Raw genomic sequence first — 42044 nt, forward strand, 5'->3', positions numbered from 1 at the left:
TTCCTTGATGATCTGTTGTTGATCTTGGCTCGGGTAAATCCTGTATGTATAGTTCATCATTAACATAATCTTATTTTACCACAGAAAAAGACAATGGTAAATACAGATAGAGAGGGCGTCGAACCCTCTCTATCTGTCTGGCTGGGGGAGTCCATGTATCCCACCACTAACACTCCGTGTATAGTGGGGGACTTATAGCTCCCCCAGACCCCCTCACTAGTTAAGTAGCTCTAACAGACGTACCCAAGTCCCAGGTTGGAACGCATCTTGGGACTGATCTAAGTTGGGATTAGGGGAGCTGTTCCAAGTCGGGCTTTGGGTCTGCGGTTCTAAAAGTTTCATAGTTCGTCATCAAGATAAAAAAATTCCCGTCTACCCTAGCTGAGACTGCTTCGAGCCAAAATCTTCCCAGACAATGGGTAAACTTTAACTATTTTCTGTATTTAATTTTACAAAAATTCCTGAGCAGGACTAGCTTAGTGAAAGCTAATGTAATTAATCTTTGGATAACTTTACAGGATGCCTCGCCAAACGGCGTTACTTAAACTAAGAGTAATGTGTCGGTGCGTACAACTGATGATATCTTGAATGTGCCAGCTATAAGTAGCACCATTGCTGGGCAAATTATAGTCTAAAAACTAGACAATATTAGGCTAAAAGATCAACCCTAAAAAAGTAAGCATATGCGCTATGCGCAGGCTACTTGAGGTGCGGTCAGCGGTCAGCCGTCAGCCATTCGCGTTCGCGCAGCGTGGCCAAAGGCCAAGCATGGCCTTTGGCTGATAGCTGATAGCTGATAGCTGATAGCTGATAGCTGATAGCTGAGAGCTGATAGCTGATAGCTGAGAGCTGAGAGCTGAGAGCTGAGAGCTGATAGCTGATAGCTGATAGCTGAGAGCTGAGAGCTGAGAGCTGAGAGCTGATAGCTGATAGCTGATAGCTGATAGCTTACCTAAAAAATAAACACAAGTTGCAGCTGCAATTCTTTTACCTGACGCAGGATTTCAATTTTTTGAATAAACTCCCGAAAGTAAAACCGACGCTCTGATTCTGATAAATCAATCCAGAATTGAGGAATGGATACTGTCTTAGCGATCGCTTTTAAATTCACTGGCGGCAAAGCAGCTAGCTGCTCCTGTAATTGGGAAATTTCTGTGCGTAGTTTGTATGCTCGTAAATCAGCAGTGTCTTGATCAAGCACCCCACTAGAGGTTAACAGAGGTAGTTGCTCTAAATTATCCTTTTTTTGAGTAATTTTCCCCTTAAGGGATTCCTTCACCCCATCCAAGCTGGGAGCATTCATAGCAGCAACAGCACGGGGTAATTCCTGACATATCAGTTGAATAGTTTGCTCCAAAACCTGTTCATAACTAATAGCACGGCATTTTGGATGCTTAGGACAATGAATCGGACGTAGGTAGAGATATTGTTTGTTTTTACGATATTGAGTAACACTAACAACGGTCATCCCCGACTGGCATTCCTCACAAACCACTAACCCGGCCAAAGAACGGGGAGCACTGGCGGTACGAGGAGGTAATTGTCGGTTGCGCCTGAGCAGTCGGTCAATCTGTGCGGCTTCTTCGCGATTCAAAATGGCGCTATGGGTATCGGAAATGACCTCACCATTTTTTTGATAGCCAAGGTCTCCCCGATAAACCGGATTTGTTAGCCAACGACGCCCGGTAGTCACGGAAATCCGTTTACCATATTTTTGCTCTAAATACCGTACTGCACCCCGCAAGGAACCATAAAGCAGAAACTGTTCAAAAAAATCCTTAACCACCGGTGCAGTACTGCGGTCAATTAGATAGCGGTCTTTGCCCCGCCGATAGCCATAGGGGGCTTTTCCTGGTGGAGGTAAGGCTTTGAGGCGATTACGAGCATGTCCTTGCCGAAGGCGGCGGCTGTTGACTTCCTGCTGGATTTCGTGTATTAGTTTCAGTAAGCTAGCGCGAATTGTAGTGTAGTTGGTAGCATCCGTTAGCTGAGCAGAATTGTAAGATTGCTCTGTGGCAATCAAGCAAACACCGAGGGTTTCAATTTGGCTAATGCGATCGCTAATTTCAGCCAAACACTCTCCCAGTTCTTCCAGACGACGAATTAGCAAGTAATCAGGAGCTTGAGCTTGGCAATCCGCAACTAACTGCTGCCACTGCTGGCGTCCTCCCAAATCTAGATAGACCTGATCCACCTCCAAACCCCAAACTTCTGGGTCAGGCACCGGGTCAAGTAGAGGATTGCTGTACAGGTAGGCAATGGTTTTCATTTATTCTCCCCATCCCTACGTTAAACCCTAAGTGCTAATCTTATTAATCTCACTAAGCTCAATAATATTACAATCTGGATCTTGGGTAAACAATGCCGCACGACCAGATGAGCTCAATTGAATCGGGTAACCATGAGCGTGTAGACATTCCTTCGCTTCATCTAAATTTACTACACTAAAGGCAATGTGGGGATTACGACCCCATTTTTCAGGATTTTTTAGGTCAACTTTAGCATTAGGATTAACCATCAGGTGAATTTGGAATTGACCAACTTGGTACCAAGCACCAGGAAATCTCAGCTCTCGATTAACTTTAGATAATCCCAAAATATTACCGTAAAAATGCTCTGCCTTTTCCAAATCAGAAACTAAAACAGCAACATGAAGACACTGATTAATTTCCATAGTCTTTTGATGTCAAGTTACAGGTTATTAGGTTGAAGGTTATTAGGTTGAAGGTTGAAGGTTGAAGGTTGAAGGTTGAAGGTTGAAGGTTATTAGGTTTAAGGTTGAAGGTTTGATGGTTGAAGGTTGAAGGTTTAAGGTTGAAGGTTATTAGGTTTAAGGTTGTTTGGTTACAGGTTGTTTGGTTACAGGTTGAAGGTTTGAAGGTTTCAAGGTTGTTTGGTTACAGGTTACAGGTTACAGGTTACAGGTTGCTCGGTTATTTTACCAACCTTCACCCTTGGCCAAAAGGCCACGCTACGCGAACAACCAAACACCCTTCCAAAAAAAACACCTTCAACCGGCTAACCTTCAACCGGCTAACCTTCAACCTACTAACTTTCAACCAGCCAACCTTCAACCAGCCAACCTTCAACTAGCCAACCTTCAACCAGCTAACCTTCAACCAGCTAACCTTCAACCAGCTAACCTTCAACCAGCTAACCTTCAACCAGCTAACCTTCAACCAGCTAACCTTCAACCTACTAACCTTCAACCTACTAACCTTAAACCAGCTAACCTTCAACCTGCTAACCTTCAACCTGCTAACCTTCAAGGTAGCCAACGAGCATTAAATCCAGTTAGGAGTGGTTCCGCTTCCAGCTTCACTGGAGTATCTGACGATGTATCATCCACTAAAGGTAATAGCCACAGTCTAGCATTGGCAATTATTTGTCCTTCATCAGTGATCAAACCTTCCTCAGATGACCGTTCAGGAACCAGTTGATCAAAGAGTATGCCTAAGTCATCTGGGGACAAACTCATATGAACTTCCTGTTGCTCCGGTAAAACTATCAAGCGCTTTAAGGTATACTCATTCTTTTCATTAGGTTTAAGGTTAATCGCTGCTAGGAAAGGTTCTTCTTTGAATTCTTCCCCAGCAATGAGTTGGCTGAGCAGACAATAGAGAATCTGGTTTTGCGCCGAGAATTCACAACTATGGACAGAACCAGTGGTGCGCAGTATCTCTTGCTCAGAGCCCTGGTTTTTGACTAAAAATAGCGATCGCGTATAGTCAGAATTAAACTTCACCATCACTGCTGCTGAACCATCCTTAGCAAAGTTTATGACCATGCCAAACTTCGGTAAAAAGTCTAGGGGTTGAGCATTTGGTGTCAAGGGTAAAATGCCCACTCCCTGACCTTGAGCCATCGCGATTGCGTTGCTATCAGGAGTAATCATAAAATCTCCTCCTGGTTCATGGTCTAATGGTCTCGGTTTGGTACCAGGTTGTATGGTCCACAGCCCAAATTCCGAAGGATTACTCCGACTGACCCGCTGCACCACAATCGTTTTACCATCAGCAGACAAATCAAACTTCAGATTCTGGTAGTCTTTGCTATCGAGAACCTGCTCAACTAACCCATCAGAGTCTGAGGATACGGGAGCTTGAGCTGGGGCACGAGTAGATATGCCCGTGGTCACAGTATATAATTTGGCCGAGAGCAAGTCCTGTTCTTGATTCTGACTATCAACAGCAGAGAAAAGAAGTCGGCTGCCATCAGGATAGAACTTAAAGTCCATAACCACCAAATCTGGAGGCGTCAAGATAGTTTTTTGTTGGCGAGTGAGATTATAGAAAATTAATCGCCCCTTTTCTTCTGCCTGAACACCCACATAGGCAAAGGCTCGGTCACGGGTACGGAAAGATGCCTTGAACGGTTCCATGGCAGTCTTGTTGCCAGGCTTAGCGAATTGATCTACTGCTCCAGTGAGCTGGAATTGATACTCGGTGCCATAGGGTAAAGGGAGCAGCGGAGTATAAGCCATTTTACGTCCAGCCCAGCTAATTTTGCCCGGTATGGGTGGAACAATCTTCAGATTAGTTTCCACACTAGTCTGATCCATAGGACGGCTGAAGGTTAGGATAAACGCTTTATCCTCCGCACCGACTTGTTTATCTTGCCACGTAAATTTCCGTACCCTGGGGGCAGTGCGATCGCCAGTCCACAGTAATATACCAATCAGTAGACTCAGTATAAGTATGACTGCGCCAGCAGTACGGTCAATGGGTTGAAGAAAGGTTTGACTCTTCATCTAATTAAATCCATCAGTAAAATTAGTCCAGAGTTCTAGTCTAGAGTTTCCAGAGCAAATGCCATTTAATTTATACAACCAAGACTTTATCTAGCGGTTCTGATAGTAATGAGGTACACATAATTTTGTACCTATTCCCTACTGCCTACTCCCTACTGCCTACTCCCTACTCCCTACTCCTTACTCCCTACTCCCTAAAACCTAGGACGAAAGTACCTTAAGCAATTGATAACTGAGAAATGCTATAGTTAAAATCCCTGATATCGACTAGTTTAATTGATCACCAGGTGATCAGGTTTATCACAAGACAAATTCTCAAAATTAGATCAGACAAATTGTCAACCTTTTTGGCTTTGTAATAAATCTTAAAAATTCCTGAAAAATCTACTAACACCTAGGGTTAGCTGGCTATACTAAGACCAGGTGATATATCTGAATTCAGGTCTGGCTATACTTGCTCTATCTAGTGGCTATATCTACTAACTGGAGCTAGCTGCCTGCTTTTGAAACCGTGTCATTTGAGACAATTCATTTGACACAAATGGTTGTTGGGTTAAAAATTAACCTGCACTAACTATATATCTGCCAAACTATCCGCTAAATAAAATAAATCCACATTTTTGAGGATTTATACCTAAGTAAACCAACTAGAAATTAGGAGAATCGCAGTGATTTTTTGGAAAGACATCAAACCACAACAATTTTATGTTATTTTATTGCTTATCACTCTGAACCTGGTCGTTTTTATGGCTCTAATCTCAAAGATGCCAACTAATTTTATAGTATCCTTTTAGTGTGATTTATTAGTGTAAGGTTTGAGAGCAATTCCTAATTGAGACCTGATTGAGAACAATATCCTAGAGTATCTCGCCCCACTCAACGATCACCACTTGCCGTATCCCAAGACAATTGCTCCGATTGTGGTTCATTTTGTGATTTCCATGATATTGTTTGCGGTCTTTGGTGACCCGATCGGCTACTTTCCCCCTAATTATCCCTGGTATGAGGTAAGTTGGTAGAATTTATTTTTTGCGACTATTTCTATGGTTATTGCTGTTATTTTTGGGTAAATTGAAGCCGGATTAGCAGAACCCTACACAGCAGCAAAGGGAATATTGAAGCTGCATACGCTGATTGGCATGTCTGCTGTCTGGCATCATTACAGGGGTGACAGCATAGCGCTAGATCATTGGTTTTCGCAATCCCAACGACAAACCCCATGCCTTTTCTGGGGGTGGGGGCGTTGTTAGTGGGGCGGTTTTCCTTTTGGTGTTACCGATGGGGTATTTGGCAGCACCTTTTATTTGCTAACCAGGTTTCTTGGTTTGCAGGCGCTGACGGCAGTCCTGTTCAGTCTAACACTAGCGTTATTCGTAGGTTGGGTTAGCGGGAGCAGTTCGTTCCACCCAACCTACAGGTTTAGTTAGATTTCGGAGGAAAAAATGCTCTATGAAACTGACATCATCCAATGGGTTGAACAACAAGTTTCCCTGATCAAAGAAGAACGATATAGTGAAGTAGACTGGGTTAATCTCCTAGAAGAGATTGAAGACTTGAGTAAACGAGAGCGAGACCGCTTTTTCTGCTCTATTCGTTTAACGATTCAACATCTGTTGAAATGGGAATATCAACCTGAAAAACGGTCTAGGTCTTGGGAAATCACGATCAAACGAGAGCGCAATCACCTTAAACGCTATCTCAGAGATACTCCTAGTTTAAAGCGATACTGGGCAGATTTATCAAAAGTTTATGGTGATGCGAGAGCCGATGCTGCTAATGAAACCGGAATTTCCGATTGGGACTTTCCTGACCACTGTCCCTATTCCCCTGAGCAAATCCAATCGGATTGGTTTCCTCCAATTAGAGGTCAAACAATGGATACCCAAACGACCTATCGAGAAATAATAAAACAAGTTATTCTAAAATACGCTCAATTTCGTCCCTCTCATGGAGACATCCGACTTGACCCCATTTTTGACGAAACACGAGAGCACTATGGATTAATGCAGGTAGGATGGTCACAGGGAAAAAGAATCAGAGGAAACCTAATATATATTACTCTAAAAAATACTAAAATTTATATTGAATATGATGGAATAGAACCGGGTATCACTACTGATTTAATTAATGCTGGCATTCCTAAAGAAAATATTGTTTTAGCTTTCTATCCTCCCGAAATGCGTCAGCAAACTGAATTTGCCGTCAATTAAAAATTGGGCGTTGCTGAATGAAGGAATGAATGCGCGATTATCTGGTTTTATTAAAGCCCCCGTTGGTCCCCCAAGCGAGGGATTGCTCGCTTGGGGGACTTTCCGAGTTTTGTTCCCCCCAAGCGAGGGATTGCTCGCTTGGGGGGCTAGGGCGTGTCTTCAAACTCCGAGATCCCCCGTTTCCCTTAAAAAAGGGGGACTTTGAGTATGGCTCCCCCCTTAATAAGGGGGGCTGGGGGGGATCTAATATCTTGCGGAAAACTTTGAAAACACACCCTAGGGGGGCGAAACCATACCCAGAATCAGCAACGCCAAAAATTGATTCGTGTTTGATAAAATCAAGGCTATAACCAATTTAATTTTAAATGACCATGGATAGAAAAGACAGGTTACCGCTTATAGTAGTAGGGTTGACTATTAGCTTAATCTTAATGGGTTGTAATCCCTCTGATGATGCGTTAGAAAAATCTCGTTATCAACCCTTGAATCTAGCTGAGTTCAAAGGTAAGCGAATAGGAGATGATCCGGAAGCGATCGCATTAGAGTTATTTGGTAACAAAGCAACGGTCAAGAGTGAGTTTACTGAAGAAATCAAGGTGATTGATCAGCAAGCTTTTGAGAAAATCGTGATTCTGACCCAGATGAATCTACCTGATGACAAAGTTAGGGGCAGGCGTTATCGACTTCAGTTTAAATTCGATCAATCTACCGGTAAATGGAATTTAAAAGAAGCAGGTCGTCAACAGTCCTGTTATAAAAGTGAGAAACCTAAAGATTGGACAATTGAACCTTGTCCCTAGCTAAACTTGTTGATAGCGTTTGTCGTATTTATGAGGTACAGTCAACTGTAAGCATATGCGCTACGCGCACGCTACGCGAACAGCCCTCAGCTATCAGCGTGTCGCGTATCAGCTATCAGCCATCAGCCCTACTAGATTCAAAATTTTTGGCCAATAACCTATAAATCATTACTGTACTAAGTTACTGCTATGTCAATCAGCACCGAAGCTATCAAGCAAGACCTGGATCTACTTACTGCTGAACAACTTCAGCAAGTCGCTGATTTTATTGCATTTCTTAAGTTTCAAGATAAACGTTGTCGGATTGTTCTTGATCCTGCTCAGTTAAAAGCCCTTTCTCATGAGTTTGCCCAGGAAGATCGCGCTCTTGCTGAAGTGGGAATGAGCGATTCTGGGGCAAGTCTTGATCAAGAAGATAGGCTATGATAAATCAATATCAACGTAGCGATATCTGGGTAGCTAATCTCAATCCAACTCAAGGTTCTGAGCAAGCAGGTATTCGTCCTGTCATTATTTTTCAAAATGATATTGTTTCCCAGTTCACTACAACAATTATTGCAATTCCTCTAAGGACAAAAACGCCGCGCTTCGTTACCAATTTGTGTTCGGATTGCCCAAGGAGAGGGTGGATTAGCTTCGGACTCGTGAAGAGATCCAGCAGGTTTGAACCGCTGCTGATTGAGAATCGGAGTGGTAACTAGTGATCCTGTAGCGTCTGTGCAAGAGAATTGCCCCCACAAATTTCCAACAATCTTCAAGGAAGTCAGTTAGGTCAAACCCGCTCCGATATAGGCTTTTACCCTGTCCTGTCACCACCCAGCCGTTTTTTAAAAACTTTTGTAGCAAATAAATCAGAGTTGTGATAAATTAGGTTATATCTATTGCAAAATTAAGAGCCACATAAGAGTAAGTTAATGCCGATTAAAGAAAGCTTTGCCATTTGGAATAATAAAGGAGGAGTCGGGAAAAGCTCCATAACGTTTCATGTTGCAACAAGATATGCAGAAAAGAATCCGGAATCTAAAGTTCTGGTTATCGATATGTGTCCTCAAGCAAACTCTTCTCTGATTCTTTTAGGTGGTGGCTCAGGAGGAGAAAATATACTCATGGAGAATTGTTTGCATCAGCCAGTAGCAAAAACTGTCGCTGGGTACTTTAGTGAAGTTATTTCTAGTGGTCAAGGAGCATCACTTCCAAATCAAAGTCGTTTCGTGACCCAGGTAAACAAAGTTAATAGTGAGATCCCCGATAACCTCTATCTTTTATGCGGCGATCCAAATCTTGAACTACTTGTACCAGCTTTAAACAAAGCAATCGATTTTCCCGCATTAGTTCCTGGAGTTGATCCCTGGATATGGGTTCATAATATTTTAGAAGAATTCTATAAGGGATTAGCAGATAAAGTGGGGGGAGATTGGTTAGTTTTTATTGATACCAATCCCAGTTTTAGCATTTACACAGAAGTTGCTATTTCCTGTGTTGAAAAACTGATTGTTCCTGTTAACGCTGATGATTCATCTCGGATTGCCACTCAAGCAATGTTCACCCTTCTACATGGCACAATTCCTCCTCACCCTGTCTATAGCAAGTGGACTTTTGCTGCAATGGCACCACAAAAAAGAATTTCGATTCCCAAAATTCACCTTATCGTTGGCAATAGACTAACGCAGTACGATGGTACTGCAGGAGCTTTTGCTGCATTATCAGATGCAACAGCAGATACTCTATTCAAAGAGTTTCAAGAAAATAAGAATCGCTTCACCGCAACTTCAAAATCAATAGAGACTATGCAAGATTTCCGCGATCACTACTCTATACCACTTCGAGACTTTAATACTTCCGGTGTCGTGGCTGCACATCTTGGTAAACCTTTATCTAAATTAACCCAAGGAAAACACAGAATTTACAACCGCGATATTACCGTTGTAGCTGCTCGTATTAAGGAATGTGCAACTGCTGTTGATGATCTCTTAGATAAACTTTAAAACCGGAACGTTATCTCGCCAGCGCAATCGAGGTTATCGTTGAGCTTCGATTGAGGGGCTTCCGGCTGTGTTACAGGGCGGTGCAATCCCCGCTGCCAGTCGTGCGAAGGTTAGAGGGTATTGGTGATCGCTCGACGATTGACGACCACATTCGTTACATTGATATCTTTGTTTATATCTTTGTTTTCCTCTGTGATGACCCTATTGATGAGTTTTTTTCCTATCACATTTAGGAAATTGCATGGTTTTTTTGAATACCATTTCTTGGGTTAGCAACATCAAAAAATAATCGCATCTCTTTCTTCCTATTCCCTATTCCCTATTCCCTATTCCCTATTCCCTATTCCCTATTCGCTCTTGCCTCTTGCCTCTTGCCTACTCCCTATTCCCCTTGCTACATTACCAAAACCCCCGCTTACCAGTAGGAAGTACTGTTGTCCAATTAGTCTTAGCTTGTGCCAACTGTTCCTTAGTAACTTTGGCATTAGAAAGATTGGCTCCACACAAATTTGCTCCCCGCAGATTAGCATTTTCGAGATGAGCATAACTAAGATTCGCCCCACGCAAGTCTGCTCCTGTCAAAATAGCTTTTTTCAGGTAAGCTCGACCCAAATTGGCATTGCGTAAGTCGCCTTGATGGAGATTCGCTTCACCAAAATTAGCACTAGATAAATCCGCTCCCTTCAAACTAATATTTAACAGTTTGCCCTGGCGGAAAATTATCCCAGATAACTGGGCATTATTAAGGTTAAGTCCCCTCAAATCTTTAGCCGCAAAGTCTCTTCTGCCAGAGCCGTAAGCTTTTAATAACGTTTCCGCCTCCAACTTGCCATTACCCTTCGACTTGCCTGTAATGCTACTCCTACTACCGCTCACAGCTGTAGAATCCCTGTGACTGGTAAAACCTCCACCGTTTTTAGGTTCTGATCTTCGACCATTGCTCAATCCCCGACGCTCCCGCCATTCTCTAATTTGCTCTGCCATTCTTCGGGATTGAACTGACGACGGGGATGAATAACCATTCACAGGACCCAAATTCCCTGAGTTGAAGTGAGAATTAGCGTCATCAAGGGGTTGCGACACTAAGCTTTTGTTTAAACTCTCCAGATATGGCTCTAGGTCAAGAGCTCTCAGGATGTCTTCTGAGCACTGATAGCGATAACGGACAGAAGACTCCAGCATTTTTCTTAAAACCTTAGCAAAGTGGTCACTAACGTTGACATTAGTCTGCCAGACTATTTCTCCAGTAGAAGGATTATAATCGAGGTCTTTGGGAGATTTACCCGTCAACAAATAAAGGCAAGTAACCCCCACTGCATAGATATCGCTAGCAATTACAGGTCGCAATGCCATTTGTTCAGGAGGGGCAAAGCCTGGAGTTCCTATGGCATAGTTGGTCAATACTGTGTCTGAGGAATTGGAGGGATTGGTTTGGCTGTTTTTCACAGCCCCAAAATCAATCAGTACCAGTTTGCGGTCTTGGTCACGACGAATTATATTCGCTGGTTTAATGTCCCGGTGAATTACGTTTTTCTGATGAATATATTGCAGGAGTGGTAGAATTTCACTTAAAAATTGTTTAACTCCCTCTTCCGAGAATGAACCAGACCGTCTGACTTGCTGTTGCAGTGTCAAACCGCTAATGTATTCCTGAACCAGATAAAAATGCTCATTGTCTTGAAAGTAATCGAATAACTGTGGGAATTGGGGATGATTCCCAATTTCTCCCAAGGTTCGGGCTTCTCGCTCAAACAGATCCCTTGCCATCGGTGAAATCTCTGAACTTTTAGCACTTGGGCGGAGTTGTTTGATTACACGGGTCGGCTTACCAGGCAACGATTGATCTGTTGCTAAGAAAGTTGCTCCAAATCCCCCTTGACCGAGTGGTTTGATCACACGATAGCGGTCAAGTAATAATAATTTAGAACTGCACGCCTGACAAAAGTCGGCGTGTTGTGGGTTTTTTGCCTGAGTGCAGGTAGGATTTAGACAGTAGCTCATTCAGCGTTACTGATGTTCCTTTGCCCATACTGGAACTAAAACTTTGGCTCGGAGTACCTGAGCAGCAAAGATTATTTATAGTCTTTTACTTTTCTTTATTTTCTGCAAAATGCCTTTTACTACCCCCTTAGTTAGACAACTATTCCGGTGAAACCTGATCCTCAACCAGGATACCCGATTTTTGGCATCCATCTAAGGGTACAAAGGACAATTTTGAGTTAAGTAAAGGGTTATTCAAGTAAAACGTTTATGAAGCTACCTATATTTTAGAGCGTTTATTTAGCATTGACCATAGATAGTGTACTTTTGTCAAGCCTTAAGGGGTTATGCCCATCACAATAGAAAAATGTTTCGGTGGAAGGTAAGCTATCAGCTATCAGCTATCAGCTATCAGCTATCAGCTTATGCCCACGCTACTTGAGGTGCCATTGGTCTTTGGCCACGCTAAGGGAACAGCTTTTGAATAAAATAAGCTGACGGCTGACCGCTGACTGCACCTCAAGTAGCACCATCTGTAGCGCATATGCTTACGGTGGAAGTAACCGGCAACTTGCACCTTATTTATTACCTTATATTAGAGTTCAGCAAAAAAATTTAGGAGTCCATGCGTATATCGTTAAACTGGCTGCGAGAACTAGTAGAGGTAACTCTGACACCAGAAGAGCTAGCTCAAACCTTAACTATGGCTGGGTTTGAGGTAGAAGATATTGAAGACCTGGGAACCCTGGCCGATGGCGTGGTGATTGGCAAGGTTCTGGAGGTAGAGCCTCACCCTAATGCAAATAAGCTTCGGGTTTGTCAAGTGGATATTGGTGGGAGTGACCCATTGAATATTGTTTGTGGTGCGTCGAATGTCCGACCAGACATTTACGTGCCGGTGGCCACCATCGGAACCTACCTACCAACTATTGATTTGAAAATTCGCGCCTCAAAACTGCGAGGTGTTCGCTCAGAAGGGATGATTTGTTCCTTAGCAGAAGTGGGCTTGGCCAAGGAATCCGCTGGCATTCATATTTTCGAGGCAGAAACTATACCCCTAGGCAGTGATGCTCGTCCTTTACTGGGGTTAACTGATATCATTCTTGATGTTACGTCTACGGCTAATCGGGCGGATGCTCTAAGTATGGTGGGCGTGGCCAGAGAAGTAGTGGCCTTAACTGGGGCATCCTTAAGCTTGCCAGAAACTGTTGAGGTGTCTATTCCAGAAGCATCCCATGCCTTGACCTTGAAAGTATCTGAACCGAAAGCTTGCCCCGCCTATATTGGCACTGTGATTGAAGGGGTGAAGATTGGTCCTTCTCCGGATTGGTTACAACAGCGCTTGAAAGCCGCTGGAGTGCGACCGATTAATAATGTAGTGGATGTCACTAATTACATTCTCTTGGAATGGGGTCAGCCCCTCCATGCCTTTGACCGGGAACGCTTGCAAGCTGTTGCTGGGGTCGAAAACCTGACCATTGGTGTCCGCTTTGCTAACAGTGGGGAATCCCTGACTACTCTTGATGGTCAAACCCGTTCCCTGGAACCACAAGCGTTACTGATCACAGCTAACGACCAACCGGTTGCTATGGCTGGGGTTATGGGTGGGGAAGCCACAGAAGTGAACGACAACACCCAAACTATTGTTTTGGAAGCAGCACTGTTTGATCCAGTGACTATTCGTCGTTCTTCCCGCAGTCAAAGCATACGGACAGAATCATCTGCCCGTTATGAGCGTGGTGTCAATCAAGCAGAATTGGATATTGCTTGTAAAAGAGCGATCGCATTAATTACTGAGTTAGCTGCTGGTACCCCCACAACCCAGAGTATTGCTGACCAGCGCCCTGACCCCTCCACTTGGGCACGTTCGATTGAGTTACGTCTTGACCGTGTCAATCAGATTTTAGGACCAGTTAATGAGGCAGAGGAGCTTGGGGAAATCCTGCCAGAAGATGTGGAAAGAATCCTTACTGCCCTCGGATGTCAACTACAACCGCGCTGCACCGAAGATTCTCCCCAATGGAAAGTGATTGTACCGCCCTACCGCTACCGGGATTTAGAGCGGGAAATTGATTTAATTGAAGAAATTGCCCGTCTCTACGGCTATGACAACTTCTGTGATAGCTTACCAGACAAGACTGAACCAGGTTATCTATCTGCTGAGGAATTTTTAAAGCGAAAACTGCGATCGCAATTCCGTGCAGTTGGGTTGACCGAATTAGTCCAGTATTCCTTGGTCAAGCCAGAGGAACAGACCCAAATTCGTCTCGATAATCCCCTGTTTACGGAATACTCATCCCTACGGACGGATTTACTATCAGGGCTGATTGATGCCTGTCAGTACAATATCGAGCAAGGCAACGGTGTACTCAACGGTTTTGAAATTGGTCGGATCTTCTGGCGACCAGAAGAGGGTTTCGCAGAAGCTGATGCTATTGCCGGGATTTTAGGGGGAAATATCACCCAAGGTAACTGGGTCAGGGGAGGGCATTCCGAACCCATGACCTGGTACGAGGCTAAGGGAGTACTAGAGAGTGTGTTTTCCCGTTGCGGTCTGACAGTAGAATACCAACCAGACCACAGCGATCCCCGTCTTCACCCAGGACGCACTGCATCCTTGTGGTTGCAAGGTGAAAAATTAGGAAAATTTGGGCAGTTGCACCCCCAGCTACGCTCAGAAAGAGGTTTTCCCGATCAGGTTTATGTATTTGATTTGGACTTGGATCTAATTCTAGAGGCTCTTGATCGCGATGAAATTCTGACTCCCCGATTCAAAGTCTATTCCAGCTACCCAGCCATTGACCGGGATATTGCGTTCTTTGCACCACTACAAGTGTCAGTGGCAGAAATCGAACGTTCAACTCGCAAAGCTGCGGGGAATTTGTTGGAGTCAGTGCAATTGTTTGATGAATATAAAGGGGAGTCTGTTCCTGAGGCACAGAGAAGTTTGGCATTTCGGCTAATCTACCGTGCTAGCGATCGCACTCTTACTGATGCAGAAGTCGAGCCAGTACATCAGAAAGTGCGAGAAGCCCTAGAGGAAACATTTGGGGTTAGCCTTAGAAGTTAAACGGAGAAGTTAAACGGTTGAAGGATGAAGTATTCATACTTCATCCTTCATCTGTCTGCCTCCCGGTCGTCTCCCGCTATAATCGCGAGATTTAGCGGGAGACGTGCCATATAAACACCTGGGGTTCCCCCAGGTGACAGGCACTCAGGAAAGGGAGGACAGGATCTAAGTCGTATAAGCATAACCATCCTTCCTGTGAATAAATTGACAATATTTGTGACTGATGCCCTGCACCAATCCTGATTTAGTTGAGATATTGAAAAACCCTGATTTTCTGGTTGCGACCCGTCCTATATAGGTACCGATCTTTTTTCCTTTGGTTACTACAGCACGAACGATGTCGCCTGTTTGAAAGCCTTTGTGAAATTTGATTCTGGAGCAATGACGAGTGGGAAACCCATACTTATTGGTTCTACAGAGCTGACGAGTGCCATGTCCTTTGGCGGTTATTATCAAAGGATTGGTTACTTCGATAATCAATGTTTCGACTTTCCCGACATTTGCCGCATCCAACCAATGAGTTTTCGGAAGATTTTGACTACACCTATTGAATTTGGTTAATCCGCCACTACCTACTTCAACAGGTAGCCCTGTTGACTTGAGATCGTGGTACAACTTCCATCGGGTTGTATTGACAGAAGCCGCATCAGCCAGAGGGCGTTTAGCTTGACTTAGTATGCGTCTCAAGATACTAGGCTTTTTAGACAAGAAAAGTTCAATGTTTTGATTAGATTTAGCCTGGTTACATGGGTGACATGCAATCGCTAAATTAGAAACTCGATCGCGTAGCGTGGCCGAAAGGCCAATCAGAGCCACCTTTGGATAATGGCTTAATATGCTCAATTTCTAATTGAGTTCCTGTCGTCCCACAATAAGCACATTTACGATTCCATTTTTCAAGTAAATATTCTCGGAGTTCATAGCCATAAAGTGTTCCTTGTTGATACTCGATTCCAGATATTTCAGGATTTTGCAGTTTTTGAGTATCAAACCTGACTAATTCTTGAGAGATGCCGGTAATAGGGCACAATCGACTCAACCTTTCAACCCAAGTTAAAATGTTTTGAACTCTAGACATTAAGCTAGGAGCTAGCCAACCTTCTGGTCTGGTTCTATTAAGAAATCTGGGCTTGCGGTATCGAGTCTTACGATTCCGTCTACTGCGTCTTAACTGCCTGCGAGAGATCAAAGAATCTCGTATTTGAAAACCTCTATGGGTGAGTTCTGCTCCCCAAATTACTCGCTTTCCTTGAATAATAGCTAAACCGCTTGTTTTTGCTCCAGGGTCTATTTTGAGCTGGTGATTATGAGTTATTGGCTGTTTTATTTCCTCCGTCAAAATTATGGTAAATGGGTAACGACGATAGACCTTCGCTTTTCCTGACGAAAGTAAAATCCTAGCTCTTACAGGTTTACACGGATCTAAAGGTTGTCGGTTCTTGTTGAGTACAAAGACACGCATAATTGTGTTTACTCCTATTACTAGGGTTAAGTTAGCTTAGTCAATGTTATTCCTCGGTACTTTCCTAGTCGCACTGGCTTAACCCAAATACACCTGTTTAACGACCGGGTTCTAGAGCTGAAGACTAGCTACGCATCCTCAGGTAGGAACTTTAACACTTAGGAATAACGTAGTTCTTATAGAACTTAGACTGGTCAACTACGAGCTTTTAACAAGCTCCCGCTATAGTCCCATAGGACTTAGCGGTGAGTTATTGACTCATATCGTCATAGAGTTCATCTAGGTTCTGGTGCTGAGTACGGCGGGAGCGACGGCGGTATTTTTTTGTTTCTAGCTTAGGTTCGTATTGACGCCGACCAGAAGCTTTAATTTTTAACTTCATACTGGATTCGATATCAGCTTTTTGCTTCAAAGCCTCTTGTCGTGCGATCACTTCTGCTAAAAAATCCAGATAATGCTGGTACCGTTCCCAGTCTCCTCGCACAGCACAGTTTGGCTCATCCCGATGTAGGCAATTACTGAATTGACAGCGGTGTTGGGCTAAACGCTCTCTTGCTTCTGGAAAGTAATAGATTAAATCCTCAGGAGAACAAGTCAAGTCAGGCTGATTGAATCCGGGGGTATCTGCCAAAAAACCACCTTTAGGCAACTCAAATAATTCTACATGGCGAGTGGTGTGGCGTCCTCGACCCAGTTTACCAGTCACTGCTGCCACCCGGACCCTTGTTGCTGGAATCAGATAATTAATTAGACTCGATTTACCGACACCGGAAAGACCAGCCATAACGCTGATTGTCTGACTCAACAGGTCAGTCAGTTGTGCTAAACAAGTACCATTATGAACGCTGATCAAGACTGGCTGATAACCCCATGCTTCCAGACGCTGTTGCCAATCCTGCTGTTGCTGTTGTGTTACTAAATCAAGTTTATTCAGACACAAACATACCTTGAAACCAGTAGATTCTGCTTTCACCAAAAACCGACTCAGCTGATAAGCATCCAGGGTCGGTTCTTCCAGAGCAAAAACCACCAGAATTTGCTGAGCATTGGCGATTGGTGGGCGGTCGAGCTGGCTTGTCCGGGGCAGCACTTCCGCAATCACCCCTCGTCCACCAGCCCAGTCAGGTTCCTCTACTAGAACCCGGTCTCCCACCATGACTTGCTGGCCAATTTTTTTCAACCGGGCTCTACGGGTACATAAGAGGTTTGAAGGTTGTAGGTTATTTGCTTGAAGGTTATCTTCGTAACCTACAACCTCCAACTTGTCAACCTTCAACTGATCTAAACGCACCTGATAGAAATTTGCCTGAACCGCCAGCACGGTACCCAGCCAAGGGGTTGACAAGTTTGATGAATTAGTGTATTCTAATTCAATCATGAAGATGCTGGTGTGGACGACGCACCTTCAGAGCAAAATAGCGATCGCGTTCTTCAACGCCCTCTATCGGGTAACCCTCCATAGTCAGACTATCAGGAACCTGTTCAATGGGTTCTCCTGGGTCGAGCCACACTTCTAATAGGGCACCTGGAGCCATTTTCTCTAGATATAGTTTAGTGCGAACAAAGTTAATCGGGCAAGGGGTACCCCGCAGATCCAGCTGATCATCAGGTAATGAACTGATCTGGGAGGAGGCTAGTGTACTCATGAGCCAAACAACCCTCCCAAGAATCCTTCTATACCACCTTTACCAGTGCGCTCACCCTTAATTTTCGCTAGCTTCTCTAGCAATTCCCTTTCCTCAGCGGTAATTCGAGTGGGGATATCTACCAAAATCGTGATTAGGTGATCGCCCCGACTGACTGGGTTGCCCAATTTGGGGACACCGTGATTCTCTAAAGTTAATACAGTATTGGGTTGAGTACCGGGTGGAATAGTTAATTCCACTGGACCGTCTACTGTCTCTGCTTCGATAAGACAGCCTAAAATGGCTTGTAAATAGCTAATTTTCATTTCAGACAGAATGTTAATGCCATCCCGCTGAAACTGGCTGTCTTCGTTTACAAATAGATAAACGTATAGGTCTCCTGGTGGACCAGCACGTAATCCAGCATCCCCTTCTTTAGAAACCCGTAGCCTGGTGCCATTATCCACCCCTGCTGGAATGGTGATTTTCAGTTTTTTGGTTTCTTGTTTACGACCAGCACCACCACAGGCTTCACACTTATCCTCAATGATTTGACCTTCACCGTTACAGGTAGGACAGACTGAGACTTGGGTGAAACTACCAAAAGGGGTACGAGTAGCACGCCGTACTTGACCTGAACCGTTACACGTTGGGCAAGTGCGGGGTCGAGTTCCTGGCTTTGCCCCTGTGCCGTTACAGACTTTACAAGTTTCTAGGTGAGGAATGCGGATTTCCTTTTCACCACCGAATATAGCTTCCTTGAAAGCCAGCTTCAAGTCTAGTCGCAGGTCGTCACCACGCACCGGGCCACTACGCCGACGACCAGTTTGCTGACCCATACCACCAGCAAAGCCGCTGAAGAAGCTTTCAAAAATATCAGCAAAGCCCATATCCCCAAAATCTGAGTAGGCTGCTCCCGCACCTGAGGAAACACCAGCTTCCCCAAAACGGTCATATCTTGCTCGAGTTTCTGGTTCTGAGAGGACTTCGTAAGCCCGGTTAATTTCCTTAAAGCGCTCTTCAGCTCCTGGTTCTTTGTTAACATCTGGGTGGTACTTCCGTGCCAAGCGACGGTAAGCACGTTTAATTTCATCTTTGTCGGCATCACGAGAGACACCAAGCAGATCATAATAGTCAGCCATAGAGCGCTGATCGGTATTCCATTTACATAGTAGGGGCTATTGTTATTCCTCAGGTTATTGCTATCAAAGCACCATAAGCGCATTTCAGCATTACCTGCATCCTATATCATTGTCTATCAAAAAAATCAGCTGATTGCCACCTGCTTCTGTGACCATACTCTCGCGGTCGGCTTGAGCTAGTCAAAGCAGCGAATTAAATTATCTATCTGTTAGAGAGCTGTTGCCGTAATCAACTGCTTCGTAGTCAACATTCACCTCTAAGGTTTCATCCTCAAAATCAACCACAAATTCTCCTAGAGCATCCGGTTCTCTTTGGCTGGAGTCGTTGGAATTTGAATCTTGAACTGTTTCGTCAGAGGTGATAAATTCCGGGTCTGACCCAAAGCTGGCACTGGCGTAAATGATACCCCCAATTTCCAAGACAGTTTTCTGCAAAGTTTCAATAGCTTCTTTCACCTCCTCGACCTCAATTGAGGGGTCTGTCATTATGGTGTCTAGGTGCTGCTTTTGTTGATCTGCTTGCTCCTTTAATCCGTGAGCCTGAAGGTTAGCGCTAATCAATTCCCCATGGTCTTTGATGGTAGATTCATAGTTATATAGTAAGCTATCGGCTTGGTTTTTGAGTTGCACCAATTCCATGCGACGGCGGTCTTGGTCAGCATAGTCTTCTGCCTCACGGCGCATCCGTTCCACCTCCGCTGGACTTAATCCCCCCGTATTGGTAATCACAATACTTTGCTCTTTCCCAGTGCCTCGATCAGTGGCAGCGACTTTAAGAATGCCGTTGACATCGATTTCAAAGGTGACTTCAATTTGAGGGACACCACGGGGAGCTGGGGGAATACCAGTCAGCAGGAATTTTCCCAGGCTTTTGTTATCTCTAGCCATTGCCCGCTCCCCCTGCAATACGTGGATTTCTACGGAGGTTTGTCCATCGGTAGCGGTGGAAAATACCTGGGACTTACTGGTAGGAATAGTCGTGTTGCGCTCGATAATTTTGGTGAACACTTCCCCTAAGGTTTCTATACCCAGGGACAGGGGAGTAACATCCAGTAGCAGGACATCTTCGACTTCCCCACCCAAAACACCAGCCTGAATTGCTGCTCCCAATGCCACAGCTTCATCGGGGTTCACCGAACGATCGGTAGCCTTACCATTAAAAAACCTTTTAATAGCATCCTGCACCGCCGGGATACGGGTCGAACCCCCTACCAGCAAAATGCGGTCAATGTCCTCTGGCTTGAGGTCACTATCTTTGAGCGCCTGCTTTACCGGTTCTATAGTTGCGTTAATCAAGTCCCTGGATAGTTCTTCAAACTTAGCCCGGGACAACTCCATCTCTAAGTGTTTTGGTCCTGTTTCATCAGCAGTAATGAAGGGCAAGTTGATGGGGGTGGCTACCATGCTAGACAGTTCAATTTTTGCCTTTTCCGCCGCCTCTCGCAAACGCTGAAGAGCCATTTTGTCTTGGGTGAGATTGATGCCCTCTTTGGCTTTAAAGTTTTCCACCATCCAGCGGACAATCACGTTATCGAAGTCATCTCCCCCCAAGTGATTGTTACCAGACGTTGCCTTTACTTCAAAGACCCCATTACCCAGTTGCAGAACTGATACATCAAAGGTACCACCCCCCAAGTCAAACACCAATATAACTTGGTCTTGATCCAACTTATCTAAGCCATAGGCAAGAGCAGCAGCAGTGGGTTCATTTATAATGCGCAACACTTCCAATCCAGCAATGGTACCCCCATCCTTGGTGGCTTGTCGTTGCGCATCGGTAAAGTAGGCCGGAACTGTGATCACGGATTGAGTCACTGGTTCCCCAAGAAAGGTTTCAGCATCAGCCTTGAGCTTTTGTAAGATCATGGCCGATATTTCCTGAGGGGTGTACTCGCGATGCCGAATCTTTACATCTACCGTCTCATCACGACCCTTAACACAGGTATAGGGAACACGGGAACGCTCTGTAGCGGTTTCATCCCAACGACGTCCGATAAAGCGCTTGATACTGTAGACACTGTTTTCCGCATTGGTCACTGCTTGACGCTTGGCCAGTTGACCCACTAGGTGCTCCCCTGACTTGCCAAATCCCACAATACTCGGTGTGGTTCGCCCACCTTCCGAGCTGGAAATGACTATGGGTTTACCTCCTTCTAAGACAGCAACACAACTATTGGTTGTGCCTAGGTCGATGCCAATAACTTTTCCCATAGGGTTGCAGCTTAACGGTTAGTAAAGTTATTTTAGTTTGATTTTTTGTTGAGTTGCTCAAAATAATAGAACTTCCCTTGGTGCTACATCCCTTTTGGTAGGATGATCAGAGGCTGACACCAAAGGAAGGTTAACCAATCAATGGCAGCTAATTTTCCGCCTCAGCAGACTTCTGACCTTCCGAGGTTTCCTGTGGTTCTGCCGCAGCAGCTACTTTCACCATAGCGTGACGCAGCACCCGCTCCCCAAGTAAATAACCCCGCATTAGCTGTTCTATGACCACTCCTTCTGGATAGTCATCCGTTGGTTCTCGCATCACCGCTTCGTGGAGATTGGGGTCAAACTCTTGCCCTTCTGGTCGCATCGCAGCAACCCCAAGGCGCTTGAGACTGTCTACCAGCTGTTTATAAACACCTTGATAGCTTTTGTGAATCGACATTTCCCCATCATTTTGAGGCTTAATTTGGGTACGCGCCCGTTCAAAATTATCTACTACTGACAATAACTCAGTGATCGTGTTTCCTTTAACTTGATGTTCCAAGTCTTCTTTCTCTTTAGTTGACCGTTTGCGGAAGTTCTCAAAATCTGCCGCAATCCGGATGTATTGAGATTTAAAGGAGTCACATTGCTGAGTTCGCTCTTCTAGTTGAGCTTTCAGGGCTTGATTTTCCTGCTTGATTGTTTCTAGAATCTTGGCATCGTCCTCGGTAGGTGATTCATCGGTAGTAGCTGTTGCAGCTACATCGGTCTGGGCTTCTTGGTCGTTGAGCCCTGACTCAGATGCTTCAGCAGCAGGGGATTCAGTTGGTTGTGCTGCTTCAGGGTTGACATCTGAGTCAGATGCTACGGCTACCGCTTCCGCCTCATGATTGTCTTCGAGTACCGTGGTGGACTCTTCGTTTGTCTGCTGCGAAGTGTTATCTGACTGTTTTGCTTCGTCAATCATGCTCCACTCATCCCAATTCAATAAAGTGCTAGTTTATCTATAATTTCTTACTAGCCAACCAATTTTCCAGCAAATTTTGTAAACTAACCACGTTCAGTCTAACGACTATAGCATTGGTTTCTAACCTGATTGAGAGTTACTCCGACCGTAAACTTACCTCAACTGTGTGGTCTTCCACACCTCCGTCAGCAAGAATGCTGCTGTTGGAAGTGTAGCCGATCAGATCCTTATGGCCTGTACCCTTACCACTGTCCTTGATGGCGCTACTTCCGTTGGCTGGTCTTGTTGCATACTTTGGCTGGTCTTGTTGCATAGTTGAATGTTGTGGCTAAATCAGTCATTAATCAAAATCTAGCATCTGAGATTGTGAACCACCTTGATGGATTAGGGGTTGATAATAATTATACAGCCAATGACTTGACTGAGTTTTTATTATGATGTATAATGCAATATTTAACTGCGACAAATTATTCTAGTCCGTCAATCTAACTAAAAGGTAAAAATAACCAGAGTGGCAGCCACTCCTATGTTAGTTAACATAAGGCTTTTGGGAATACTGTGTAAAGTAAGGAGAGCTCCTATTCCGTCATGACTTACTCCTCATCTCAACGACGCGCCCTAGTAGTCCGTAACGATTTTTCTCCATTTGGCAATAAACTGATTCAGGCTGGTTACGTTAATGCTGACCAGATGCAGCAAGCAATGCTGGAAACTCGCAAGTCCGGAAGACCACTGACGGAAGTCGTCGAAGCAATGACCGGACGTCAGTTACCACCGGACTTGATCCGTCAATACAAGAAGCAGCAGTTGTTTGAACTAAAAGTTCTTTTTGGTGTTGAGTCTCTAGATCCGGAAATTAGTGATATTTCCACTCAGCAAGTCGGTGGCTTGATCGAAACCCTGATTCCCATTGATATTTGCCGTCGCTATCACCTGCTCCCCATATCTAAGCATGAAACTGAGCCGCCATCGGTTTTGGTGGCAATGGTTTCTCCTGATGATCTAGAAGCCCAGGATGATTTGAATCGGATTCTACGACCTCAGGGAATCAAGTTGCAACGGATGGTCATCACTAAGGAAGACTATCAGCAAATCATTAGTCAGTATCTTGACGATCAGTTGGCACGGCAAAAGCAACTAGATCAACAAAAATCCGTAGATGTAAAGGAGGATTTAGAGAATTTAGGCTCATTCGATACTTTACAGGATGCCCCAGAGGAAGCGGAAGCAGACCTAGATTCTTCTTTGAATGAGGCAGGTGGGGCTCCGATCATCAACTTGGTTAACAAAATCCTGGCTAAGGCTTTACAAGAAGGGGTTTCTGACATTCACATCGAACCCCAAGAGGAGCAGTTGCGGGTGCGCTATCGCAAAGATGGGGTACTGCGTCAAGCCTTTGATGCCTTACCACAGCGAATACATACAGCGGTGGCGGCTCGTTTCAAAATCATGGCAGATCTCGACATTGCGGAAAGACGCTTACCCCAAGACGGTAAAATTCGGCGTATGTTCCAGGGGCGAAAAGTTGACTTTAGGGTCAATACCTTGCCCAGTCGTTATGGGGAAAAGGTGGTTCTGCGGATCCTAGATAACGAATCCACCCAGTTGGGGTTGGATAAGTTGATCACAGACCCAGACACCTTAGAATTGGTCAGGGAAATGGCTAAGCGTCCCTTTGGATTAATCTTGGTGACGGGTCCAACGGGATCGGGGAAATCAACCACCTTGTATTCAATTCTGGCAGAACGTAATGACCCTGGGGTGAATATCAGTACTGCAGAAGACCCGATTGAGTATTCGTTACCTGGGATTACCCAAGTGCAAGTTATCCGGGAAAAAGGCATGGATTTTGCCTCAATTCTACGAGCCTTTCTGCGCCAAGACCCGGACGTGATTCTGGTGGGTGAGACCCGAGACAAAGAAACAGCCAAAACGGCGATTGAAGCAGCTTTGACTGGTCACTTAGTCTTGACTACTCTACACACTAATGATGCGGCTGGTGCGATCGCTCGTTTAGATGAAATGGGTGTTGAACCCTTCATGGTTTCCGGTGCCTTGCTGGGAGTGTTGGCTCAACGATTGATGCGGCGTGTTTGTTCCAATTGCCGCATTTCTTACCAACCAAGTTCGGCAGAACTAGCGCGCTATGGTCTGTCCGCCTCTAGGGATGGGGAGATTACCATCTATCGCGCCAATACCCTGACACCAGAGCAAATCGTTGAAGCTAGGGCACTTGGTACACTGTGTCAAACCTGTAATGGTATTGGTTACAAAGGAAGGGTTGGTGTTTATGAAGTTATGCGCGTCTCTGAGAACCTGCAAGCCTTAATCAACCAAGGTGCCCCCACGGAAAGGATTAAGGAAGCTGCTGTAGAGGAAGGGATGATCACCATATTAGCCTATAGCTTGAATTTGGTACAGGAAGGTTACACCACCTTTGAAGAAGTCGAACGAGTAACCTTTACTGATTCCGGCTTAGAGACAGAAATTAAAGCTAAACGCAAGAGTTCTCTGACCTGTGGCACTTGCTCAGCTCAATTACAGGCGGAGTGGCTAGACTGTCCTTACTGTATGACACCCCGTTTTCAAAATTAATTTAGTTATTAGTCCATTGTTAATGAACAATTGGCTATTTTATTTTGAGTAATGACTAATCACTAACGACTACTGACGTTTTTAAGGCAGAGAAGATTATGGAACTGATGATTGAAGACTTGATGGAGCAGATGATTGAGATGGGGGGGTCAGATATGCACATCCAAGCGGGTGCGCCAGTCTACTTCCGCGTCAGTGGTAAACTCCAACCCATTGATGACGAATCCCTGAACCCTCAAGCCTGTCAGCGATTGATTTTCAGTATGCTTAACAATTCACAGCGTAAGGAATTGGAGCAAAACTGGGAACTTGATTGTTCCTATGGTGTCAAGGGGTTGGCTCGCTTCCGTGTCAATGTTTACAAAGAACGGGGTTGCTATGCGGCTTGCTTGAGGGCGTTGTCTTCCAAGATTCCTAACTTTGACAAATTGGGTTTACCGGATGTGGTGCGCTCGATGAGTGAACGACCAAGGGGAATGGTATTGGTCACCGGACCCACGGGTTCTGGGAAAACCACTACCCTAGCAGCCATGATTGACTTAATTAACCGCACTCGGGCAGAACATATTCTGACAGTGGAAGACCCGATAGAATATGTGTTTCCTAACATCAAGAGCTTGATTCACCAACGTCAAAAAGGTGAAGATACCAAGAGCTTTGCCAATGCCCTGAAGGGGGCACTGCGGGAAGACCCGGATGTGATTTTGGTGGGTGAAATGCGGGATATGGAAACAATTGCTCTTGCTATTTCCGCAGCTGAAACCGGTCACTTGGTATTTGCAACGCTACACACTAACTCAGCTGCTCAAACTGTAGACAGGATCATTGATGTGTTCCCATCTGGACAGCAAGCTCAAATCCGAGCTCAGCTGTCTAACTCTTTGATTGCAGTCTTTAGTCAATGTCTAGTACCGAAGAAAAACCCTAAACCCGGTGAGTTTGGTCGGACGATGGCTCAGGAAATCATGGTAGTGACACCTGCTATTTCTAACCTGATCCGGGAAGGAAAAACGTCTCAAGTGTACTCTGCTATCCAAACCGGTATGAAATTGGGAATGCAGACCCTGGAACAAGCTTTAGCTTATCAGGTGAAATCTGGCTTGATCTCTTTGGAAGCAGCAGTTGGCAAAAGTTCTAAACCAGACGAATTGCAACGTATCCTTGCTGGTTCTGGAGGGATGAATGCTAAGGGCGCTAGAGCAAAGGCAACCCGCTAGTCGTAAGCTATCAGCTATCAGCGTGTCGCGTATCAGCGTGTCGCGTATCAGCATAGGCTTTGATCGGCTTTTCCCCAGACTTTCAATTCTCTAAAATCTCTTAATATTAAATTATCCCAATCGATGTTTATTTTAAGCTGACGGCTGAGGGCTGTTCGCGAAGCGTGGCCAACGGCCAACGGCTTACCGCTAGTCTAGAGAAAGCAGGGACTGGATCGATAAAATTTGCGATTAGACTTAATCTAGAAAAAAGCCATGCCTACTTTTATTGCTCAAGTTCGGGACAAATCAGGCAAATCCAAAAAACAAAAAATTGAAGCTGCTACTCCTGAACAAGCCCGCAGCATCCTAGAAAATCGGTATTCTGCTGTTGGCAGCGTCAAGAAAAGCTTAGATGTTAGCTTTAGCCTCTCAGACCTTTCCGAAAAATTTACCAATGTCACGATCAAAGACAAAGCGGTCTTTTCTCGTCAGTTTGCCGCTATGGTTAATGCTGGTGTGGCTATCGTCCGCTGTCTTGGGGTATTAGGGGAACAGTGTTCTAATCCTAAGCTGAAAAAGGCTTTGATGAACATCAGTGCTGAGGTACAACAAGGAACTAATCTATCGGATGCTATGCGTAAGCATCCAGATTGTTTTGATAATCTTTACGTGAGTATGGTTCAAGCTGGGGAGGTTGGGGGTGTCCTTGATGAAGTGCTCAACCGATTAGCTAAGCTGCTGGAAGATATGAATCGGCTGCAAAACCAAATCAAATCAGCTATGGCTTACCCTAGTGTGGTAGGATTCTTAGCTCTACTGGTTTTTCTGGCAATGACGATGTTTCTGATCCCAATCTTTGCTGGGATATTTCAAGATTTAGGAACGGAATTGCCAGCTTTAACTAAGTTTATGTTATGGTTGAGCGGCATCCTCAGAAGTTGGAAAGTATTGATTCCCATTGCTGTTATAATTGTATTAGTTACAGCTTTTAAATATTACTATAAAACCCCCATGGGTAAGTTACAGATTGATGCATTGCAGTTGAAAATACCTCTGTTTGGTGAGTTGAATGAAAAAGGCTCTGTAGCTCGCTTTTGCCGAGTGTTTGGCTCCTTAACTCGTTCGGGAGTACCGATCCTGAATTCCTTAGATATTGTAAGAGATACAGCGGGTAACCAGGTAATTTCTAATGCTATTAACTCAGCTAAAAATGAGATTCAACAGGGTGGGATGATTAGCCTGGCTTTACAACGAGAAAACATTTTTCCTCCTTTAGCAATTCAAATGATTAGTATTGGAGAAGAGACGGGTGAGTTGGATTCTATGGTGATGAAAGTTGCTGACTTCTATGAAGATGAAGTGGAGCAAGCGGTTAAAGCACTAACTAGTATCTTGGAACCAATTATGATTGTGGTTTTGGGAGGCATGGTTGGTGTGATCTTGATATCTATGTATCTACCAATGTTTAAAGTGTTTGAAACTATGGGCTAATTCGATGCCTGTTCACAAATCTGATTACGAAGCTTGGCTAGCAGAGTATAGTAACCATGATGGTGCGATCGCACTCCTTAAATCCTATCGACCTTACCTGGAAATGATTCCTAGTATGCGCCGACCTAATGAGTGTGTGATCACCATTCCCTTGCCAGTGGTGAGAATTCGTCACTCGCCATCCTCCTTAGGGCATAAAAGCGTTAGCCATGGCACGATCACCGAAGCCGTAGGTTTACCCTGTGATCTAGCTATGGTAATGTGTGATCCCGAATGGAAAGTCAAGATGGAGATCGAGATTGTTCTATTTATCCATCGCCCCCATGAAGACTTTTCTGATTTGCTCAGTCGCTGGCGTCATACCCAAGTGTTACTAGACAAAGACTATGAATGGCTAATGCCTCCTGGCTATCAACACATTCTCAGTGATGGCGTAAACCGTATCTATCCCCTGTTTGTGGTGTTCCCAGAGACACCCCAACGGATTCAGCGAGGCTTACTAGGGGCTAGTCTACCATTTGTGCTGCAAACGACCGATGCTATTAGTCTGGAACAGGAGGAAACATCAGACAGCTGCTCCAGCAAAAGTCCACCAGCTTAGTTTAATAATTTGGGGAGATAGGGAGGTGGGGAGTTTGGGAGATGGGGAGATATTTATTAAGGGTAATTATCAGGAAATTATTTTATTATAGCGTTTTTTAGAGCTATAGACAGAAGAGGGCTCGCCCAAAGGTGGTGCGTTACGGGGCGGACTATCCCAACCCGGGCGAAGAAGCGGAAAATCATGGCAAGTCCGCCCCTAACGCACCCTACGCACTGTTCCCTACTCCCTACTCCCTACTCCCTACTCCCTAAAACCAATGACTATTTCACAAACTGGGGCATGACTTCAGCAGCAGTCAATAGACCATAAATCCCCTTGTGATGTAGGGAAACTCCTGCTTTTAGATAACCAAAGGCGGGACCACAGACATTAGCAGCCATGCTGGTTTCATCACCAAGGGTAAAGGTGTGAGTGGAAATTTTACCCTCAAAGGTGCGACCTGTGATTTGGACATTGGTACTGAGGGGTTTTTTAGGATTGCGGGTATCAACAACACCACCAACAGAAACGCGATCGCGTGAGCAAATCCCTGCTAGTTCCAGCATCACATCATCAGCATGTTCCATATTCTCTAGGCTGATGATGCCATCGGTTTGATCTAATAAGGCTTCGACCTCAGCATCACTCATGGCTTTGGCTCGTTCTACATCGTAACCAGGAAGGTGAGCAATATCTTCTCGAATTGTTGCTCGATAGGCTTCCCAGTTAGCAATCCCTACCCCAAAGGTAATGTTGACACTGTGAATCTCGGCATAGCTTTGAGATGCGATCGCAGCAGCAGCGGTCAATAGTCCTGGAGTAGCACCGCAGCCAGTCATATAGGTAATTCCAGCTGCTTGCAATTCATCTTGCAGTTGCAACAGTTGTTCTACAGCACTAGTGCGCTTGAGAGCATCTACTAAAACTCCCTGCCAACCCGATTGAATAAATTGCTTAACCACCGATGCCATAAAGGTATTGGGTAAATTTGGCAGTGCTAGGAAATATCCATCTACTGTCGCGTTTTGGATTAACTCTTCGATACTGTTGCTACTTAAGGTGCCACCTGGTTCTACATAACCCAATGAACCTTGGGATTGGTAGGTCTGGATACAACGGTCAGGATTTAACCCAGCTGCGTCATAAGCATAACCTTTTTGGTCAGCTGCTGCGACCCAAAGCATTTCTCCCTTAGGAGCTAAGACTCTGGTAGCAGCTTGACCTAATCCCCCAAAGCCTAAAACCCCTACTCGTATTCGCTCTAATCCATTGGGATTGGAGGTTTTGGGGTTATTTACACCTCTGACTTGCGTTTCACTCATAACTTATAGACTGTTTAGCCGAACTTTAATAATTCATACTTCATACTTCATACTTTGCCCAGTCCCCAGGGTAAGGGCAAAAATTAATAAAGAGGAATTAATATCAATATTATTGATATAATTGTGCAATAGTGCTGAAAAATCTTGGCATTATATAGTCATAATCCTTGACAAATATCACATTTTGGCTCAATTTTTTTTTGGTTTACCCTGGCCTAGTCCCCTAGGTTTATATATAGCCGTTTATAGCTTAATGAGGTACACAGGATTTTTTCCAACTTCCCTCACTTTCACTCCTGGAAGGGGTTAGGGGTGGTTTCCTCTTCTAACTTCACTGCTCCCGTTCCCAAAGCGTGGCCCACGGCTTTAGTCCCTGTTCCGAGCTTGCCTCGCGTGGCCAACGGCCTCAGTCCCTTAATTAAAAACCCTTATATTTTTGTTAACAAAGCATTTTTTGGTAATCCCACCCCTTGACTGATGACAAAAGTTACGAGAAGCTTACAAAATATTAAAGTAAACACTCGATTTACTATAAACTTATGTTAACGTTGTTTGCGCCATGATCTAAATTATTATCATTTGATTAATGACCAGCTATAGCACTGGTCAGTGATCAGTGATATCAATCCAGGATTTAGATACTCCTGGACTGGTGCAACAACCGGTGCCACAACCTGCAAATAGGGATAAACCGAGCACTAAGGCGACTATGGAAACATTAGAGTTTGTAATTTATCCAGATGGTCGAGTCCAGGAAAAAGTCACTGGGATCATCGGAGCCTCTTGCGCAGAGGTAACAGCTGCTATTGAAGCTCAGCTAGGACAAGTCGTATCTGTTGAGAAAACATCAGATTACTTCGACCAAAAGCTTGAACTGTCGGCAACAGCCACAACTCAAGCTACCGTTAGCCATTGGTAAATTTGTGTTCCAGTTAGTAAATTCGTTTTATTACCAAAAATGTCTCATTTCAGCACTATCAAAACCCAAATCCGTAACCGTTCATCCTTAGAAACTGCTTTAAATGACTTAGGGATTGATTGGGAATCTGGTCCTAGCCCTGTGCGCGGTTATCAAGGTCAAACTCGCACTGCTGAAGTAGTGATTGAGCAAGAGAATGACTACGACATCGGTTTTAGTTGGAATGGTAACGCTTACGAACTAGTTGCTGATTTTCAGTATTGGCAACAGCCTTGGTCTGTAGATGGTTTCCTACAACGGGTAACCCAGCGTTACGCTTACAACACAGTAATTAAGGAAACTGCTAAGCAAGGCTTTGAGGTTGCTGAGCAACAAGATAATAAAGATGGTTCAATTCGTTTAGTAGTACAACGCTGGAGCGCGTAATGTCTGAGTTCTCACCGACGCCAGAGTCAGAGCGTTCGGGTTTGGAACCAGAGTTAGGGGGTGTCTTTCGAGATGCTCCAGAGCGTTCTGGTTTTGAGCCAGAGCTTGGGGGTATTCTGCGACAAAAAGGTGTTTACGTTGATGAAATTACCTGCATTGGCTGTAAACACTGCGCCCACGTCGCTCGAAATACGTTTTACATGGAAGCCGACCACGGTAGATCCCGGGTTTTTCGGCAAGATGGCGACCCAGAAGACGTGATACAAGAAGCGATAGACACTTGTCCAGTAGATTGTATCCACTGGGTTGATTACACGAAGCTTAAAAATCTAGAAGACGAGCGACAATATCAGGTAATTCCTAGAGCAGGATTGCCCATTGACCGCAGTATTGTTGCTGCCAAAATTAAGGAGAGGAAGCTGGCAAGAAAGCGTAGGAAAAAACGTACCTAGGCTGAATGTCTTCGCTTGTAATAGTAATTAATCCTCCATGGCTTAGAGCCGTTGGGGGTTTTATGTTTTTTGATCGCAATGGTTGGATTTTAGGGAGTAGGGAATCGGGAATCGGGAATCGGGAATCGGGAATCGGGAATCGGGAATCGGGAATCGGGAATCGGGAAATGCGATCGCATTCTTAAAAACCAATTCAATAGCAGGATTATCAGCGCATTTGTCTTAGTTATGAGGTATAATAAAACTTTTTATACCTATAATAACTCCCTCCACTCTACTCCCTACTCCCGACTCCCATCCTACGACCAAATCCCACAGCACATCAATACCACTGCCCACATAGTCTGAATCCTGGTGTTGTTCAATCCATTCAATTACAGTAGGGAGAATATGATTAGATGTTTTGCCCAAATTGCCCAAGGCTTTGGCTGCCTCCCAACGCACAAAAAATTTATCATCCATTAGCTGTGCTAGGAGGGCGTTGATTACAGTTTCTGAGCTGTTGCCCAAATTGACCAAGGCTTCCGCTGACCTGACACGCACATCAGACTCATCATCCATTAGCCCTGCTAGGAGAGCACTGACTAAGGTTTCTGAGCTGTTGCCCAATTTGCCCAAGGCATTGGCTGCACTCCCACGCACAAAAGACTTATCATCCATTAGCCTTGCTAGGAGGGCGTTGATTACAGTTTCTGAGCTGTTGCCCAATTTACCCAAGGCTTCCGCTGACCTCCCACGCACAAAAGACTTATCATCCCTTAGCAGTGCTAGGAGGGCGTTGATTACAGTTTCTGAGCTGTTACCCAATTTGACCAAGGCTTCCGCTGCCCTGACACGCACATCAGACTCATAATCCCTTAGCAGTGCTAGGAGGGCGTTGATTACAGTTTCTGAGCTGTTGCCCAATTTGCCCAAGGCATCGGCTGACCTGACACGCACATCAGACTCATAATCCATTAGCCCTGCTAGGAGAGCACTGACTAAGGTTTCTGAGCTGTTGCCCAATTTGCCCAAGGCATTGGCTGCTTCCCAACGCACAAAAGACTTATCATCCCTTAGCAGTGCTAGGAGGGCGTTGATTATAGTTTCTGAGCTGTTGCCCAAATTCCTCAAGGCATTGGCTGCACTCCCACGCACAAAAGACTTATCATCCATTAGCCTTGCTAGGAGGGCGTTGATTACAGTTTCTGAGCTGTTGCCCAATTTACCCAAGGCATCGGCTGCCCTCCAACGCACCTCAGAATTATCATCCTTTAGCCCTGCTAGCAATTTTGTAATTACCTGATCCTTTTCTCCTAACTCGTGTCGATACTTCAGCAATCGTGTCTCATCAATTAAATCTGTTCGCTCCTTCAACATCTCCAGAGCTTGTGCTTGAAAATCCTTTTCATAAAAACTACAAATTATCTCAAAAACCTCCTCGTAAACCCTCTCCCCAACCCGCTCTTTACTACTCACCTCTAACTCAACCAAGCGCTCCAAAATCTCTTTAACTAAGCCACGATCAGCACCACGCAAATTTTTCGGGTCTTCTGCTAAGCAATTACCAGCAAACAACAAATCCCGATTTAACCACTGCTCGTAGTTACTATTATTATTCAAAACTGATCGAATTGCCTTCGCGGCATTTTTGGGTTTTTGTTGTGCTATCAGCAATAGTAACACTTCGCGCCAGTGGGAGTCATGTAAATACTCCAGAATATGATTCAAAACTATTCCAAAATCATACTCATTTTCGGCTTGATAGTTAATCTCCTGAGCACACAAATATTCTTGAAAGCTCTTATGGACAAAAGCATAACAATCTTGCCCCTGCTCATTCAATAAACCGGTGCGATCGCGAATCAATGTCACAAATGCTTCTGCTTCTTCCTTTGCTTGATATAACTGCACCTGCTTCAAGATTTTAATCTGTTTACTCAACTGAGCAATCAAATCATCTTTATTAATAATGGTGCCGCCTTCGTTATCTTCACTATTTACTTGGCTATGAATCCAATAAGCCAGCAATTCCATCAATCGGCGCAAATCATAGAAATCTAGATACTTAAATAGTCCCTTATTGCTGATTTCTTTGTTAGCATCCCAAGAGGTTAACAAGGTTTTGACGGCGCAGTTATAAAGCTCAAACCGTTCTTTGGGCAATACCGCTTGTTGATACCGATGGATTAATGCAATTATTGTCAATAATAAGGGATTCCGTGCCAACAAGGTAATCCGGTCATTATCATTCAGCGCCTTTCCTAAACTCTCCTTGCGCCTTTTGGCTTCTGCTTGGTCTTGAAAGCGACTGTTATACCAGTTCTCAATAAATGCCGAAATCTTTTGGTCATCAAAGGGTTGGATTTGATAGTGGGGAAATTCCTCAGTGCGGAAAAAGTCGCGCCGATAACCAGCCGGTCTAGATGTAATAATAGCGCGATTTCTGTTAAACTGTCCTAAAAAATTCTCGATGCGCTTGACTACATCATGGCGTTTAGCCTCTTCTGCTACTTCATCCAAACCATCCAGCAATATCAAGGCTCTACCATCAGATAACCAATGCTCGAAAAATCCCACTGGTAACGGTTTCACTGACATGGTGTTTTCCGCAAATATCCGAGCATAGTCGATCAGGCTTTTATCGAGATGTCTGGCAAAATCTCGCATCCTGATTAAAATCGGTAGCCAGTCGGTATCACCATCTAATCCCAAAATGTCAGGATTTTGCTGAGCTAATATTACCGCAAAATAGCTCATCAAGGTGGTTTTACCAGAGCCTGGCGCACCCAGGATTACCACTCTTCTCGACTGACTTTGGCTCAATAACTGCTGAGCCAAGAATTTCCGGCCAGTTGTCTTTTCCAATAGCAGCCTTTCTGGCTTTTCCCCACTACCGGCTGCTAACAACTCCCGCTCCCAAGCGCCAGCAGTTGATACGTCTTCCACGACATCTGGCATTACGAAAATCTGGGCTAACTTCTCCGATTTTTCTACTTCTTGCCCAGGCACAGCAATGCCAGCAAATTTGACATCATCAAACCAGTTGGCTAACTGCTCACAATAATCCTGTTTAGCTACCTGAAATTTAAGATAAGTATCCGTGTGCTGAAAATAAGCATTAATAAATGTCTCTATCCAAGGCTTGAGACTGTCTTGATTTAGTTTAATAGTCTTGGCTTCAGCTTGTTGTTGAAATACGGTGCTTAAAATATCCCGGTCTGGCTTACCTTGATTAAGTAAGGGTTTCTGTAATTCCGCCACAACAGCAGAATGAGTAAAATAGTCGTTCAAAAACCGATTAACTCCATTCCAGCCATCCGGGGGAGCGTGAAAAAATAAGCGCTGTTGACTATCCAGTTGTTTGTCCCATTGATCAACGGCTTCTGCTCCCGCTTTGATGGCTTTTTCGATATCGCTTTTAGTCAGAGATTTAACTATATGCTTCCCTGCTTCTTTAGCAACAATACTTAACAATGGTGGCGCTATTTGCGATAGTTCTAAACTAGCCAAAAGGGACAATGCTGCCATAATTTATAGGTAGTTATGTTCGATTAGTTTAATTATAGCAATTTAGGGAGATTTGATCCCCCTAAATCCCCCTTAATAAGGGGGACTTTCTAGATCAATTTCCGGACTCCCCCCTTAGTTCTTTGGGCGGAAGGGGGACAAACTAGATCGATTTCCGGACTCCCCCCTTATTAAGGGGGGCAGGGGGGGATCGAGTTAGGAAAGGGAACTCTTTGAGTTTACTCCGCCCTTAGTTATTTGGGCGGAAGGGAGAGAAACTAGATCGATTTCCGGACTCCCCCCTTAATAAGGGGGGCAGGGGGGGATCGAGTTAGGAAATGGGAGAGAAAGAGTTTACTCCGCCCTTGGTCTGCCTTAATAAGGGGCACAAACTAGATCGATTTCCGGACTCCCCCCTTAATAAGGGGGGCAGGGGGGGATCGAGTTAGGAAAGGGAACTCTTTGAGTTTACTCCGCCCTTAGTTATTTGGGCGGAAGGGAGAGAAACTAGATCGATTTCCGGACTCCCCCCTTAATAAGGGGGGCAGGGGGGGATCGAGTGAGGAAATGGGAGAGAAAGAGTTTACTCCGCCCTTGGTCTGCCTTAATAAGGGGCACAAACTAGATCGATTTCCGGACTCCCCCCTTATTAAGGGGGGCAGGGGGGGATCGAGTTAGGAAATGGGAGAGAAAGAGCTTACTCCCCCCTTGGTCTGCCTTAATAAGGGGCACAAACTAGATCGATTTCCGGACTCCCCCCTTATTAAGGGGGGCTGGGGGGGATCGCACTAGAAAATGGTATAAAAAGCGCGATTCCACTCCCCCAATCTAACTCTATTATCCTAATCCCTAAAAAAATTTGATACTCACCAAAGAGCCGCAACTTATTGAATTTTGAAACAGCTCTAGGTTGTGCTAGGGGGAAGCTCACTGCTGATCCGATCGCACACTGCTTCAAAATTATGCAATACTTCATCATTGGTAAATCGAATTACTTTTAATCCATAACCTTCAAGAATGTGAGTTCTTTCTTCGTCATAAGCTTGGCCAGATTCTGTATAATGAGAATCCCCATCAACTTCAATAACTAATTTTAAATCAGCACAATAAAAGTCAACAATAAAATTCGCTATTGGTCTTTGTCGCAAGACTCTAAACTGAAAATTTTTCAAATAGCAAGACCACAGCTTTTTCTCGGCTGGTGTCATAGTTTTCCTTAATTCTCTAGCTCTGCTTACTAACTTGTAATTATAAGGAAGATGGAATTGTCTTTGTTGGCGATCGCACATTTACAACTAATCGAGTTTGTGGTTTTTTGCATGGGTTTAGATCCCCCATTATCCCCCTTAATAAGGGGGACTTTCTAGATCGATTTTCCGACTTTACCCAATGATCACGGCGGGCTGGGAGGATCGAGCTTTTCGGATCTGCTTCCGGGTTTAGATCCCCCATTATCCCCCTTAATAAGGGGGACTTTCTAGATCGATTTCCGCACTTTCCCCCTTGGTAAAGAAATGCTATGGAAAGCGATGGTATGTAGGAGGCACTACGGGAAAGGACTCCCCCAATCTAACACCATTACTCTAATTCATAATCCCTAATTCATAATCCCTAAAAAAAGGCGATGATATCAGCCGCTAAGCGATCGCATGATTACGGTCTCAATTTTAATGCGATCGCTATTTTTAATTAACCAAAAAAAACAAAAAAAAACTAATTAAAAATTTCATCTTTATACCCCCTTTATAAAAAATACTTAAAAATACTTGACAAAATTAAAAATTATTTATTAATATAAAAATGTCGCAAATACAACAGCAAAAAACATTATGGACATCGAAAACTTTCTCCCAAATTTTGAGTATAATCCCAACAATCCTAATCTCCCTGAATTATTTGGCCAACCCCAGCCAGGACGGGAGCAAATCAAACATATATTGATCGGTTCTCCCAAAACCGTGCGGGTCACAATCTATAATCTTTATAGCCGTGGCTACGCCCAAGTTCATGAGTGGAGCACTCCTCAACCTACCGGAAATCCTGGTGAGGTGATCAGTATTTTGATTCGACATCTGTCGGTAGATTAAGATAGCAACTTGCCAGGGATTTGCATCCCTGGCTACAGGTCAAAACTCAGGAGAAATTACGAAGTCTGAAGTCTAAGACCTAAGTTTGTATGTTGTTGATTTGGTGAACACATAGTCAAGGACTCTAGGGTTGTTGACTATTACAAAAAATAATTCGGTCAAGCATTGGAATTAACCAAAACTTGACCGAATTTTTTTGTAAGTATTCAGCTGTCAGCCGTCAGCTGTCAGCTATCAGTTAGTAGGGAACAGGGAACAGGGAACAGGGAACAGGGAGTAGGGAGTAGGGAGCAGCCAATAAATAGATGTATTTCACCCTTACTAGAAAACCCAATAGCAATCAAGACTCAAGACTTAATTGCGACAGTGCAATAGTTTTTCTGACCACCACACTTAACACCCTTACCACACCTTGCGTTAATGCAACAGTTTTTCTAACTAACCACCCTTACCACTTTTAAGACTCTTACCTCCCCTGGCGCTAATGCAATAGTTTTTCTAACCGACCACCCTCATCACCCTTACCACTATTTCAATATTTACAACCCTTAACTACCAAAGTTTGCATCTTTTCGGAAATCGTGTTAATATAAATAATATCGTTAAAGCAATGGTTTTACCGCCATGATGATTTCTACCGCACAAGCTGCTGAATTACTAGGTATCTCTGCCACTCGCGTCCGTTTCCTGTTGAGCAAGGGCAGAGTTAAAGGAGCTTATAAAGTCGGTAGAACTTGGGTGATTCCTTTATTTGATGGCATGCCCGTGGTTACCCCTGGTACTCGCGGACCGAAGCGGAATTGGTCAAAGCGTACAAATTACACGAAGGCCGTCATCCACGTTAATCAGAAAGTGATTCGCCAAAATCACAACAGCGGCGAACGCAATCCAGTGATTACGGTAAAACGAGGCTCTAACAATACTTACGGTCATACTGTCGAAGTCAATGGCCCTTGTCGGGTCATGTATCGCCCAGATGATCCCCTAAAGTGTGGAGCACGGGTATGGATTGAGACGATTTCTGATTTTAAGGTAATCGCTTAAGCGGTCAGCGGTCAGTGGTCAGTGGTCAGTGGTCAGTGGTCAGCGGTTAGCGGTCAGCGGTCAGCCATCAGTGGTCAGCCATCAGTGGTCAGCCATCAGTGGTCAGCTTATTTTATTCAAAAGCTGTTCGGTGTAGCTTAGCCTACGGCCAATAGCCGATAACTGATAGCTGATAGCTGATAGCTGATAGCTGATAGCTGATAGGTTCATGTAGGGTGGGCAGTGCAGCAGACAGATAATGAAGCTTGCAAACCACGTTGGTAGGCACTGCCCACCCTACTGATAGGTTCATGTAGGGTGGGCAGTGCAGCAGACAGATAATGAAGCTTGCAAACCACGTTGGTAGGCACTGCCCACCCTACGATTAATGACTGATAGTAGGCACTGCCCACCCTACTGATAGGTTCATGTAGGGTGGGCAGTGCAGCAGACAGATAATGAAGCTTGCAAACCACGTTGGTAGGCACTGCCCACCCTACGATTAATGACTGATAGCTTATAGGTAATAACTGATAGCTGATAGCTGATAGCTTATGCACTTGATATTAATGCAGAGAGTTGTGGTCAGTTAGTAGTTTTTCAACTCTAGCTTCTTCAACTTTCGAAGTTAATTTTTTGGATTCATGGATATCTCTTGTAGTTTTCGCGATGTTGATGCTAGAGCCAACAGAGAAAAGTAAACCGATACCTAAATAGCCTTTGATCCAGTTATCTGCTGGCAAATTCGCAATGCCAATAGTCATGGCAAAAACAGAAATAACAAAAGACGCCCAAGACTGAATTATCCAACCTGTACTATGGGTTTGGTTACCAAATCGTTCTTGCATTTTACTCAACCTTTAAGTGCAATAATGTTAATCAATTTAATTTTGATGATACAAAGCATATTGTCTGGTAAGTTGAGAGCAAGGACGGTTTTTGGATCTGCATACTAGAGTAAAGGTTGAAATGGAGTAACTAATAGTAAAACTCCGGAAAACGTTGTTGAGAGTAATGACAGTTTTTGGCTCGGCATACTAGAGTAGCGCTTAAAATGGAGTAAATAGTAGCAAAATCCTGTAAAACCTTCACTTATTCAGCTTTTCGGTAAGCGCGCCTAGTAGAATAAAAGAGGTTATGTCAGCATATGCGCTACGCGCACGCGTGCGCGTTCAGCTATCAGCCTATGGGCTACGGGCACGCTACTTGAGGTGCGATCAGCTATCAGCCATTGGCCGTAGGCGAGGCTAGTTGAGGTGCTTTTGAATAAAATATGCTGACCGCTGACGGCTGACGAGCAGACATTATCGGTCTTGGAGAATTTTAGTGAAACAGAGTGGACTGCGCAACGGATTTCTGTCAGTGGGATCCTTGAGTAAGCTTGTAGATGCGTTCGCGCAGCGTCGGGCTTTGCCCGAATCGCATTAACAGTGTGGAGTGCGCAACGGATTCTTTGGGTGGGACTGAAGGTAAGCTGATGGTAGATGCGATGCTCCAAAAGAGCCGCTTCGCGAACCCCCTTTGAGCTAAGATACATACAAAAGATAATTTGTCAAAGAAAATTCCATGGGTTTAGCCTGGCCAATTATTAGCGGAATCCGCCACTATAACAAGGGGGAGAAATTTTCTCACTTTTCGCCCTTTGACTTTGATGACATAACCTAGAAAAAGATGGAAAACCCTCAAAGTAACATGGCTAATGAATCATTACCAACAGCAGAAGAAGACGCTCCATCCATTAGTGGTTTATACGAACTCGCCATCGGTGCAACAGCAGAGGATGAAGCAGCTCTGATCGAATATTGGCAACAGTTTGGCTTTAGTGTAGGACAATCTGGTACTCTCAGTGCAACCCAAGCTAATCAGTTATATGGTGTCAATTCCAGTTTGCGATCGCATCGACTACACAATCAACTTAAAGACAGGGGTTTGCTCCGCTTAATGGTGTGGGAGAAACCAGTTAACGAAGGATTGGGACTGACTCCTTTAAAAGCGGTGGGTAGCCGTTGGGGAGCGATGCTGTCTTTGGATGTGTTTAATATTGCCAATCATGCCGAAGATGCGATCGCTGCTGGCTTACCTGTATACTATGTTCCACCCCAGAGAAATTTGATTTATCGTCCCGATCCATTTCAGCCTTTTGTGCAAGCTAATCCTTGTGTACATGAAATGGTTCTCATCCAGCCTCTGACACGGCAAGTCATTTTTGAACGCCATGATTACACCATGCCCTTGTCTGGGGTTGTTAACCCAGAGTCCCATTTCAAAGCCTCAGAGTTCGTTCACCTAGGAATGGTGGTAACAGGTGGTAAGGAGCAGTTGGACTTTTACGAACAGGTACTGGGTTTGGTTTGTGGGGTAAATAGTATCGAAAGCCAATACGGTGAAGCGTCCCGTCATATCCTCGAACTAAAGGGTCCAGAAAATGGAGAGCATCTGTTCACGACTGACTTCATACCGCCTGGTGCCTCAGCTACGGATTTATCCCAGGTGCGTTCTGGGCGCTTGCACATTATGCGGATTGAAGGGTCAGATCTGCCCAACAAGCATAGCCACTCCCGTCCAGGTTGCTTAGGCGTTTCTTTGTACACTATTAGAGTACAGGAGATAGATTTATACCACCAGCGCATTAGTAGTAGTGCAGCAACTGAGGTAACACAGGTATCTGAGAACGAATTTGGTGATAAAAGTTTCTCATTTATTGCACCTGATGGCTATTTTTGGACTTTAGTGGAGGGATAAAAAATGGATTTAAAAGAACAAAACTGGAAAAATTTCACGGCCAACCATTTGCGTGACTGGCATGGTATTTGGACAAGGTATTCTCCTGAAGGAGAGATAATAGAATCATTTCAAAGTCTGAGAAGCTTCCGCAGCAATCCAGAACAAACAGAAATTTATCACACTAATCGTTATATATACGCTGACGGTAGGATAGAAGAAAAAAAATGGCACTCCAATAAACAGGATAAGGTGTTACCTGATGGAATTGTTCACCCAGCATTTCCGTCAATGAGATCATTTTTCTTTGAACAAGGTGCAGCTACATGGTCAGCTAAACAGTTAGAACCTGGTTCGGTGTTTCAACCGGCTGAATTGTTCTTAAAACATGAAGATATAAGACATAGTGTTGCCATTCTTTATGATAGTAATGGCAGTTTGATGCGGACAGTGAGTATCCGTGAAGATGCAGCCGGTTTTCCCAGTAAATATTGGTCAAAGGAAATCAATCTCTTACCTGAGAGAAATCTGAGTGGTAACTGGCAAGGAACTTCTGTTACCATGACCCCAGATTTAAAGGTTTCTGAGCCAATAGCAACTCAACTGCACTGGCCTTTGGCAGGAAATAAAATGTTCTTTTTTCCTGATGGTATTTCTCTGAGTTGTCCTGAACAAGTGAATATTGGTACCTCCTTTAACATTGCGGCAAATTGGCTGATTACCCCCTCTGATTTACAACAACTAAGGGTCAAGTATGATGAATCTGGAGCTTTGTATAGCTTGACTTTGGAAGAATTTTACCTGTCGGATGCTGGAGGGAATCCCTAAGATATTTTCCAATACTTCATAAAGATTATTCATCTGAGATCAGGCTGTCTAGATATAATGAGCAAATAATCAAGATTTTTTTTGGTAAATGATATGGATTTAAAAGAGCAAAACTGGAAAAATTTCACGGTAAACCATTTGCGGGATTGGCATGGTATTTGGACAAGGTATTCTCCTGAAGGAGAGGTAAAAGAATCATTTCAAAGTTTGAGAAGCTTCCGCAGTAATCCAGAACAAACAGAAATTTATCACACTAATCGTTATATATATGCTGACGGCAGGATAGAAGAAAAAAATTGGCAGTATGATAAACAGTCAATGAGAGGATTTTTCTTTGAACAAGGTGCAGCTGTATTGTCAGGTAAACAGTTAGAATCAGGTGCGGTATTGCCACACGAATTGTTATTAAAACATGAAGATATAAGACATAGTGTTGCCCTTATTTATGATAGTAATGGCAGTTTGATGAGGGCAGTAAGTATCCGTGAAGATGCAGCCGGTTTTCCCAGTAAATATTGGTCAAAGGAAATCAATCTCTTACCTGAGAGAAATCTGAGTGGTAACTGGCAAGGAACTGCTGTTACCATGACCCCAGATTTAAAGGTTTCTGAGCCAATAGCAACTCAACTGCACTGGCCTTTGGCAGGAAATAAAATGTTCTTTTTTCCTGATGGTATTTCTCTGAGTTGTCCTGAACAAGTGAATATTGGTACCTCCTTTAACATTGC

35 protein-coding genes and 3 pseudogenes are annotated in these 42044 nt (G+C 44.3%); 21 read left to right on the forward strand and 17 right to left on the reverse strand.

All coding sequences use genetic code 11. From position 1 onward, the window contains the following. Positions 1-952: 952 nt before the first annotated feature. The 3 genes from F6K64_RS29555 to F6K64_RS29565 form a co-directional block, all read right to left on the reverse strand. The gene (locus tag F6K64_RS29555) at positions 953-2269 is read right to left on the reverse strand and encodes a recombinase family protein (RefSeq protein WP_287267221.1); all 1317 of its coding nucleotides are present in this window, start codon (positions 2267-2269) and stop codon (positions 953-955) included. Between the two features lie 27 nt (positions 2270-2296). Further along, positions 2297-2674, reverse strand: coding sequence for a VOC family protein (locus tag F6K64_RS29560; protein ID WP_009149275.1), 378 nt, complete (start codon positions 2672-2674; stop codon positions 2297-2299). A 591-nt stretch (positions 2675-3265) separates the two neighbouring features. Further along, on the reverse strand, positions 3266-4750 hold the full coding sequence (locus F6K64_RS29565) for an Ig-like domain-containing domain (protein WP_009149271.1): 1485 nt from the start codon (positions 4748-4750) through the stop codon (positions 3266-3268). A gap of 1442 nt (positions 4751-6192) precedes the next feature. On the opposite strand from F6K64_RS29565, the pseudogene F6K64_RS39175 reads away from it, so the two are divergent. The 7 genes and pseudogenes from F6K64_RS39175 to F6K64_RS29595 all read left to right on the forward strand — a co-directional run. Further along, positions 6193-6588 (forward strand): annotated as a pseudogene (locus F6K64_RS39175) (DUF29 domain-containing protein); the annotation flags it as partial. A gap of 36 nt (positions 6589-6624) precedes the next feature. Next, entirely contained in the window at positions 6625-6960 is a 336-nt protein-coding gene (locus tag F6K64_RS39180; RefSeq protein ID WP_502708085.1) for a XisI protein, read from the forward strand. 371 nt (positions 6961-7331) lie between these two features. Beyond that, positions 7332-7760, forward strand: coding sequence for a hypothetical protein (locus F6K64_RS29575; protein ID WP_131827199.1), 429 nt, complete (start codon positions 7332-7334; stop codon positions 7758-7760). A 189-nt stretch (positions 7761-7949) separates the two neighbouring features. Then, entirely contained in the window at positions 7950-8186 is a 237-nt protein-coding gene (locus F6K64_RS29580; protein WP_287267224.1) for a hypothetical protein, read from the forward strand. After that, a pseudogene (locus tag F6K64_RS29585) lies at positions 8183-8405 on the forward strand (type II toxin-antitoxin system PemK/MazF family toxin); the annotation flags it as partial. The gene F6K64_RS29580 and the pseudogene F6K64_RS29585, both read left to right, overlap by 4 nt. 269 nt (positions 8406-8674) lie before the next feature. Next, positions 8675-9745 (forward strand): ParA family protein, encoded by a 1071-nt coding sequence (locus F6K64_RS29590; RefSeq protein WP_287256371.1) that lies wholly within the window; start codon positions 8675-8677, stop codon positions 9743-9745. A 101-nt stretch (positions 9746-9846) separates the two neighbouring features. After that, a complete protein-coding gene (locus tag F6K64_RS29595) occupies positions 9847-9978 on the forward strand; it encodes a hypothetical protein (protein WP_287256370.1) in 132 nt (43 codons plus the stop codon). A gap of 166 nt (positions 9979-10144) precedes the next feature. Here F6K64_RS29595 and F6K64_RS29600 read toward each other — a convergent pair whose 3' ends face one another. Beyond that, on the reverse strand, positions 10145-11746 hold the full coding sequence (locus F6K64_RS29600) for a serine/threonine-protein kinase (protein WP_287267229.1): 1602 nt from the start codon (positions 11744-11746) through the stop codon (positions 10145-10147). 298 nt (positions 11747-12044) lie between these two features. On the opposite strand from F6K64_RS29600, the gene F6K64_RS29605 reads away from it, so the two are divergent. Then, on the forward strand, positions 12045-12167 hold the full coding sequence (locus tag F6K64_RS29605) for a hypothetical protein (protein ID WP_287267232.1): 123 nt from the start codon (positions 12045-12047) through the stop codon (positions 12165-12167). Positions 12168-12350: 183 nt separating this feature from the next. Next, a complete protein-coding gene (gene pheT / locus F6K64_RS29610; RefSeq protein ID WP_009149251.1) occupies positions 12351-14795 on the forward strand; it encodes a phenylalanine--tRNA ligase subunit beta in 2445 nt (814 codons plus the stop codon). 165 nt (positions 14796-14960) lie between these two features. Here pheT and iscB read toward each other — a convergent pair. The 7 genes and pseudogenes from iscB to F6K64_RS29645 all read right to left on the reverse strand — a co-directional run bounded on the left by iscB (position 14961) and on the right by F6K64_RS29645 (position 22494). Further along, positions 14961-16257: pseudogene (gene iscB / locus F6K64_RS29615) on the reverse strand (RNA-guided endonuclease IscB). Positions 16258-16507: 250 nt separating this feature from the next. Next, positions 16508-17635 (reverse strand): small ribosomal subunit biogenesis GTPase RsgA, encoded by a 1128-nt coding sequence (gene rsgA / locus F6K64_RS29620; RefSeq protein ID WP_009149234.1) that lies wholly within the window; start codon positions 17633-17635, stop codon positions 16508-16510. Beyond that, entirely contained in the window at positions 17628-17903 is a 276-nt protein-coding gene (locus F6K64_RS29625) for a sulfurtransferase TusA family protein (protein WP_009149233.1), read from the reverse strand. The genes rsgA and F6K64_RS29625 overlap by 8 nt, the downstream gene beginning before the upstream one ends. Continuing rightward, complete coding sequence (gene dnaJ / locus F6K64_RS29630) at positions 17900-19024, reverse strand: molecular chaperone DnaJ (RefSeq protein WP_009149232.1); 1125 nt, start codon at positions 19022-19024, stop codon at positions 17900-17902. The genes F6K64_RS29625 and dnaJ overlap by 4 nt, the downstream gene beginning before the upstream one ends. Before the next feature lie 198 nt (positions 19025-19222). Then, the gene (gene dnaK / locus F6K64_RS29635) at positions 19223-21235 is read right to left on the reverse strand and encodes a molecular chaperone DnaK (protein ID WP_009149231.1); all 2013 of its coding nucleotides are present in this window, start codon (positions 21233-21235) and stop codon (positions 19223-19225) included. 148 nt (positions 21236-21383) lie between these two features. Beyond that, positions 21384-22181: a nucleotide exchange factor GrpE gene (grpE, locus tag F6K64_RS29640; protein ID WP_009149230.1), complete on the reverse strand. Its 798-nt coding sequence runs from the start codon at positions 22179-22181 to the stop codon at positions 21384-21386. Between the two features lie 136 nt (positions 22182-22317). After that, positions 22318-22494: a hypothetical protein gene (locus tag F6K64_RS29645; RefSeq protein WP_009149229.1), complete on the reverse strand. Its 177-nt coding sequence runs from the start codon at positions 22492-22494 to the stop codon at positions 22318-22320. A 275-nt stretch (positions 22495-22769) separates the two neighbouring features. Between F6K64_RS29645 and F6K64_RS29650 the strand changes: the two genes are divergently transcribed. The 4 genes from F6K64_RS29650 to F6K64_RS29665 all read left to right on the forward strand — a co-directional run bounded on the left by F6K64_RS29650 (position 22770) and on the right by F6K64_RS29665 (position 28067). Then, positions 22770-24776, forward strand: a complete 2007-nt coding sequence (locus tag F6K64_RS29650; RefSeq protein ID WP_009149227.1) for a GspE/PulE family protein — start codon at positions 22770-22772, stop codon at positions 24774-24776. Positions 24777-24874: 98 nt separating this feature from the next. Then, entirely contained in the window at positions 24875-25993 is a 1119-nt protein-coding gene (locus F6K64_RS29655) for a type IV pilus twitching motility protein PilT (RefSeq protein WP_009149225.1), read from the forward strand. Positions 25994-26248: 255 nt separating this feature from the next. Continuing rightward, the gene (locus tag F6K64_RS29660) at positions 26249-27466 is read left to right on the forward strand and encodes a type II secretion system F family protein (protein ID WP_009149224.1); all 1218 of its coding nucleotides are present in this window, start codon (positions 26249-26251) and stop codon (positions 27464-27466) included. A gap of 4 nt (positions 27467-27470) precedes the next feature. Continuing rightward, positions 27471-28067: a hypothetical protein gene (locus F6K64_RS29665; protein WP_009149223.1), complete on the forward strand. Its 597-nt coding sequence runs from the start codon at positions 27471-27473 to the stop codon at positions 28065-28067. Positions 28068-28330: 263 nt separating this feature from the next. Here F6K64_RS29665 and bioU read toward each other — a convergent pair whose 3' ends face one another. Then, the gene (gene bioU, locus F6K64_RS29670; protein ID WP_287267235.1) at positions 28331-29371 is read right to left on the reverse strand and encodes a (S)-8-amino-7-oxononanoate synthase BioU; all 1041 of its coding nucleotides are present in this window, start codon (positions 29369-29371) and stop codon (positions 28331-28333) included. 709 nt (positions 29372-30080) lie between these two features. Between bioU and F6K64_RS29675 the strand changes: the two genes are divergently transcribed. Genes F6K64_RS29675 through F6K64_RS29685 form a run of 3 tightly spaced genes read left to right on the forward strand, consistent with a single transcriptional unit; the run spans position 30081 to position 31168 of the window. After that, positions 30081-30290, forward strand: coding sequence for a DUF2997 domain-containing protein (locus F6K64_RS29675; RefSeq protein WP_044494432.1), 210 nt, complete (start codon positions 30081-30083; stop codon positions 30288-30290). 39 nt (positions 30291-30329) lie between these two features. Continuing rightward, positions 30330-30716 (forward strand): DUF1257 domain-containing protein, encoded by a 387-nt coding sequence (locus F6K64_RS29680; protein WP_009149212.1) that lies wholly within the window; start codon positions 30330-30332, stop codon positions 30714-30716. Beyond that, positions 30716-31168 (forward strand): ferredoxin, encoded by a 453-nt coding sequence (locus tag F6K64_RS29685; protein ID WP_287267237.1) that lies wholly within the window; start codon positions 30716-30718, stop codon positions 31166-31168. The genes F6K64_RS29680 and F6K64_RS29685 overlap by 1 nt, the downstream gene beginning before the upstream one ends. A gap of 60 nt (positions 31169-31228) precedes the next feature. Here F6K64_RS29685 and F6K64_RS29690 read toward each other — a convergent pair whose 3' ends face one another. The 3 genes from F6K64_RS29690 to F6K64_RS29700 form a co-directional block, all read right to left on the reverse strand. After that, the gene (locus F6K64_RS29690; RefSeq protein ID WP_287267241.1) at positions 31229-31360 is read right to left on the reverse strand and encodes a hypothetical protein; all 132 of its coding nucleotides are present in this window, start codon (positions 31358-31360) and stop codon (positions 31229-31231) included. A gap of 30 nt (positions 31361-31390) precedes the next feature. Beyond that, positions 31391-34678 (reverse strand): NACHT domain-containing protein, encoded by a 3288-nt coding sequence (locus F6K64_RS29695; protein WP_287267243.1) that lies wholly within the window; start codon positions 34676-34678, stop codon positions 31391-31393. 884 nt (positions 34679-35562) lie between these two features. Continuing rightward, positions 35563-35946, reverse strand: coding sequence for an endonuclease domain-containing protein (locus F6K64_RS29700; RefSeq protein ID WP_287267246.1), 384 nt, complete (start codon positions 35944-35946; stop codon positions 35563-35565). Positions 35947-36486: 540 nt separating this feature from the next. Here F6K64_RS29700 and F6K64_RS29705 point away from each other — a divergent pair. Then, positions 36487-36744, forward strand: a complete 258-nt coding sequence (locus tag F6K64_RS29705; RefSeq protein WP_071106252.1) for a hypothetical protein — start codon at positions 36487-36489, stop codon at positions 36742-36744. A gap of 624 nt (positions 36745-37368) precedes the next feature. After that, on the forward strand, positions 37369-37788 hold the full coding sequence (locus tag F6K64_RS29710; RefSeq protein ID WP_008188178.1) for a helix-turn-helix domain-containing protein: 420 nt from the start codon (positions 37369-37371) through the stop codon (positions 37786-37788). Between the two features lie 142 nt (positions 37789-37930). Here F6K64_RS29710 and F6K64_RS29715 read toward each other — a convergent pair whose 3' ends face one another. Together F6K64_RS29715 and F6K64_RS29720 are read right to left on the reverse strand one after the other, a co-directional pair. Further along, entirely contained in the window at positions 37931-38056 is a 126-nt protein-coding gene (locus F6K64_RS29715; RefSeq protein WP_287250312.1) for a hypothetical protein, read from the reverse strand. Between the two features lie 277 nt (positions 38057-38333). After that, entirely contained in the window at positions 38334-38615 is a 282-nt protein-coding gene (locus F6K64_RS29720) for a YiaA/YiaB family inner membrane protein (RefSeq protein ID WP_008188176.1), read from the reverse strand. An 823-nt stretch (positions 38616-39438) separates the two neighbouring features. Between F6K64_RS29720 and F6K64_RS29725 the strand changes: the two genes are divergently transcribed. From F6K64_RS29725 to F6K64_RS29735, 3 genes are all read left to right on the forward strand, one after another. Continuing rightward, entirely contained in the window at positions 39439-40509 is a 1071-nt protein-coding gene (locus F6K64_RS29725; protein WP_008188175.1) for a VOC family protein, read from the forward strand. A gap of 3 nt (positions 40510-40512) precedes the next feature. Next, positions 40513-41316, forward strand: coding sequence for a DUF3598 family protein (locus F6K64_RS29730; RefSeq protein WP_008188174.1), 804 nt, complete (start codon positions 40513-40515; stop codon positions 41314-41316). 93 nt (positions 41317-41409) lie between these two features. After that, positions 41410-42044: DUF3598 family protein (locus F6K64_RS29735; protein ID WP_287267247.1), on the forward strand; the 635-nt coding region annotated here is incomplete at its 3' end.

The organism is Moorena sp. SIO3A2, from assembly GCF_010672265.1.
Taxonomy (GTDB): Bacteria; Cyanobacteriota; Cyanobacteriia; order Cyanobacteriales; family Coleofasciculaceae; genus Moorena; species Moorena producens.

Bases quoted from the DNA above. Each gene is read 5' to 3' on its own strand.
- F6K64_RS29555 (WP_287267221.1), bottom strand. From the start codon at position 2,269: ATGAAAACCATTGCCTACCTGTACAGCAATCCTCTACTTGACCCGGTG.
- F6K64_RS29560 (WP_009149275.1), bottom strand. From the start codon at position 2,674: ATGGAAATTAATCAGTGTCTTCATGTTGCTGTTTTAGTTTCTGATTTG.
- F6K64_RS29565 (WP_009149271.1), bottom strand. From the start codon at position 4,750: ATGAAGAGTCAAACCTTTCTTCAACCCATTGACCGTACTGCTGGCGCA.
- F6K64_RS39180 (WP_502708085.1), top strand. From the start codon at position 6,625: ATGGATACCCAAACGACCTATCGAGAAATAATAAAACAAGTTATTCTA.
- F6K64_RS29575 (WP_131827199.1), top strand. From the start codon at position 7,332: ATGGATAGAAAAGACAGGTTACCGCTTATAGTAGTAGGGTTGACTATT.
- F6K64_RS29580 (WP_287267224.1), top strand. From the start codon at position 7,950: ATGTCAATCAGCACCGAAGCTATCAAGCAAGACCTGGATCTACTTACT.
- F6K64_RS29590 (WP_287256371.1), top strand. From the start codon at position 8,675: ATGCCGATTAAAGAAAGCTTTGCCATTTGGAATAATAAAGGAGGAGTC.
- F6K64_RS29600 (WP_287267229.1), bottom strand. From the start codon at position 11,746: ATGAGCTACTGTCTAAATCCTACCTGCACTCAGGCAAAAAACCCACAA.
- pheT (WP_009149251.1), top strand. From the start codon at position 12,351: ATGCGTATATCGTTAAACTGGCTGCGAGAACTAGTAGAGGTAACTCTG.
- rsgA (WP_009149234.1), bottom strand. From the start codon at position 17,635: ATGATTGAATTAGAATACACTAATTCATCAAACTTGTCAACCCCTTGG.
- F6K64_RS29625 (WP_009149233.1), bottom strand. From the start codon at position 17,903: ATGAGTACACTAGCCTCCTCCCAGATCAGTTCATTACCTGATGATCAG.
- dnaJ (WP_009149232.1), bottom strand. From the start codon at position 19,024: ATGGCTGACTATTATGATCTGCTTGGTGTCTCTCGTGATGCCGACAAA.
- dnaK (WP_009149231.1), bottom strand. From the start codon at position 21,235: ATGGGAAAAGTTATTGGCATCGACCTAGGCACAACCAATAGTTGTGTT.
- grpE (WP_009149230.1), bottom strand. From the start codon at position 22,181: ATGATTGACGAAGCAAAACAGTCAGATAACACTTCGCAGCAGACAAAC.
- F6K64_RS29645 (WP_009149229.1), bottom strand. From the start codon at position 22,494: ATGCAACAAGACCAGCCAAAGTATGCAACAAGACCAGCCAACGGAAGT.
- F6K64_RS29650 (WP_009149227.1), top strand. From the start codon at position 22,770: ATGACTTACTCCTCATCTCAACGACGCGCCCTAGTAGTCCGTAACGAT.
- F6K64_RS29655 (WP_009149225.1), top strand. From the start codon at position 24,875: ATGGAACTGATGATTGAAGACTTGATGGAGCAGATGATTGAGATGGGG.
- F6K64_RS29660 (WP_009149224.1), top strand. From the start codon at position 26,249: ATGCCTACTTTTATTGCTCAAGTTCGGGACAAATCAGGCAAATCCAAA.
- F6K64_RS29665 (WP_009149223.1), top strand. From the start codon at position 27,471: ATGCCTGTTCACAAATCTGATTACGAAGCTTGGCTAGCAGAGTATAGT.
- bioU (WP_287267235.1), bottom strand. From the start codon at position 29,371: ATGAGTGAAACGCAAGTCAGAGGTGTAAATAACCCCAAAACCTCCAAT.
- F6K64_RS29675 (WP_044494432.1), top strand. From the start codon at position 30,081: ATGGAAACATTAGAGTTTGTAATTTATCCAGATGGTCGAGTCCAGGAA.
- F6K64_RS29680 (WP_009149212.1), top strand. From the start codon at position 30,330: ATGTCTCATTTCAGCACTATCAAAACCCAAATCCGTAACCGTTCATCC.
- F6K64_RS29685 (WP_287267237.1), top strand. From the start codon at position 30,716: ATGTCTGAGTTCTCACCGACGCCAGAGTCAGAGCGTTCGGGTTTGGAA.
- F6K64_RS29695 (WP_287267243.1), bottom strand. From the start codon at position 34,678: ATGGCAGCATTGTCCCTTTTGGCTAGTTTAGAACTATCGCAAATAGCG.
- F6K64_RS29700 (WP_287267246.1), bottom strand. From the start codon at position 35,946: ATGTGCGATCGCCAACAAAGACAATTCCATCTTCCTTATAATTACAAG.
- F6K64_RS29705 (WP_071106252.1), top strand. From the start codon at position 36,487: ATGGACATCGAAAACTTTCTCCCAAATTTTGAGTATAATCCCAACAAT.
- F6K64_RS29710 (WP_008188178.1), top strand. From the start codon at position 37,369: ATGATGATTTCTACCGCACAAGCTGCTGAATTACTAGGTATCTCTGCC.
- F6K64_RS29720 (WP_008188176.1), bottom strand. From the start codon at position 38,615: ATGCAAGAACGATTTGGTAACCAAACCCATAGTACAGGTTGGATAATT.
- F6K64_RS29725 (WP_008188175.1), top strand. From the start codon at position 39,439: ATGGAAAACCCTCAAAGTAACATGGCTAATGAATCATTACCAACAGCA.
- F6K64_RS29730 (WP_008188174.1), top strand. From the start codon at position 40,513: ATGGATTTAAAAGAACAAAACTGGAAAAATTTCACGGCCAACCATTTG.